Source organism: Mesobacillus sp. LC4, from assembly GCF_053543455.1.
The window spans coordinates 519,043-576,713 of record NZ_JBGCUB010000002.1; the positions used below are offsets into that span (position 1 = coordinate 519,043).

The window sequence follows — 57,671 nt, forward strand, 5'->3', positions numbered from 1 at the left end:
GATGGCATTTAAATAAAATTTTCACGAGAAATGCCGGATACCTAATAGGTGTCTGGCCTTTTTTTAGGATAATCGGTAAACACCCCGTTCGCTCCAATCTCGTAAGCCTGCTGAATATCCTCATCTCTATTGACGGTAAAAAGGTGGACTGCTAATCCATGTTGATGGGCTTTTTTTATATAATTTTTATCCACCATCCCAAAGTTGGCTCCGATTCCTGCTGCATATTTCTTCAGCGACTGTAGCTCTCGGTCTGTCAATCTAGCTTTTTCTGTGTATCTGTAAAGCTGAATCAATGGAATTACTGGTTCCAGCTTGTGAATTTTCTTCAGGCTTTTGCTGTAGAAAGATTGAATGATGACTTTCGATTCCGAATGAATCAGAGAATGCTTCCTCAGCAGGTTGATTAATTCCTCTTCCATCCCTGGTGATTTGGTTTCGATGTAGTAATTCGCGCTTTTCCCATAACGCTGAATGATTTCCTCAAGTGTAGGAATCTCGGCATTTTCATAGGCAGGATCGGCAAGCTGCGGATACTGCTCATTGAACCACGAGCCGGCCTCCAAAGTCTTGATTTCATCAAGAGTTTGCGTAGCTGCAAGCCCCGAGCCATTCGTCGTCCGGTCCACCTCCTCATCATGCAGGGCGATCAATTCACCGTCTTTTGTGATCTGCAAATCGATTTCGATATAATCGGCACCTGCATTCACGGCCAGATCATATGCAGGCAAGGTATGTTCAGGAGCGTAAGCAGATGCCCCTCTATGAGCGATGATGATAAAATCCTCCGTCAAAACAAAAGCTGGCGCATCTTTAAGATTCCCACAACCGGTACCTACCAGCAAAATCAAACAGAGGAACAATAGCGATATATTTCTCATGATTCCCTCGCTTATATTTGAAATGTAAATTCCTAACATACTAGCAAAATATATAACATATACTCCCAATATATATGCAAACTTTACAAGTTAATACTTTGTGACGGAGACCAGGAGACCACATCTACTGCCTGAATGGATAGGCATTATTTGTGGTCTCTTTTTTCAGGAAAGAGAAAGGGTGGCGAGCATGAAAAAGGTAGAATTGGTTGGTGTTTCGAAATCATACGATAAAAAAACAGAAGTCATCTCAGATATTACAGTCACGATCGAGCCCGGAGAGTTCTTCGTCCTCGTCGGTCCTTCCGGCTGCGGGAAAAGTACGATGCTGCGAATGATTGCCGGCCTGGAGGAAATCACGGGCGGAACTCTGAAGATCGGCGATGTGGAGGCCAACTGGCTGCCGCCAAGCAAAAGGCATATCTCGATGGTTTTCCAGAACTATGCTCTATATCCTCATTTAACGGTTGAAGAGAATATCATCTTCGGGCTTCATGTAAAAAAAGTCCCGAAAACAGAGCGGAAAAAACGTTGTGAGGATGTTGCGGAAATGCTGGGATTGACACCGTACCTGAAAAGAAAGCCCCGTGAGCTGTCCGGCGGCCAGAGACAGCGGGTCGCGCTGGCACGTGCGATTGTCAACCAGGCTCCGATTTGCCTGATGGATGAGCCGCTATCCAACTTGGACGCGAAGCTACGTGCACACATGAGGTCGGAAATCCGGCAAATCCAAAGGCGGCTTGGCATCACGATGATTTATGTCACCCATGACCAGGTCGAGGCGATGACAATGGGGGACAGGATCATGATCCTCCATGACGGCAAAATCCAGCAGATTGGCAAACCGATCGATATTTATAATAATCCGGCCAATCCTTTTGTCGCGACATTCATTGGCTCACCGCCGATGAATATTGGCGAGGGGAAGGTCAATCAAGAAAAGAATGAGGTTGTTTTCAGTGAGGACGCGAAGTTGGCCATCCCAGAAGAGGACCGTCATCTCTTAAAGACAGACAAAATCATAGTCGGCATCCGTCCTGAGCATCTGAAGGCAGCAACGAAGGAGACGAAAGCGGAGGATAAGGTCTATGTAAAAACGACCAATGTTGAAGTGCTCGGCAATGAAACGATATTCTCCTTCGATATGGGTGGCAGGGAATGGATGGCGAAATGGAGTGGCCAGTGGCGGATTGACGTCGGGGATTTGGTGCCGATTGTTATTAGCTATGATTCGGTCTGTTTGTTTGACAGCTCTACGGAAAAAATCATCAAGACTCCAACGGACATCGAGAACCATGTGTTTGATAAAGAGGTGTTTATATGAAAGCAGACGCTCCTCCAAAACTGAGTTTTTGGAGAAAATCACTCAATGCCCGCAGCGCGTTTTTGTACCTGTTTCCGTCGATCCTTCTGTTTGCAGTTTTCATTTTTTACCCGATGTTCCGGACAATTTACCTGAGCTTCTTCCTGACCGACCAGCAGGGTGCCGCTGCATTGTTTGTCGGCTTTGAAAATTATGCCTATCTTTTCGAGTCAAAGGAATTCCGCAACAGTATCAAGGCAACGGTGCTGTTTGTCCTTTATACCGTTCCCACGGGCGTGATTATCGCGCTATTCCTTGCGCTTATTGCGAATGAGAAGCTGAAAGGTATCGGCTTCTTCCGGACGGTCTATTCCTCGACGATGGGCATTTCGGTCGCTGCTTCCTCTGTTGTCTGGCTGTTCCTCTTCCATCCTAGCATCGGGATGTTCAACCGGCTGCTGAATGTCATGAATTTGCCAGGCATACAATGGCTGCTTGACCCAGAGTGGGCGCTCGTGTCGATTTCCATCTCGACCATCTGGATGAATATCGGATTTTCGTTTCTCATCCTGCTCGGCGGACTGCAGAACATTGATGAATATTTATATGAAAGCGCCAGGATTGACGGCGCTGGCTACTGGTATCAGCTGCGCAGGATCACGATTCCAATGCTGTCGCCGACGTTGTTTTTCATCATCACGATATCCCTGATCAATGCATTCCAGACATTCGGCCAGGTGGACATTTTAACGAAGGGCGGCCCTTCCCAGGCAACCAATCTGATCGTGTATTCCATTTACCGTGAAGCGTTCGTCAACTATCAGTTCGGTACCGCAAGCGCGCAGGCAGTCTTTTTGTTCATCTGCATCCTGATCGTGACGATCCTGCAATTTAAGCTCGGAGAAAAGAAGGTGCACTATCAATGATGATGTCGACACCGAAAAAAATCCTATTTTACATTTTGCTTGTGACTTCGGCTTTCCTGGTCTTTTTCCCGGTCCTATATGCCTTCATGATCAGCTTCATGTCGGGCGGGGAGATCCTCCAGGGCAAGTTTTTTCCTGAATCGATTCATTTTGATAACTATGTAAAAGTTTTCGACCGGCTGCCGCTGATGAATTACCTGATCAATAGCTTCGTCGTGTCGTTCGGCGTCATGCTGGGCCAGCTTGTAGTCTGCAGTCTGGCCGCATACGCCTTTGTTTTCATTCCTTTTAAGGGAAGGGATTTCATCTTCTTCCTGTTTATCTCGACGATGATGATTCCATGGGAAGCGACGATGATTCCTAACTTTTTTACCATCCAAAAGCTTGATTGGATGAACACATATCAAGGATTGACCGTGCCATTTTTCGCATTGGCCTTCGGAACCTTCCTGCTGCGGCAGCACTTCAAGACGATTCCAAAGGAACTGCATGAAGCAGCGGAAGTGGCAGGGCTCGGTAAGTTCGCCTTTTTTTGGAGAGTGATTCTTCCTGTGTCAAAAACAAGCCTTGTCACGCTGGGAGCCTACGGGTTCCTGACGACATGGAATATGTATTTATGGCCTTTGCTCGTCACAAGCACAGACCAGGTAAGGACGGTCCAGATTGGCTTGAAGCAGCTGCAGTCCCAGGAAGTCGCGACCGAATGGGGTGTCGTCATGGCGGGAGTGATCGTGGTCATCATCCCGACGCTGCTCCTGCTTTTTGCAGGGCAGAAGCAGCTCCAAAAAGGCCTGACCCAGGGAGCGCTCAAGTAAATCATTTCGGGTTCAACTTCTGGTATCCAGAAGCATTTTAATAAAAGGGGTGTTCAGCAAGATGGTGAAAAAGTTCAGATGGTTCCTCGTGATCAGTGCGACTTTCAGCTTATTGGTCATGTCGGCATGTTCGAATGATGCAAGCAAGGGAGATGACAAAGACAAGGAGAAGGATGGCGGCACGAAGTCTGGTGAGAAAACAGAAATCTCGTTCTGGCATGCAATGTCCGGACCAGGACAGGAAGCACTTGATGGCATTGTCGCGGATTTTAACAATTCCCAGGATAAAGTTGTGGTCAATGCAGAATTCCAGGGTACGTATGAAGAAGCTTTGACAAAGCTTCGCAGTGTTGGCGGCACTGATAATGCGCCGGCCATCATGCAGGTATTTGAAGTAGGGACGAAGTATATGATCGAGAGCGGCTTTATCGAGCCAATGCAGACATTCATCGATAAGGACAATTATGATCTGTCTCAGCTTGAGGAAAATATCCTTAACTACTATAAAGTTGATGGCAAGCTGTATTCCATGCCGTTCAACTCCTCGACACCAGTGATGATCTATAACAAAGATGCTTTTAAGGAAGCGGGGCTGGATTCGGAAAGTCCGCCGCAAACTTTTAGCGAAGTGAAAGCGGCAGCAGAAAAGCTGACGAAGAAAAATGAGCGTTTTGGCTTCTCGATGCTGACATATGGCTGGTTCTTTGAACAGCTAGTCGCCACACAGGGTGGTCTATATGTCGACAATGATAATGGCCGTTCCGATGATGCCACAAAAGCTGTGTTCAATGGAGAAGAAGGACTGCGCGTCTTCAAATTTCTCGATGACATGAACAAAGCAGGAACCTTCGGCAACTACGGAACGAACTGGGATGATATCCGCGCTGCTTTCCAGACAGGAAAAGTCGCGATGTACATGGACTCATCAGCAGGTGTTGCCGGCGCGATCAATAACTCTTCATTTGATGTAGGTGTTGCTTTTATCCCATATCCGGATGAAGTAGAGAGACAGGGTGTCGCGATTGGCGGTGCGTCATTATGGATGAGTAAAGGAATCGGCGACGATAAGCAGCAGGCAGCATGGGAATTCATGAAGTTCCTAGCCTCACCTGAAAGCCAGGCGAAATGGCATATCGGCACAGGCTACTTTGCGATCAACCCGGCTGCATATGAAGAAGACATCGTAAAGAAAGAGTGGGAGAAATACCCGCAGTTCAAGGTAACCGTAGACCAGCTGCAGGATACAAAACCATCTTTTGCGACCCAGGGTGCATTGATTTCCGTCTTCCCAGAATCACGCCAGCAAGTCGTGACCGCACTTGAAAACATGTACCAGGGAACACCGCCGCAGGAAGCATTGGATCAGGCGGCTGAAGGAACGGATAGGGCGATTGAGATTGCTAATAAGACGAAGAAAAAGTAAGGTTCACAACGGGGAGGTTGCCGGTTTTCCGCTGCATGTATAGCGAAGACTGGCGCTTGCCCTTTTTAATTTTCAATTCCTTTCTCATAAGGAAGCTTTAGGGAATTTAAGGGAGCAATTGAATGCTGTTACAGCATTGAGCTATTGGAGGATAAGGGACTTTCCAAGCCTGTTGCAGTAAGGGGAGTTACTGGCCAGAAGGTCCCTGAGCCTGAGGCTAGGATGCACCTCTGTTGATCGATGAACGGAGCTTTTAAAAATACATAAGCCTGTCTCCCCAATTTTTGTGGCGCAAGTTTCATGATCGGAGAGTCAGGCAGCTTGTCCCGCATTATTCATTCTTTGCCCCTTTCTTATTTTGTTTACTGATAACCGTTAGTAATAATAATTTTTCTTCCGGGCTTAGCATACTCCAGCTTCCAGCTTTCACTTTCATTAAAAACACTCCTTATCAATTGTATTTTTTTTACTGTTGTTATCTTTAATCCCTATATACCGCCTTTTTTAAAAAATGAAACAACAAAAGTTTCTACAAATTACCAGTGAGTACTACAAAGAATTTGCCGGATTTGTCGAAAAAGCAGTAAATACCAGGGAATTCGGCTGAAAGAAGGGAACCTTGCAAACAAAAAACACTGGCATAATTGGACCAGTGTTTTAGATTGTTCTTTTATTTAACTAAAAATCCGCTTAAACCTTTATACATTCCATTAACGACGCTTGTCTGGTAGCTTGACGTAACAAGTTTGTCCCGCTCAGCGGCATTTGAAATGAATCCCATTTCAACCAGGACAGCAGGTGCTTTATTGCCACGCAAGACAGCGAACTCGGCTGTTTTTACGCCCCTGTTGGCAGCGCCGGTTGCTTTGACCATCTCGGTTTGGATGGATGATGCAAGTGTCTTGCTTGCTGAAGGATAATAACCACTTGGATTGTAGTAGGTTTCCATGCCAGCTGGCTGTGAGTAAACAGAAGCGTTAACATGTATGCTGACAAATGCATCTGGCATAATTGTATTTGAATAGACGACGCGTTCACCAAGAGTAAGATAGACATCGGTGCTGCGGGTCATATGGACCTTTGCGCCATGTTTCCTTAATTCATCCCTAAGCTTCAAGCCGGTACTTAGAACAATATTCTTTTCGTAAATGATTCCTGATACCGCTCCGCTGTCATGTCCGCCGTGACCAGGATCGAGTACAATTGTCTTGCCTTCAAGCTCTCGTGATACCGGGATCCAGACACCGCTTGTCTCCAAATACCATTCCTTACCGGATGTATCTGTAATCCAGCCTGTCTGCATAACGCCACTTGGATTAGAATAGTACCATTTGCTATTATCCTGGTACCAACCAGTAAGCATCACACCTGATTTGTTAAGGTAATACCATTTTCCGCTAAATTTGATCCAGCCGGTTTTCATGACGCCATTAGCATCAAGATAATACCAATTGCCGCCGTCGAGAAGCCAGCCAGTGTCCATTTTTCCTTGTGAGTCGAAATAATACCAGCTGTATCCTATGTAGTTCCAGCCTGTATCCATGGCGAAATCAGCACCAAAGTAGTATTTAGATCCATCAAGAGTCATCCATCCGGATTTCAATGCACCCTGGTCATTTGCATAATATTTTTTTGCATTCGCAGTAAAAAAGCCATTTTTATAGAGGGCACCGTCACCATTTAAATAGTAGGATTGTGTGCCAATCTTAATGATTCCAGTTGCCATGGCTCCATTGTTGCCAAAATAGTAAGTATTGCCCGATTCTGTATACCACCCTGTCTGCATGGTGCCATTGCTATTAAAATAGTATTTTACAGCGTCAATCGTCTTCCAGCCAGTCTGGATAATAGCATCCTGATTGGCATAATAGGTACTGCCGTTCACCTCTACAAACCCGGTTGAGAGTACTCCCTCTGGGCTGAAAAGATATTTTTTTCCGTCTACGCTATAAGGGCCGACAGCAGCTTTTCCTGTATCCGTAAGGTAATATTGCTTTGTTCCCAGAGTCAGCCACTGGTTCTTTTGGAGAACTCCATCATTGCTAAAATCATAGAGTCCATTGTCAATCAGAGTCAGCCCAGTGCTTCTAGCGCCGTTGCTTTTGAAAAAATAAGTATCTGTTCCAAGTTGAAGCCATCCTGTCTTCATGGCTCCGCTTGATTGAAGATAATAATAAACTCCATTTTCATTCAGCCAGCCAGTTTTCATGGCTCCGCCAGAATCAAGGAAGTACCATTTGCCGCTAGATTTAATCCAGCCGGTTTCCATTGCTCCCCCGGAGTCGAGGTAATACCATTTGTTTTTCCACAAAATCCAGCCGGTTTCCATGGCACCGTCATTATTGAGGAAATACCAGTCATTCTTCCATAGGATCCATCCGGTTTCCATAGCACCGGACCCATCCATGTAATACCAGTGGCCATTATCATACAGCCAGCCTTTTGCAGGGGCATCATTTTGATAGTAGTACCAGTTTTCTCCTGTATATTTCCATCCAGAAGTCGATGCCTCTGCCGTATCAGTATACTGCCAAAGGCCCACCATAAAAAAAGCTATCAAAGATAGCAGGACAATCTTTGCCTTCAATCCTCGTTCCCTTCTTTCAGTATGTGCAATTTCCTAAGCTGTATAAAATTATGATTGCGTAAGAATGAATGGTTGATAGAGTGCTAGTTTAACTCAAAGTCCCTCCTTATACCATATATTCTCCATTCTGTAAAATGAAACGACTTAGGTTACTATCATGATATTACTTTTTTTGACAAAATAGAAGAGGAAAAAAGGACTAAAGTGAAAAAAACGTAAAAAAATGTAAAAAATATTATGAGGAGTAGTTCAATTAAGCCCATACCCATAATGATTGAAAGATATCTCTCAATAATTCCGTAATAGTGATAATGGAGTAGAAGAATGCGGCTGAAAGTATAAAGAGGAGACATGCTAAATTCACTCTCTTTTTCACCTTAAGCCCTCCTTTCAGTTTTTCTCATTATCACCGTTAATGTTTAACTCCTTATGAAGCTAATGTTAAGTTGTTTTTAAGTTGGATCATAAAATTGTAATGGAAATAACCGAATTTTATTTTCTGCGGCATTATTTAATAGTAATAATGCGTATATATATTGTAATTCAAGACATTGATTGTTGATTATCGTACATGTTTTAGTAACCGCGTTATTAAAGGTTCAGGACCATTTTTCGAGAAGACTTCTTAATACAGATTGCTTTTACACTGGTAAAAACCCTGGTGCTGGTTTTTACTTTTGAATGAGAATGCAACAAAGTTTACGAAAAGAGCCAAATTCAAATTGGAAACTTACGGAGGGATTGGATGAGTCGTATAAGGAAGGCCATAATTCCAGCAGCGGGTCTAGGTACAAGGTTTCTCCCTGCAACAAAAGCGATGCCAAAGGAAATGCTGCCAATAGTTGATAAGCCAACAATCCAATTTATAGTGGAAGAAGCAATCGAATCGGGGATTGAGGATATCATTATAGTGACGGGTAAAGGCAAGCGGGCGATAGAGGATCATTTTGATCATTCGCTTGAACTGGAGAAGAATTTAATGGAAAAAGAAAAATACGAATTGCTTGAAACAATCCAGAGCATATCCAAGATGATTGATATTCATTATATTAGGCAAAAAGAGCCGCTAGGTTTGGGGCATGCAGTCTGGTGTGCCCGAAACTTCATCGGTAACGAACCATTTGCTGTTCTGCTAGGAGATGATATTGTCCAGTCTGATGTTCCGTGTTTAATGCAATTGAAAGAGGTTTATAATAAACGTCTGGCCTCGGTCATAGGGGTAAAAAGGGTACCGATGGACCAAACGCACCGATATGGTATTATCGATCCTATAGGTAGTGATGAAAGGACATATCAAGTAGAAAACTTCATTGAAAAACCTTCACCCGGAACTGCTCCGTCAGATTTAGCAATTATAGGCCGGTATATATTGACACCAGAAATCTTCATTTATCTTGAGGATCAACAAAAAGGTTCGGGAAATGAAATCCAGCTGACTGATGCAATACAGCGGCTAAATGAAAACCAAAGAGTATTCGCTTATGAATTTGAAGGAGAAAGATACGATGTAGGAGAGAAAATAGGGTTCATAAAAACTACGATCGAATTCGCATTACAAAAACCCGAATTGCGGGAACAATTGCTTGATTTCATGAGGGGAAAAATTCATATTGCCGATACTCAAAGATAAATATAACAATGGATAAAAGGAGGCTTCCCTCAAGCGGGAACCTCCTTTTTTCTTTATCTTACTATAATATCTAGAATTAATATTAGAAGAGATTCTAAAATTCCCTTCAATATTTATTTGCTATTTGTTATGATAGATTCCGATATTCGAGTCTTTTTGTTTGACATTCGACAAAAAAACCAGTACAAGACATTTTTTTCTTCCTTATTTTTACTTATATGGTATTAAAACGCACTTTCTCTTGCGAGAGAGGGCGAATATGCTGGTTTTGAAGTAAGGGGTTTCAATTTTTAAGGATAAGGGGCGATTTATTTTAAAATGATAAAAATTCGTGTATTAAAACTCATTGCAGAGGGTCGGGACGGCAACTGGCAGGAGGCTGGATTATCCATCAGCCAAGTTGCGAATGCAATACCAGCATTGATTTCCGAAGGCTTGCTTACTGTAAATGATTCAGAATATACCATTACTGAAAAAGGTTATGCATATATGCTTTCCAGCTCAAAAAAAGAGAATGCTGGAGAAGTGAAACAAATCAGGCAGGCTGTCATTTTAGCAGGCGGAGAAAGAAAGGAATTCGACAAGCCGGCAGCATTATTGACGATTGAGGATACTGCCTTGCTCGAGAGGAATATCACCATCCTTGAAGAACAGGGAATCGAAAAAATCATTATCTGTACTGGATATGCAAGTGAGTCATTCGAAGAACAGTCTTTCTTGACTGAAAGGTCCAATGTTTCTTTTGTTGAGAATCCAAGATATTTATGGACAGGAAGCATGGCAACGCTGGCAGCGGCAGCCGGAGAGGTATCAGAGGATTTCATTCTCATTGAAGATGATATTCTGATCGAAGAAAAAGCTATACAAGAGCTGTTGAAAAGCAAAGAAAATGACTGCCTGCTTGTTACTCAGGAAAGCGGTTCAGGAGACGAGGCTTTTATTGAAACAGAAGGCGGATACATCACAAAGATCTCTAAGGATATCCATCAGTTAAATCATATTGATGGCGAGCTGATTGGCATCAGCAAAATTTCCTATGAATCTTATATGCAAATGGTCAAGGTGTTTGAGCAGAACAAGAATCCATTCCTAAACTATGAATATATGTTTTTGGCGGTTGCGGGAACAATCAGCTTTTTGAAACTCACCGATATCATTTGGGCTGAAATTGATAACCAGCAGGATTATTTCAAGGTTCTGGATAAAATTTACCCACTGCTTAAGAAAAAGGAAGCAGATTTCAAGGAGGCTGAGCTGAAGCAGTTAATTGCAGGTGCAATGGGGATTTCTGCGGAATCAGTTTCTGCGATTGAACCACTCGGCGGGCTGACCAATCAAAACTTCAAGGTGACCATAGATGGCAATGACTACGCTGTCCGTGTTCCTGGAAAAGGGACAGAACATTACATCAACCGTGGAGCTGAAAAGATCAATTCTGGAATCACAAGCAAAATTGGCATCAATCCTAATGTAGTCCACTTCAATGACTATACTGGATTGAAGATTGTCGAGTACATCCCTGAAGCGGAAACTCTTAATCCGAAAACCGGAAAGAGAGAAGATAATCTTGTGAAGGTAGCGAATGTATTCAGTACATTGCATAATTCAGGTGAAGTTTTTACGGATCGGTTCGATGTCTTCGAAAAGATCACCGAATATGAGAAAGTTTTGGACAAGCTCAAAGGAAAATTGTTCAATGGCCACGATGAGGTCAAGAAGCAAGTTCTTGAACTGGAAGACTTTTATAGGTCATTGAATGTAAAGCTGGCGCCATGCCATAATGACCCTCTTGCCGAAAATTTCATTAAGAGCGGTGAAGAGAAAATGTACCTGATTGACTGGGAATTTTCAGGTATGAATGATCCGTATTGGGATATTGCTGCGTATATCATTGAAGCGGAACTTTCCCCAGCGGAGGAGTCATTATTTTTATTAGAGTACTTCAAGGGAAATGTTACGGAGGAAAATCTCCAGCGTGTACTGATCAATAAAATCTTCCTGGACTTCCTATGGACGATTTGGGCGTTGATGAAAGAAGCGGGCGGGGAAGATTTCGGCTCCTATGCTTTTACAAGATTCACAAGGGCACAAGAAAATCTTGCATTATACAAAAAACAATATAAGGGGTCTGAATCCATTGCAAAGAATTAATATTAAGGGAACCACGATTGGCTTAGCGGCAGGTTTGACATGGGCAATTGACACGATTTTGATTGGTTGGGTTTTGGCTTCAACGACTTTTATGGAGTTCAGTGAAATTGCAATGGCAGCGCCGCTGCTTAGCACATTCCTCCATGATACATTCTCTGCGATCTGGATGATGATCCTGATGGGAGTAAGGGGAGAGCTCAAAGAAACATTCAGCAAACTATGGACGAGGAGCGGACGCTTCGTTGTCCTTGCTGCACTATTGGGCGGACCGGTCGGAATGACTTTTTATGTTTTATCAGTGGATAGTATAGGTGCGTCCTTTACTGCTTCAATATCTTCCATTTTCCCGGCAGTTGGAGCTTTCTTTGCTTTCTTGCTTTTAAAAGATAGACTGGGTCTGAAAAACTGGTTGGGTTTGCTTATCAGTATTACGGCTACAATCATGTTAAGCTACTCTGGTGACTTGATCTCCGGTTCAACCGTTTCAATTGGATTGATTTTTATCCTGTTCTGTATTTTTGGCTGGGGGATGGAATCTGTTATAATTGCTTATGGTATGAAGGATGATGAAGTCAGTCCATTCCAGGCGTTGCTGATTAGACAAACGACATCAGCAATCGTGTTCGGAGCATTGATCATCCCGATTTTACTTGACCACTCTTACACAGTACAAGTGGCCTCATCCAAAACATTCTGGTTCATCGGGTTGATCGCCCTTGCTGGTACATTGTCATATGTATTCTACTACCAGGCTATCAAACTGATTGGACCAGTAAGATCAATGGCACTGAACATTTCATATGTAGCATTTGCTATTTTCCTGGATGTTTTATTCTTTGGCGGAGAGTTCTCACTCAAGAACTTCATCATCGCGCTTTTCATCATGGGAGGAGCAGTGCTGACCGTTATGGAGGATAAAAAAGTTCCTGCAGTGAAGGAAGGTGTGACAGCAGCGTAATGAAGGCGATTATTTTAGCAGCTGGCATGGGAACCCGTTTGCGTCCGCTGACAAGTGACACTCCAAAGGCTCTTGTCAAAGTGAATGGGAAGCCGATGGCAGAAAGGCAGATTGAATTTTTAATTGAAAAAGGCATTGAAGATATCACGATTTTGACAGGATATCTTCATGAAAAGTTTGATTACCTGAAAGAAAAGTACGGAGTCAAGCTGATCCATAATGACAAGTACTCAGAGTATAATAATATATACACGATGTATCTTGTAAAAGATTTACTTCCTGGATCGTACGTCCTGGAGGGGGACGTCTTCATGAACAACAATGTTCTAGAGATGAACCTTGACACTTCAATGTATTTCAGCAATTTGAGGGAAGAGTTCCAGAATGAATGGGTACTGGTGATGGATGAGTCTGGCAAGGTTGTGGATATTGAAGTCAGGAATGGCGAGAATGATTATATCATGTCAGGGATTTCTTATTGGAGCGAGTCCGATGGCAAGTTCATTGCCAGCAAACTGGACGAAATCATCAAATCAGGGGACTTCAAGGACCTTTATTGGGATGATGTCGTGAAATTGAATATTAAAGAGATGAATATTCATGTAAGGAAAATGCTTCCTACTGACAGCTATGAAATTGATAGTGTCGAAGACCTTAAGAAGGTAGAAGGAATTCTTGTTAATGAAGAATAATGAAAAATGCTGCTCAATTTTTTGATGAGCAGCATTTTAGGCTGTAGACAAACTCGATGGAAATCGAGCTTGTCTACAGTCTTTTTTGTTTGGTGGAAAAATGGGGCTGTTGATTTCCGTTCCAGGCGCTTCGCTTTCCGCGGGGCCGGCGGTGAGCCTCCTCGACGCCGTTGGCGCCTGCGGGGTCTCACCTGTCCGTATGATCCCGCAGGACATTGATTGAGCTTCCTCGAACCTGCCAACGCACGATGGAAATGCGTTAGCATTTTCGGAGGAGTCTACGCGCCTTCCACTCCAATCAACAGGATTTCTAAACTTAGCGTGGCTAAACATAAGTCTATTTTTTTATTATCCAAGCACCGTCTTTGCCAACTCTGTAGCCATCAATCTTCGTATTCGCGGCCATGCTGCCAGAATCATAGAAGTAGTACCATTTTGCATATACCTTATGCCAGCCAGTCTTCATGGAACCGCTCCTGAAATCGAGGAAGTACCATTTGTTGTTATCAAGCAGCCAGCCGGTTTTCATCGCACCGCTTTTCAGGTCAAGGTAATACCATTTATTTTTATCTTTGACCCAACCAGTTTCCATAGCACCTGTACGGTGGTTGAGAAGATACCATTTGCCGTATCTATCCTGAATCCATCCGGTTTCCATAGCACCGCTCTTCAATTCAAGGTAATACCATTTGTTTTTGTCTTGGACCCATCCGTTCTTTTTGGCGCCGCTCTTAGGGTCAAGATAATACCACTTCCCATTTTCAAGCAGCCATCCAGTTTCCATTGAACCGTCCATTTTATTGAGGTAGTACCATTTATTCTTGTATTGCTTCCATCCGGTAACCATGATGCCGCTCTTATTATCAAAGAAATACCAGTGTCCTCTGTCATATACCCAGCTCGTCTGCATCGCGCCTGTTTTGTCAAAATAATATGTCAGGCCATCAGGCATCTGGTAAAAACCTTTTACTTTGTCTCCCTTTTCAATGTAGTACCAGTTTCCGCCATCGAATAGCCAACCTGATTCTGGCTGCGGGTCAGGCTGGAGGCTTGCAAGTATCTCGCTGGCAATTCCAGCAAGCACCATATGTCCAGTTCCGTTTGGATGGATATCACCTGGAATGATGTATTGATTTTGCTGCCCGTTGAAGGCGGAGTTTGCATCAGCAACCAAAGCTCCACTATGGTAGGCAATTGGATGGATCACCTGTTCATTCACATTTTTTGTGATTTGTTCACCAAGCAGATGAAGTGATGCAGGGAAAGGCTCAGCACTTGGCCCAAAAGGATTGTAAACATTGTATAAAATGATTGGGGCTTCTGTCTGGCTCTTAATCATGGTGAGGATTTCTTGTAGGTTGACTGCAAGCTGGGCTGAAGCAGCCGCTATTTTTTGCTCCATCTCTGGAGTGGGTGCCACAGGAACTCCGCCTGCCAGGATCTTCTGTATGCCGGCGGCCTGGAGAAGGTCATTGCTGCCGATATTCAATGTCACAACATCCGCTTCCTGGAGGGAGGGAATGACATGCGGCAGAGTTTTCATGTGATCTAGAAGCTGAGTGGATGTCCAGCCGGGATGACTGATGTTTGTAACTGCGGCATTTTCTGAGATCAAATAAGGAAAGGCTTTTACCGATGGTTTTGTTCGATCCTGCTCGAGATTCCAGCCATAGGTGATTGAATCCCCAAGGGCTACGACGTTCAGAGAATCCCCTTCGTTCTCCATTGAGAACGTTTTGCCTGTGAAAATGGAGCCGGCCATCAAGAAGATGGTCAACAATAAAAAAATCTGGCTAAGTTTACGCAAAAATTTTCCCCCTTTTATGTAATAAAGTAGAATACGATCCTATTTTATACTAAATTTTACCTATTATAAATGAATAGTTATCGACGAAAATCGCAACGAAACTATTGAAAACGATTACTGTCTAAAAATAGAAAACATTGCTAATACAAAAAAGAACAAAAATTTACAAAAAAAACTATTAATCTTCATAATAACCTAGTAAAATATTCTTGCAGTACACATATAGATTTTCGAAGGGTGGAAAATTTGTGAGAAGAAAGATTAGGCGAGAGATGAAGAGAAGGCTGTTAAATGGCACGATTGCTGTTGCTTTAGTAGCTAGTACTCTTCCAGTAACTATTGCTCCTGCGGTAGCGAAAGCTGAAGAAACAGCTGCTGTAGAAAATGTTCTTAAAGTGCGTTTGCTAGAAACGACAGATGTCCACGGAAATATGATGGACTATGACTACTATAAGGACGCGCCGACAATTGAGTTTGGTCTTGCAAGAACAGCCGAGCTGATCAAAGAAGCGAAGGCAGAAGTTAAAAACTCACTTTTATTTGACAACGGTGACCTTCTTCAAGGTAACCCATTAACTGACTATGTCGCTAAAGTCAAAGGACTGGAAGCTGACGAAGTCCATCCGATTTACAAAGCAATGAATCTATTAGACTATGATGCTGCAACTTTAGGTAACCATGAATTCAACTACGGACTTCCATTCCTTGAGAATGCTTTGCAGGAAGCGGAATTCCCTTATGTAAACGCTAACATCTATGAAGAAGATAACGATACAGACGATACAAATGACGTAAATGCTTATAAGCCATATGAAATCCTAACAAGAACTTTTGAGGATGAAGCCGGCAACAAACATGAAGTCAAGATTGGGGTACTAGGCCTTGTCACTCCTCAGATCATGCAATGGGACAAGGGTAACCTTGAAGGACATGTGAAGACAAAGGATATCGTAGCTACAGCAGAAAAATTCGTTCCTGAAATGCAGGCTGCCGGCGCTGATATCATTGTTACGCTTGCACACACTGGCTTCGACGCTAGTGCGGAGGCTTACACTGATGCAGAAAACGCTGTAATGCCATTGAGTAAGGTTGAAGGCATCGATGCGATCCTATTCGGACATAAGCACGTCGTATTCCCAGGAACAGGCTCTGATTTTAAGGTTGATGGAGTTGACGCTTCTAAAGGCACAATCAATGGTGTGGCTGCAGTTGAAGCTGGAAACTGGGGCAACAATCTTGGTGTCATCGACCTGACACTTGAACAAGTAGATGGCAAATGGCAGGTTAAGGACACTCAAGCTGCTGCTAGACCGATTTTCATTACTGATGCTAATAAGAAGAAAGTACCTCAAGTAGATGGTGCAGATGCTGAGATTGTTGATGCGGTGAAAGAAGCGCATGATGGAACACTTAATTACGTACGCGGAAAAATCGGCACGACGACAGCACCAATGTACAGCTTCTTTGCACGTGTACAAGACGATCCAACGATCCAGATCGTGAATAATGCACAAAAGTGGTATGTAGAGAAGTATATTAACGAAAAGCTTCCGGAATATAAGGATGTACCTGTATTATCTGCAGGCGCTCCATTCAAGGCTGGCCGCCAGGGTCCAAGCGATTACACGAGTATTGCGAAAGGTGATCTTTCAATCAAGAGTGCAAACGACCTTTACTTGTACCCTAACACATTGAAGGCTGTAGAATTGACTGGTGCACAGGTAAAAGAATGGCTAGAAATGTCTGCAGGACAATTCAACCAGATCAACCCTGCTAGCACGGACGAGCAAGAGCTGATCAACTACTCATTCGAGCCGTTCAACTATGATGTTATTGACGGACTGAAATACGAAATCGACGTTACTCAACCGGCAAAGTACAAGCCAGACGGAACAATCAACGATGCTTCTGCAAGCAGGATCAAGAATCTGACAATGCCAGACGGCACTCCAGTCGACCTTGACCAGAAATTCGTCGTGGTAACAAACAACTACCGTGCGAGCGGCGGCGGAAACTTCCCTGGACTAGCCGGATCGAAGCTTGTCGTTGATTCAGCTGATGAAAACCGTCAAGTATTGATGGATTACATCTCTGAACAGGGCGAAATCAATCCTTCTGCAGACCAGAACTGGAAAATCGCTTCTCCTGGGGAAAATTTGAAGTTGACTTTCAAATCTACACCAGACGCCCAGGCAGTTGCTGATGGCAATGTGAAATTCTTAGATACATTTACAGATGAAAAAGGTACATGGGGCAAGTACGAATTAGACTTGACAACTGTTGATGTCCAATTGCTTGGAATCAATGACTTCCATGGCCAAATCAATATTACGAAAAAAGTGAGCAACCGTAATGCAGGACGTGCTGACTATTTGGCAGCTTACCTGAAAGAACGCGAAGCGGCTAACCCTGAGAATACATTTATGCTTCATGCGGGTGACGCAGTAGGCGCTAGTGCTCCAGCTTCTGCATTATTGCAGGATGAGCCTACAATTGAATTACTGAATGAAATTGGATTCGACCTAGGAACTCTTGGTAACCACGAATTTGATGAAGGCGTAGATGAAATGATGCGTCTGATCAATGGTGGCATTCATGAGAAAACAGGTGATTTTGAAGGCGCTAATTTCCCTTATGTAGCTGCAAACGTAGTCAAAGAGGGAACGGATGAGTTAATTCTTGATCCATACCATATCCAGGAATTTGGCGGAGTGCCAGTAGGATTCATTGGAGTGGTGTACTCTGATACTCCTAGCATCGTAACTCCTAGCGGGACAGCTGGTATCGAGTTCACGGACGAAGTAACAGCAATCAATAAGTACACTGAAGAATTAAAAGCTAAAGGTGTCAAAGCGATCGTAGTTGTATCGCATAATCCTGGTCAGTCGAAATTTGATGGAACGGATGCAACTGGTGAAGTCGTTGACTTCGCAAACAGTGTGGACGATGAAGTAGACGTTATTTTCGCTGGACACAGCCACCAATATCTGAACTCCGTTGTTGACGGAAAACTTCTTGTTCAAGCTTACTCTTCAGGAACTGCGTTCGCGGATGTTGACCTGACCCTTGACGTGGAAACAAAAGACATCGTATCCAAGAAAGGTGAAATCGTCACTACTTTCCAGGATGCAATCGAGCCTGACGCTAAAATCAAGGAAATGGTTGATACGTATGAAGCAGACGTAGCACCAATCATCAATGAAGTGATCGGTAATGCAGAAGTGGCAATGACACGTGATCAAAACGAGCACGGGGAATCCACTCTTGGAAACTTGATTGCTGACGCTATGCGCGCTGAAATGGGAACTGACTTCGCATTCATGAACCCAGGCGGAATCCGTGCTGACCTTGATGCAGGTGAAATCACTTGGGGTGAATTGTTCACGATCCAGCCATTCGGCAATGATCTTGTTAGCATGACGCTAAAGGGATCTGAAATCAGAGAATTGCTGAACCAGCAATTCAATCCTGACAAGGTCCGTATGCTTCAGCTCTCTGGCTTATCTTACGAATGGTCTGATGAGCTTGAGTATGGCGAAAAGGTATTAGATATTTACCTGCCAAACGGTGAACTAATCGATGAAGATGCTGATTACACTGTCACAGTCAACAACTTCATGGCTGGCGGCGGAGACAACTATACAGCTCTTCTAAAAGGAAGAGATCAATTAATTGGACCGACTGATTTGGAAGGGCTTGTTAATTACGTAAAGGCAAATGAATCAGTAAGTGCTCAAATTGAAGACCGCGTTCTTAAGGTTAATTTAGATGGAGAAGAAGTATTAAATGGCTGGTATGAAGATGAAGATGGATTTACTTATTACTTCATCGATGGTGAAATGGTTACTGATTGGAAAGAAATCGAAGGTGACTGGTACTTCTTTAATGAAGAAGGCATCATGCAAACTGGCTGGGTTAAATTGAAAGGCAAATGGTACTTCCTGAATGAAGAAACCGGTGCAATGGAATCTGGCTGGTTCAAGCACGGGAACCGCATGTACTACCTTGACGAAGATGGCTCTGCGGTCCTTGGCTGGTTCAAGATCGGCAACAAGTGGTACTATTTTGATGAAGTAAAAGAAAGCGGCCAGATGAAAAAAGGCTGGCTCAAGTGGGAGAACAAATGGTACTTCCTCGATGACACAGGCGTTATGAAGACTGGCTGGGTTAAGAACAGCAATAAGTGGTATTTCCTTGATACAAATGGCACAATGAAAACAGGCTGGGTCAAGGACAAAAACAAATGGTATCTACTTGGCCAAGATGGTGACATGCGCACTGGATGGGTTAAAGACAAGAACAAGTGGTACTACCTCGAAAAGTCTGGTGCAATGAAAACAGGATGGTTTAAGGAAAAAGGCAAGTGGTATTTCCTTGAAACAAGCGGTGCTATGAAGACTGGCTGGGTAAAATCATCCGGCAAATGGTACTTCCTATATAATGACGGAAGCATGGCAGTCGATACCAAGATTGGCAAATACAAAATTGGTAAAGATGGAGCATGGATCCAATAATAAAAGTACTTTTAACGGACAATAGATGCATTTCAGCTTTTGAGAAACTTATGAAAATGCATGCTATTTTAGACAGACCAAATCACTCTCATGATTTGGTCTGTTTTTTTACATGGTCATTCCAATCTGTGGGAAAATATCATCGACTAATAGTAACGCGCTTGCTTTAAATGTTACGAGGAAAACCTTCCTCCAGGAATAAGTTATCAATCTATGTAAAATAGTTCTTGATAATATGGGAGATTATAAAAGGGGAAATTTAATGTGAAAAATATTTGGCAAGAAGGAAATGATTACGGCAAATTAGAGCCTTTAACAGATGAAATCGTGAAAAAGGCAGAAGGAAAGTTGAAGATTAAACTGCCAAACTCCTACATAAGTATTTTGAAACAACAAAACGGCGGTTATATCAAATGTAATACATATTCTTTGAATGCACCTGTATCTTTCGATGGGAACTACGTCAATGTTGATCATATTTTTGGTATAGGATTGGTTAAGGAAAAAGGAATATTAGAAAGTGAGTATTTAATACAGGAATGGGAATTACCGGAGAATATTGTTCTTATATCTGGAGATGGGCACTCTTGGATTGCACTTGATTATCGTACAAGTAAAATAGAGCCTCCAGTAATTTTTATAGATACTGAAAGCAATGAAGAAATACAATTAGCGAAAGACTTTGAAGAATTCATCAATGGTCTTATGAATTACACTGAAGAATCTGGAATGGACGAAATGAATTCAATCCAACCGGGTTTGGAAATCAATGATTATTACTCAGAAATCAATGAAGTAATTAGCAAGGGAACACCGAAAGAAATAGACCGGGTATTTACTAAGATCTTATCAACTAATAATGAATTGATACGGTATATGGTCGAAAGAATGAGAAAACACGAAAAGCCCAAAGTTCACTTTAACCTGCTTCTTTTTCTATCCTGCTGTGCAGAAGGGGACAATAAAGGAATCTTAGAAGATAACTACCTAAATGAAGTTTTGCTAGACCTCTCCAAGAGTAAAAATAAAGACGTAAAAGACTTCGCCCAATACTCCCTGATACAATTGCATAATAGACTTAATTAATTTGGGTGATTCGGGTGGTGACAGGCACCACCCGAATTTTGTCGAATCTACGTCTCAGGACCTAGAATGGTTTACAATCCTGGTCTGTGGAAATCTATGTGTATATCCGTTATTGTATATTTTAGGAAGTGTATTGCAGGATGTTACTTTTTCTGAAACATTTGATGTGGTTTGTTCGTATGTATTAGAAGGTCCCATTGCTTTTTATGAAAGGAACTTAAAGTCAGGAGTCGATATTAAATGAATCCATTTGTCTTGTTTATAATCCGAACTGCCGTATCGTTGCCGTCTTCGATTTTAATTTGGCTGGTCAGCTTTTTTGGTTTCGACCAGACTTTTTCAATGGCCTCACTTGTTGCAATTGTGGGAGGAGGCATTGTTTATTGGCTGACTGGAGCCGTATTGAAGAATAGATTCCTTAAAAAGCACGGCCTGTCCCGTAAGGAATATCAATATATTAAGAAAAACCTTGATGAAGCAAAGCTCAAAATCAACCGTTTGCAAAAAGCGCTTTTTTCCATTAAACATATCCGGTCCTTGAAAGACAGGATTGAACTTTTAAGAATGACAAAAAACATCTATAAATTGACGAATAAGGAACCGAGAAGGTTTTACCAGGCTGAAAAGTTCTACTTCTCACACCTTGATTCTGTTCTTGAACTGACTGAGAAGTACGCATTTCTTTCTTCTCAATCAAAGACAAATCGCGAACTAGAGTATTCTCTCAGGGATAGCCAGGAAACATTAGAGGATTTGACTAAGCTTGTGGAGAAGGATTTATATGTACTGCTGTCGAATGATATTGACCATCTAAACTTTGAAATCGACGTCGCGAAAAACTCGATCAAGAAGTACAAAGAGCTCCCAGATGAGAGCAGGAGGTTAAAATAATGGCTGAAAAAGACTTTCTAAAAGAATCCAATAATATCATGGATGATCTACTTGCCAATCCGTTCAGTGATACACCCGAAATGGCTATGCAGCCACAGGTGAAAGAAGGAGCAAAACCTGTTAAGTTGATTGATGTAATCCCTCCGGAAAACAGGGAGAGGGCCTATCAGCTTGCTGCCCAGATTGATCCGAAAAATCAGCAAGCGATGATTACGTATGGTTCTCAGGCACAGGGGAAGCTCCTGACGTTCTCGCATGCCATGCTGGAGCATGTCCAGAAAAAGGATGTTGGTGAGGTCGGTGACATCATCAATGATTTAATGAAACGCCTGAATGATATGAATCCAGAGGAACTGAGTCCGGAAAAACAATCTTTCTTTTCGCGCATCTTCGGAAAAATTTCTGGATCTGTTCAGGAAATCCTCTCAAAATATCAGAAGACAAGCGCGCAGATAGATCGAATCAGCGTAAAGCTTGATCGCAGCAAGAATGTACTTTTATCTGATATTGGCATGCTTGAAAAATTGTATGAGACGAACAAAGAGTATTTCAATGCGTTGAATATTTATATTGCAGCAGGTGAATTGAAGCTTGAGGAACTTCACCAAAAAACGATTCCAGAGCTAAAAAGGGCTGCAGAAGAGTCGCAGGATCAGATGAAATTCCAAGAAGTAAATGATATGCTCCAATTTGCAGACCGTCTTGATAAAAGGCTGTACGATCTGAAACTAAGCAGGGAAATCACAATCCAGAGCGCTCCGCAGATCCGATTGATTCAAAACACGAACCAGGCTCTCGTCGAGAAAATTCAATCCTCAATCGTTACTGCAATTCCTCTATGGAAAAATCAGGTGGCGATTGCTTTGACCTTGATCAGGCAGCGGCATGCTGTTGAAGCCCAAAAGCAAGTTTCGAAGACGACAAATGAATTATTGCTTAAAAATGCCGAGATGTTAAAAACGAATACGATTGAAACAGCAAAAGAAAATGAGCGGGGTCTGGTTGAAATCGAAACATTGAAGAAGACCCAGGAGAACCTGATCACAACACTTGAGGAAACTATGAGAATCCAGCAGGAAGGACGTTCGAAACGCAGGCAGGCGGAACAGGACCTGGCAGCCATGGAGAACGAATTAAGGCTCAAGCTCTTGGAGATAAAAGGGGATTAAAAGAAAGGTGCTGACCAATTGGTCAGCACCTTTTACATTTCGTTAACTAAAATGGTAACCAGTGTACTCAAGACAACAGAAGTAAACAACAAGGTAGTGTAGAGAATATATTTGTTTCTTTTTTTCTTTCTCAACTTTGCTTCAGGTGTAAGTGAATAATAGTTAGACATCAACAATTCTCCTTTAATTGATGGTAGCTGGCTGGCATTGTCATAGACAGAAGCCCCTATAGCTTTGCGTCATTACCTTTCAGTAACTTTGCCCGCTAACCAATATATCGACAGGAAAGAAAAAAGTTTAACCCATTCGACAAAATTCGGGTGGTGACAGGCACCGCTCGAATTTTATTTTACTGAGTTTGTCGTTTTCTGTCGATATGCCTGAGGGTATTAATAAGGAAATTAATTGTTATAATCCCAAATTATCGCCCATTCTTTCTGGTGTTTGACGACATAAACCTCTTGGACGAAGCTGAATTTTCCGTATTTACCATTGTATGATTGGGTCACCAGGTATTTATAAGCTGTCTTGAATGGTTTTTCTCCTTTGGCAGGTCGCCAATTTTGAATTTCTTCCCCTTCGCTAACCAAAAACTCGAAAGACTCCGCTCCAAAGTGGCCAATGAACACATGGGATCGGTCCTGTATGAATGAAGCCTTTGGGAATTTCTCTTTCATATAGGGATGAAACAAATCCCATGAATCCGAGTAGTTATTATTTTGTTCCAAGAAGTAAAATTTCTCGACCGTGTCAGCTGAGCTATTTCCTAGCGAAAAAAACACCAGTCTTACAATGACAATAATAAGTCCGGCGACAGTTAATAAGATTAATATCCTGGGAGAAAGGAAAGGTTTGTTCTTTCGCATAAATAATCTCCTTTTAAGCCGTCTTGGTTAAATAAGTATGAACTCAATTAAAGGAATATACGGAATAGTGAAGATTGCACTGATTCTGAGAATTCGTGCGCATTTGGCAGATATAAACATTATTCTCCTGCATAATGATATGTAAATTTTGGCAGGTAAAGGGTCAGTCGTCAAAACTAACTAGATTACTCCAGGTTTTGAATTATATTTATATAATTATCATGAAGGAATATAGTGATTTAACGCTTATTACCTTTAAAATAATGATATTTTCATAGAATAATGTAAGCAGTGAAACATATTTATAAGATTTTTGACAAAATTTTAAAAATAGGATAAAAGTCTGTAAAGTTTGTTAAAATGTGTAGAAATTTAATAGTTATCTATAATACAATGAAAAGGAAGTAGCTTTAGAAAAAAAGAAAAGGAGGATGTGAGCAGAATCTACTCTATGGCTGAGAGTTACAAATCTTACAGAACACCTTTAAAATTTTTTGTGATAGATGAAAACGTTTTCAAAAATGAAGGTGAATAAGGTTACTTTCAGCACATAGGAAGTCGGACGTCAAGCCACAACCAAATTGTTCCATAAGGAGGAAAATGAGATTGAACATGTTTAAGAAACAATGGTTCGCTCTATTGACAATCTTTACATTGTTAGTAGGGTACGCTGTTCCAATCGCTCAAGTTGTAAGTGCTGAGGAAAGCTACATAACTGTTGAAGAGGCTATAGCGAATAATTCTGGCACTGCTACTGTTAAAGGTTATATTGTTGGATATACAAAAGGGACAAACTCTTATCAGTTTACCGGCCCTTTTACTAGTGATACCAATATCGCTATAGCGGACAGTCCTACTGAGACTGATCCAGCTAAAATTATGCCAGTTCAGTTACCAACAAGTCCTGCTTCGGTAAGGCAGACATTTGGGTTAAGTTCTGCCCCAAATGCTCTTGGGAAAGAAATCTTGGCGACAGGTACTTTAACGGCGTACTTTAATGTGCCTGGCTTAAAAACTCTTACAGCAATCCAATTCTTCGGTGTAGAGCCACCACCACCACCGCCATTCGAGGGTATTGAAAACCTTACGATCGGTGACATCCAGGGAGAATCTCACAGTTCTCCGTATGCAGGCGAAAATGTTAAGGGTGTAGAAGGAATCGTCACTCATGTTGTTGATGGCTCAAACTTCTACATGCAATCAGCAACTTCTGATGAGAACCCTAACACTGCAGAAGGCATCCTTGTTTATAAAGGAATGCATGGAGCCAGAGTAGGCGATCTTGTAAAAGTCAATGGCCAAGTAAAAGAATGGATCCTTGATGGCTACTCTGATAAACTTCAGACTGATCTTGCCATGACAGAAATTAATGCTTCAACCGGTTCAGTTGAAGTGGTTTCAAATGGCAACGAACTTCCTGCAGCTGTTGTGATCGGCAAGGATGTCCAACCTCCAACTCAAATCATTGATAATGATGCTTTTGGTGAATTCGATCCACAGCAAGATGGAATCGATTTTTACGAAAGTCTTGAAGGTATGCGTATTGCACTTGAGAACCCAACTGCTGTTGGACCTCAAAAATATGGTGAAATTCCGGTAATCATTGAAAAGGTTGAAGGAAAGACTTACACGGATGCTGGCGGTACAATCCTTTCAGAAGATAACAGCAATCCGGAAAGATTCCACCTGTTGACTAATGACCGTGATTATGTTGTTAAAACTGGTGACTCCTTCAACGGAACAGTTACTGGCGTAGTGAGCTATGGTTTTGGCAACTATAAAGTATTAGTTTCAGATTTGCCGGAAAAAGTTGAAGGATCAAACGAACGAGAAGTTGCTTCCATTGTTCAAGCTGACGATGAGTTAACTGTCGCTTCATACAATATCGAAAACTTCACGGGAAATGACCAGGAAAAAGTAGATAAAATTGCTGAATCAATTGTAAATAATTTAAAAACTCCTGATATTATCGGACTTGTAGAAGTTCAGGATAATAATGGTCCAACAGATGATGGTACAGTTGAAGCAGACAAAAACTATGAAGCTTTAATTGCGGCTATCGCAGCACATAACGGTCCTACATACGAATGGACTGACATTGCTCCAGAAAATAAGGTTGACGGTGGGCAGCCAGGCGGAAACATCCGTGTTGGTTTCATCTATAACCCAGAACGCGTCACTTTAAATGAAGGTACAAAAGGTAGTGCAACACAAGCAGTAGGTTACGAGAATGGTTCGTTGACTCTTAACCCAGGAAGAATCGATCCTACAAACGCTGCATTTGAAAGCAGCCGTAAGCCATTGGCTGCGGAATTCACTTTTAACGGTGAAGAAGTGATTGTAATTGCAAACCACTTCAACTCAAAAGGCGGAGACCAGGGACTTTTCGGAAAGCACCAGCCTCCTGTACTTGGAAGTGAAACACAACGTATCGAAATCGCGAACGTTGTTAGAGGTTTCATTGAAGATGTTTTAAGCAAAAACGCAGACGCTAACGTAGTTGTGCTTGGTGACTTAAACGACTTTGAATTCTCTAACCCAATTCAAACGCTAAAAGGCAATATCTTAACAAACCTTGTTGAAATGGTGCCAAAAGCAGAACGTTATACGTATAACTATCAAGGTAACGCCCAGGTTCTTGACCACATCCTCGCAACCAATAAGATGGCTGCTGGTGCAGAAGCGGATATCGTACACCTTAACTCTCAATTCATGGAGGCACACGGACGTGTGAGTGACCATGATGCAGTATTAGCACAGTTCAGCTTTGCTCCAGCTGTAGAAGAGCCATTCAAGCTGTCTGTCATGCACACAAATGACAGCCACGCGAATGTTGAGAAATACCCAAGGCTTACAACAGCTGTAAACACAGTAAGAGAAACTAAGCCAAACGCCCTTCTTTTGGACGCTGGTGACGTATTCTCTGGAACGCTTTACTTCAATCAATACCTTGGATTGGCTGACATGGAATTCATGAATGCTCTTGGCTATGATGCTATGACTCTTGGAAACCATGAATTTGACAAAGATTCAACTGTACTTTCAAACTTCATCAAAGCGATGGAGTTCCCGATTGTAAGTGCGAACGTAAATGTAACGAATGATGAAATCCTTTCTCCGTTCTTCGCGGATGAGATCAGTGCATCTCCAGTAGGAGGAAAAATCTACCCTGCGATCATCAAAGAAGTAGAAGGTGAAAAGGTTGGTATTTTCGGTCTGACAACAGAAGACACAGTTTTCCTTTCTTCTCCATCTGAAGATATCGTGTTTGAAAAAGCGGTAGATAAAGCAAATGCAACAGTAGCTGCCCTTGAAGCTCAAGGGGTGAATAAGATTGTCCTGATCTCTCACTCTGGCTTCAATGTAGAAAAAGCTTTGGCTGAGGCAGTAGACGGCATCGACCTTCTAGTCGGCGGCCACTCCCATACAAAGCTAGAAAAGCCTGTCCTCGTTGAAAAGGACGAGCCTACGGTAATCGTACAAGCGAATGAATACCTGAACTACCTTGGAGTCGTTGATGTAACCTTCAACGAAGACGGTGTAGTAACAGATTTCGCTGGTGAGCTATTGGATACAAAGACTTTCGAAGAAGATGCAACAGCTGCAGCTCGTGTGAAAGAATTGGCTGCTCCAATCGAGGAACTGAAAAAGACGGTCATCGGCCAGTCTGAAGTAGTCCTTGATGGTGCGCGTGCAAATGTGCGTACAAAAGAAACGAACCTTGGTAACTTGATTGCAGATGGAATGCTTGCGAAAGCGAACGAATTTGAACCGACTGATATCGCAATTCAAAATGGCGGCGGTATCCGCGCTTCAATCGACCAGGGTGATGTTACACTTGGAGAAGTCCACACAGTATTGCCATTCCAGAACCTGCTTGTAACTATGCAGTTAACTGGTGAGGAAATCTGGCAGACACTTGAGCATGGTGTAAGTGGAGTTGAAACAGGTGAAGGAAGATTCCTTCAGGTAGCAGGCCTTCAGTTTAAATACGATGCATACAAGCAAGTTGGAAAACGTGTTTGGGAAGTGAACGTAAAGACTGAAGATGGATTTGCTCCGATTGAATTGGACAAAACCTATAACGTAGCAACGAATGCATTCACAGCTAACGGCGGAGATGGCTTCACAATGCTTAAAAAGGCAAAGGATGAAGGTCGTATCCACGACTTGTTTGTAGTAGATTACGAAATCCTTTCCGAATACATTGAGAAGAATAGCCCGGTTGCTCCTGCAGTTGAAGGCAGAATCGTCGCAGAATTGAATCCGGTATTCAATTTGTCTGTCATGCATACAAATGACAGCCATGCGAATGTAGAGAAGTACCCAAGACTTACAACAGCTGTTAAGACAGTAAGAGAGACTAAGCCAAATGCTCTTCTTTTAGATGCTGGTGACGTATTCTCTGGTACACTTTACTTCAATAAGTATCTTGGCCTTGCAGACATGGAATTCATGAACGCTCTTGGCTATGATGCTATGACTCTTGGAAACCATGAGTTTGATAAGGATTCGCAAGTTCTGGCAAACTTCATAAACGCAATGGAGTTCCCAATTGTCAGTGCAAACGTAAATGTAACAAAGGATGAAATCCTTTCTCCATTCTTCGCGGATGAGATCAGTGCATCTCCAGAAGGCGGAAAGATCTATCCTGCGATCATCAAAGAGGTGGAAGGCGAAAAGGTTGGTATTTTCGGTTTGACGACTGAAGACACAGTATTCCTTTCTTCTCCATCTGAAGATATCGTTTTTGAAAAAGCAGTAGACAAAGCGAATGAAACTATAGCTGCCCTTGAAGCTCAAGGCGTGAACAAGATCGTCCTGATCTCTCACTCTGGCTTCAATGTTGAAAAAGCTTTAGCTGAAGCAGTAGACGGCATCGACCTTCTAGTCGGCGGTCACTCTCATACGAAGCTTGAAAAGCCTGTCCTAGTTGATAAGGACGAGCCTACAGTTATCGTACAAGCTAACGAATACCTGAACTACCTTGGAGTTGTTGATGTAACGTTCAACGCAGAAGGTGTAGTAACAGGATTCGAAGGCGAACTATTGGATACAAAGACTTTCGAAGAAGATGCAACAGCTGCAGCTCGTGTGAAAGAATTGGCTGCTCCAATCGAGGAGCTGAAAAAGACGGTTATCGGTTCATCTGAGGTTGTTCTTGATGGAGAGCGTGCTAACGTCCGTACAAAAGAAACAAACCTTGGGAACCTGATTGCAGATGGAATGCTTGCAAAAGCAAATGAATTGGAGAAAGAGCCAGTCCACATTGCCATCCAGAACGGAGGCGGCATCCGAGCTTCAATCGACCAAGGTGATGTAACGCTTGGAGAAGTCCACACTGTGTTGCCGTTCCAGAATCTGCTTGTCACTATGCAGTTGACAGGTGAAGAAATCTTACTGGCACTTGAACATAGTGTAGGTGATGTAGAAAATGCTGCTGGAAGATTCCTTCAGGTAGCAGGACTTCAGTTTAAATACGATCCTTCCAAGCCTGCTGGCGAGAGAGTCTGGGAAGTGAATGTCAAGACTGAAGATGGCTACCAGCCATTGGATATAGAAGCAACTTACAGTGTAGCTACAAACGCTTTTACAGCTAACGGCGGAGACGGCTTCACAATGCTTAAGAATGCAAAGGATGAAGGTCGCATCCACGACCTGTTCGTAGTAGACTACGAGATTCTTTCTGAGTACATTACAGAACACAGCCCGGTAGCTCCTACAGTTGAGGGCAGAATCATCGCTGAAGAAATGCCAGTTGACGAAGTAATGGACGGCTGGTATGAAGATGAAGAAGGAAACTACTACTTCTACATCGACGGAGAAATGGTAACTGGCTGGGAAGAAATCGATGGTGACTGGTACTTCTTCAACGAAGACGGCATCATGCAGACTGGCTGGGAAAAAGTGAACGGCAAATGGTACTACCTGAATGAAGATGGTGCTATGGAATCCGGCTGGCTGCAGCTAGGAAATCGCTGGTATTTCCTTGATGAGGAAAACGGCGATGCTAAACTTGGCTGGTTCAAGGTCGGAAACAAGTGGTACTACTTTGACGAAGTGAAAGAAAGCGGCCAAATGAAAACTGGCTGGCTGAAGTGGAACAACAAATGGTACTTCCTATCTGCTGATGGAGATATGCAGACTGGCTGGGAAAAAGTCAATGGCAAGTGGTACTTCCTTGCTGCAAATGGCGATATGCAAACTGGCTGGAAGAAAATCAGCGGCAAGTGGTACTTCCTGAACCATAAAGATGGCTATATGCAAACTGGCTGGTTCAAATGGAACAACAAGTGGTTCTACCTTGATACAGTTAATGGTGACATGGAAACTGGCTGGGAGAAAGTAAACGGCAAGTGGTACTTCCTAGCTGACAGTGGCGTCATGATGACTGGCTGGGTAAAATCAGGCACAAAATGGTACTATCTGTACAAAGATGGAAGCATGGCTGTCAATACAGTGATCGACGGATACAAGATCGGTAAAGACGGAGCATGGATTAAGTAAGGAAGAAAGGGCTGTCCCGAAATGGGCAGTCCTTTTTTGTGTTGAATGATTAGAATTTCAAGGAACAAGCCTGCTTGAAAACTGGTTAACCTGTAATTGTTTCATTTCCAAAGCCCACATGAGAATCTGGGATGGAAACTCTTTGTCGAAAAATATATTACTATATTCCTAAAATTTAAATTGCTAGTTTAAGTTAAATCTATTAAAATCTTCCTGTACCAATTACATTTTTTTACATAGGGGGAGTGGGCCAAAAGAATCTCGCCATTTTGCAGTGCCTATTTTTTATAATTCTAGGGGGATAATGAATACGATGAAGCAAAAGAAAAATTTAGGTAAGAAAATTGCTGTCTGTGCAATGACAACGGCGATGCTTCTTTCGAATCTTGGCCTGGCTTCCCAGTCCTATGCTGCACCAAAAACTAACAGTCTTGAAGCGAAAATCAGCCAATATAAACAACATCTTCAAATGGATAATCACAAGAAATTATCGGATCACAAGAAGTTAAAAGACGCAAAAGCTCAGTTGAAAGCATCAGATAAAGTTCGCGTAATCATCGAGATAGAAGGAGAGACTCCAGTTGAACATGCAACCTCAAAGGGACTGCTCTATAAAGAATTATCAGAAGATACTAAAACTTCAATTGCTAATAAGTTAGAGAAGAAGCACAAAAACGTACAAGAAAAGATCAAGGACAAAGGCGTGAAGGTCCAATACAAAAATAAGTTTTCTACAGCGTTCAATGGCTTCAGTGGTGAGGTGGTATACGGTGATCTTGCAAAAATAGAAGGCATCGAAGGTGTTAAGAATGTCTATCTGGCAAATGAATATAAGCGCCCAGAAGTGAAGCCGGATATGAAAACAAGCCACCAGTTCATCCAGTCAAGCGAGACTTGGGCGGATGCAGGCCTGAAGGGTGAAGGAATGATCGTTTCTGTCATCGATTCTGGAGTGGATCCATCCCACCAGGATTTCGTTCTGACGGATGCTTCAACAGCAGAACTTGACCAGGCTGAAGTGAATAAGCTCGTAGCAGATAAAAATTTAAAAGGAAAATATTTTACTGAAAAAGTACCTTATGGTTACAACTACTTTGACCAGGATGATGTCATTATCGATTCAGTACCAGGTGCATCAATGCACGGGATGCATGTTGCCGGAACGGTAGCGGCGAATGGAAATGAAGAAGAAGGCGGCATCAAAGGGGTCGCTCCTGAAGCACAAGTACTTGCGATGAAGGTTTTTAGCAATGACCCGTTATTCCCTTCGACATGGTCTGATGTGTACCTGGCTGCCATCGACGAATCGATTGAATTGGGTGCGGATGTCCTGAACATGAGCCTCGGTGATGTTGCGGCATTCTATCAGGAGCAAAGTGCAGAGGACCTTGCTATTTCGAGAGCGGTAGACAATGGAATCGTTGCATCTGTATCAGCCGGAAACTCCGGCCATATTGGCTATGGGTGGGGAAATCCTTTCCATAAAAACCCTGATATTGGGGTAGTTGGCGCTCCTGGGCTTAATCCTGATTCGATTCAGGTAGCTGCTTCAGGGAATGCAGCTTTCCTTTTTGAACATGGAATCACTCTTGAAGGTGCCGAAGATTTTACCGGCGTTGGTTATGGTCTTGATGACTGGAGTCAGCTTCTTGAAGTGTTTGACTCACTTGAATTAGTCAGCCTTGAAGGCGGCTATGGCTACCCTGAAGAGTATGAAGGGAAAGATGTGGAAGGAAAGGTTGTCGTTGTACAACGGGGTGACCTCTCATTCTATGAGAAGACGCAGATAGCTGCTGATTACGGTGCAGTAGGCATCATAGTGTATGACCATGGAATGGATACTTTTTATGGGAATCAGGGAGGATGGTCCATTCCGTTCATGCAAATCCATCATGAAGAAGGATTGGCGCTTGAGGAATTGATTGCTGCTGGCCACACAACGCTTCGTGTTGCGCAGCAAGGAACATCGCCGGACCCGGAAATGGGCAAGATGACCGATTTTACATCATGGGGAACAACACCAAGCCTTGAACTGAAGCCGGAGATTACAGCTCCAGGCGGAAAAATCATCTCTACCCTTAATGATAATCAATATGGGGAAATGAGCGGAACATCGATGGCAGCTCCACATGTTGCCGGAGGATCCGCGCTTGTTCAGCAATACCTTCAGAATGATGAGCGTTTTGAAGATTTGACTGCCGGTGAGAGAACCCGACTGGCTAAAGTCCTGTTAATGAACACTGCTGAAATGATCACGGACTTGGAAGGTCAGCCATTCTCGCCGCGACGCCAGGGAGCAGGCATGATGCAGACATATGCTGCAGTTGACACACCAGTATATGTTGTTAACAGTGAGACGAATGAATCAAAGGTAGAATTGAAGGATTTCAGTGATACTCAATTTGAAATGACCTTCACTGCGGTCAATATATCTGATGAAGATGCGACTTACCAGGTGAACACGAGCGTCCTGACTGACACGATCCAGGAGAGTGAGGGCTATGAAAATTACAATGCACTTACAGCTGGAAATATGGAAGGTGTCGAAATTGATGCACCGGAAACGGTTACCGTACCGGCGGGTGAATCGGTTGATTTTACAGTGAGTGTTGATTTTTCTAACGCTGAACTTCCTTATAAAACCCTTGATGGCGAATTAACCACAACTGAGTTGATGGAAGATATATTCGTAGAAGGCTTTGTAACTTTAGAAGATGTTGAAGAAGTTGATGTGCTGCCAACTTTGAATGTCCCGTATGTAGGCTTCTACGGAGAGTGGGACCGTCCGGAAATCCTTGATGGTTTTAGTGATTTTGGTGAATCGAAATACTATGACCTGACAGGCATGTTCGATTATGAAGATGAAGAAGGAAATTTGTACGAAGAGTCTGTTCATGACGTCCTGATTGATGATTGGTTTGCAGCTCCTGCTGAACAGGGATATTACGCGATTTCTCCAAATGGAGACTATATGCACGAGAATATCAATCCGTTCCCGGCATTCCTGCGCAATGCGGCAGAAGTTCAATTCAATATTTTAGATGAGAACGAGAAATTCCTGCGTCGTGTGAAATATGAGAAAGATGTCATAAAATCATACTTCGATGGCGGTTGGGGAATGCCGTTCTCATATAATGAAAATCGCAGCTGGAATGGTAAAGTGAATTCTAAAACGGTGAAAGACGGGCTTTACTATTATGAAATTAAATCAGTGATCGATTACGAAGGTGCAGACTATCAATCTAAATTAATACCAGTCTATGTAGATACAGTCGCCCCTGAAGTTGCTGCATCATTTGACTTGGAATCCCAAACAGTCAGCTGGGAAACAGTTGAAGAGGGATCTGGGGTCTTGTCAAATGTGATTTTTGTAAACGGCGAATTTTACGATGAGGTATATGGTGAGGAATCATCCTACCAGTTTGAAGAGCTTCCAGAAAGCGCGATTGTTGAAGTAATGGCTGTAGACAATGCTTATAACTTTGGTGCTGATACCGCTGAAATTGGCGAAGTCGTGTCTGCTGATCCATTTGTCATCGCATTCAGCCCTGAACCTTATGGTGCTTACAATACGAAGACAATCCCGGTTGAAGGACAAGTGATCGACGACAACGGTCTTTCATCCGTAACGGTCAATGGAAAGGAAACAAGCTTCACGCATGATGCTGATGCAGGTTTATATCGATTCAATACGAATGTTTCATTTGCTAAAGACGGATTTTACGATGTAATCATCAAAGCTGTTGATAAAAAGGGCCAAACGCATTCATTGTCCCGCAAAGTGTTCATCGATACGACAGCTGCACAGCTAACCGTATCGGCACCAGCAAGGGTCGACCTTGATGTAGAAGAAACTGTCATTAAAGTTACGATGAAGGATAACTTCAATTACTTGTCGCTGTTTGTCAATGACAGTCATGAATATGAAAAAGCGATCGTGAGTCCTGTAGATGTGCAGAAGGCAGCGAACGATACTTTTGACATTACGGTTCCGCTGGAGTTAGGCGATAACAAAGTTTCCTTAAGACTCATAGACCTTAGTGGTAATGAAACGGTGAAGAACCTGATCATCAAGCGAGCAGAGGAAATTAAGAATGGCTGGGTGAAAGAAAACGGGAAGTGGTATCATTATAAAAACAATAAGCCAACATCAGGCTGGCTTCTTGATAAAAATAAGTGGTACTACCTTCAAAAGAACCACGAAATGGCAACTGGCTGGCTGAAGATTGATAAGAAGTGGTATCTGTTTGACAAAGTTTCCGGTACCATGAAAACTGGCTGGGTAAAAGACGATAATAAGTGGTACTACCTCACTGCCAAGGGATATATGAAAACTGGATGGCTGAATGATGGAGGCAAATGGTATTACCTCGATTCAATCAGCGGAGTCATGAAAACGGGCTGGATTAAGGTAGAAAATAAATGGTACTACCTTGCAGCTAATGGCCAGGTGAAAACAGGCTGGCTAAAGGATGGAAGCAAGTGGTACTTCCTTGATCAGAATTCCGGTGTCATGAAAACTGGATGGATTCAATCAGGTGGAGAATGGTATTACTTGTACAAAAATGGTTCTATGGCCGTTAACACAGTTATTGATGGCTATAAACTAGGCAAAGACGGAGTATGGAAAAAATAATATGTTTTTGGGAAGGGATAATCCAGATTGGGTTGTCCCTTTTATTTATGGTCACATTAGTCCCTTGGAATCATTTTAGTGGAATTGGGTTTATTACACTCATAGCTAGGGGAAATAAACCGAAAGATATAAAGGAAGGGTTTGTTACCAAACATTTATGTCAATGTCAACAAGATATTTTTTCCAAAAAGGTGATTTATAGGTCTAAAGACCCTTACAAAACTCGGGACAATTCGATATTTTGGAAGCATGACACATAGATCGTACGAAACGGCAAAGCCTTTGAAAAAGGGTGACGCAAAACTAGAGGGACTAAAGTTAATGAAGCATTAACTATGTCAGCCAGCTTCCGAATACGAATCTTCCTGCGGTTTATGTGCTAAAAGGAGGAATGAATGTGTTGTTGAAAATTAAGTATCACCTGCATTTATTTTTGAAAAAGCACAATGAAGCTTTAATGCAAGATGCATTATGCGAGAAACTTAGAGCCAAATTATCCGAAAGAGCGAGATATCATAGTAACAGAGCAATGATCCTGACTGCGAAAACTGAATAGCATTTAAAAAAACTGCCATCTGGCAGTTTTTTTGGTTTCAAAAGCTGCCTCTTCTCATGAAAAAAGATTGTTTCAGGGAATTAGCTATCCCAGAGGATTCGACAGTTACACTACAAGATACCTTCCCAATGACAACTATATCAGCCTCCTTATCCCTATAAAACCTCCATATAGTTTACAGAAAAATAATCCATATTTATCCTCTTTAAAAGAATATTTTGCAGAAACTGGGGATTTTTAGTAAGTAAAGTCGGATTTTGAAATATTCTTGTAACATACTTAAAAAGGAACTGTAACCTAAAACTAGTAACTTTTATGCCATACTATGTTTAGAAAATGAATTTTTGGATAAATTAGTAGGTTTACCTTTTTTATAGAAATTTTACATTTATTTGGGGGTCAGCATGAAAAAGTTATTAATGGCAGGTATGCTTTCTTGTTCTTTGTTGGTTAGCGGGTTAGTCGGTGGCGATAAGGCAGAAGCTTCAACTAGTGGATTGATTACGGACACTGCCCTTGATTATGTTGGTGTACCTTATGTATGGGGAGGTACAACTCCGAGTGGATTCGATTGTTCAGGTTTTATAACATATACTTTCAATAAGGCTGGAATTACTCTGCCACGGTCATCATCAGATATGTACCAGGTTGGCAGCTCTGTATCCAAAAGCGAGTTACAGCCAGGAGATTTAGTTTTCTTTACAACTTATAAAGCAGGTCCTTCACATGTAGGGATTTATTTAGAAGGAGATCAGTTCGTTCACGCGGGAGGATCAGCGGTACAAGTTTCAAGTCTATCAAATTCTTATTGGAAAGAACGTTACATTGGCTCTAAAAGAGTAGTAGCTTCTACATCAGGCTGGAGCAAAGAAGATGGCAAATGGTTTTACTACCTTTCTGATGGCAGCAAGAAGACAGGCTGGCTGAAGTGGAATAGCGAATGGTATTTCCACGATATTAATGGTGTCATGAAGACAGGCTGGGTAAAATGGAGTGGAGAATGGTATTACCTGAATGGCAGTGGTTCCATGAAGACAGGCTGGCTGAAATGGAATAATAACTGGTACTACCTGAATTCTGGCGGAGACATGAAGACAGGTTGGGTCCTTTCCGGCGGTAAGTGGTACTATCTGTATCCGAGCGGAGAAATGGCATATGATACTACAATTGACGGATATCAACTTAATAGTGACGGCGCATGGATCAAATAATTTAGACAGGCTTATAAAGCCTGTTTTTTTTATTGTCATAAGATAATGATGTCACTGAAAAAACATGGAGTAAATATACCTATACACGCATGAGAGATAAGTATATTAAACTTACAATAATATTGAAAAATTAACATTATTATCCGTAAACCTAGTAAATTTTAGAATTTTATAGTTAAATTCTACTAAAATTCAATTGACCAATATAACAAGAAAATATATAATTATAGCAATACTCTGACTTTTCGGAATAGGAATGGGAGGGATGAAGCCTTACATACTCTGGCAACATCAATAATAGATTTGGGGGAATTAAGGAATGAAAAGAAAAAACACAGGGCGCAAAATTGCCTCTAGTGTACTTGCATCAGCATTGGTTCTTTCTAGCTTTAGCTTTCCATTGACAAGCGCATCTGCAGCAGAGAATGCATATTCTTCAAAAATCAAGCAGATCGAGCAATATAAAGCGAAGCAGCTGAAACAGCTTGATGGTAAGTATAAGAAAACAAAAGCATCCTTGAAAGCAGAAGATAAAGTTCGTGTAATCGTAGAGGTTGAAGGGCAAACACCGGTTGAGTATGCAACTAAACAGGGTAAACTTTACAAAGAATTATCAGAAGATACTAAATCTTCCATTGATTCGAAGCTTAAAAAAGCGCAGAAGAGCGTAAAGGATAAAATCAAGTCCAAAAACATCCGTATGGATCACAAGAAGAGCTTCTCTACTGCTTTCAATGGTTTCAGCGGTGAAGTAACATACAAGGATATCGCGAAAATCGAAGGTGTTGCTGGGGTAAAGAATGTTTACCTGGCTAATGAATATAACCGTCCTGAAGAAGCTCCGGATATGAAGACAAGCCATAACTATATTCAATCCCAAGCTACATGGGCAGATGCAGGTCTTAAAGGTGAAGGTATGATCGTTTCTGTCATTGATACAGGAGTGGATCCTTCCCACAAGGATTTCGTATTGACAGACAGTTCACAAGCGGAATTGACGAAGGAAGAAACGGCTGCTTTGGTAACTGAAGAAGGCCTGAAAGGAAAGTACTATTCTGACAAGGTTCCTTACGGTTATAACTATTATGATGAGAACCAGACCATCCTTGACCTGGGTCCGGAAGCTTCCATGCATGGTATGCACGTTGCAGGAACAGTAGCGGCAAATGGTGATGAAGCAACAGGCGGAATCAAGGGTGTCGCACCTGAAGCACAGGTCCTTGGAATGAAGGTTTTCAGTAATGACCCTAACTATCCATCTACATGGTCTGATGTATATCTAGCTGCAATTGATGACTCTATTAAACTAGGTGCAGATGTTCTGAACATGAGCTTGGGATCCACAGCCTCTTTCTATGAAGAAAAGAGTGCTGAAAACCTTGCGATCACTCGTGCGGTAGATAATGGAATTGTCGCTGCTGTATCAGCAGGTAACTCCGGCCACATCGGCTATGGATGGGACAACCCTTATTCACAAAACCCTGATATCGGTTTGGTGGGTGCGCCAGGATTGAACACAAACACAATCCAGGTTGCTGCATCTGGTAATGATGCATACCTTTACCAGCACACTTTTACAGTTCAAGGAAATGAGTCCTTCTCTGCTGTAGGTTATGGAATCGATGGGTGGGTCAAGCTTTCTGAGGAAAATGGTCCTCTAGAAATGGTTGCTGTTCCAGGAGTCGGAGCTGATGCTGATTATGCTGGTGTAGACGTAAAAGGAAAGGTTGCAGTCGTATCACGTGGTTCATTATCATTCTATGATAAGACTGTTAATGCTGCAGAAGCAGGCGCAATCGGAATCATTGTCTATAATAATGGCGGATCTACTTTCTATCAAAATCAGGGCGGCTGGGATGTACCGTTCATGCTGATCCAGACTCAAGAAGGAAAAGACCTTCTGGCAGCAATTGAAAATGGCAATAACATTCTTAATGTAAGTCAGACTGATAAAAAAGAAGATGCTGAAATGGGCCGCATGACTGAATTCACTTCATGGGGAACAACTCCAAGCCTAGACTTCAAGCCTGAAATCACGGCTCCAGGCGGTAAGATTTATTCTACGCTGCAAAATGACAAGTACGGCGTAATGAGCGGTACGTCAATGGCCGCGCCGCACGTGGCTGGTGGATCTGCGCTTGTACAGCAATACCTGCAATCTGATGAGCGTTTCAGCGGAATGACTGCGGGAGAAAGAACAAAATTGGCAAAGGTTCTGCTTATGAACACAGCAGATGCAATCGATGATCTATATGGACAGCCGTTCTCGCCACGCCGCCAGGGTGCTGGAATGATGCAGACATTTGCAGCGGTCAACACTCCTGCGGTAGTTGTCGATAGCGCGACGGGTGAAGCGAAAGTAGGACTGAAAGATTTCACTTCCAAGCAGTTTGAAATGACATTGACTGCAAGCAACTTGACTGATGAGGAAGTTACGTACGGTGTGGACACTAGCGTTCTGACTGACTACTTCTATCAAGTTAATGGTGATGAAGATTACAATGCTTTGATTGCTGCGGATATGCCAGGTGCTGTAGTTGATGCTCCTGAAACCGTGACAGTACCAGCGGGCGAGTCTGTGGAATTTACTGTCAGCGTTGATTTGACAGACGCAAAGATCCCAGGTGAAGACAAAGATGGCAATGAAATGACTTATGATCTGAAGGAAGATATCTTTGTTGAAGGCTTCGTGACATTAACAGATGTTAATGGTGCAGAAGATGGAAAGCTTCTTCCGCAATTGAATGTACCGTACATGGGCTTCTATGGTGAGTGGGATCGTCCGGAAATCCTTGACGGATTTACTAGTCTTGGGGAGTCAAGATACTACGACCTTAAGTACCTATTCAAGTCTCCGAGTGAGATGTTGTTTGGTGCCGATGGAAACTTCAGTTACCAGGTTCCAGAGAAGGACTATTTTGCAGTATCTCCAAATAGTGATGGGTATTTTGACGATGTCTATCCGCTTCCAGCGTTCATGAGAAATGCAGCAGAAGTACAGTACAATGTACTGGATGAAAACGGTAAATTCCTTCGCCGAGTTCTTATGGAAAAAGACGTCAGAAAGAGTTTCTACGACGCTGGCGACGGAAGTCCTTACTCTTTCAATCCAGCTCGTGCATGGGATGGAAAAGTTAAATCCGATACTGTTAAAGATGGATTATATTATTATGAAATCAAATCAGTGATCGATTATGAAGGTGCTGAGTGGCAGAGCAAGAAAATCCCTGTATATATTGATACAACTGCTCCTGAAGTGAAAGCTACTTTTGATGCCGAAACATCAACAGTCAGCTGGGAAGCGAAAGAAGACGGAACAGGTGTAGAGTTTTACGCAATCTTTGTTGATGGCAAGCTAGTTGATCAGGTTGCAGGAAATGTTACGAACTATCAGTTAACAGACATTCCTGAAAAAGCGCTTGTTGAAGTGGCTGCAGTAGACTATGGATTCAATATCGGATTCGATATAGCTGCTGTTGGTGATACTGATATGCCGCTTATCTACCTTGAGGATGCTAGCCCAGAACCATATGGTGCGTACAATACGTTAGAAGTTCCGGTAAAAGGTTATGTGGAAGATGACTATGTAATCGAGAAAATTACTGTGAATGGCAAAGATGTTGAATTCACATTTAATGAAGAAAAATCACGTTATGATTTCTCGACTACGACTTCCTTCGAAAAAGATGGAAAGTATGACGTCATTGTTACGGCACTAGATTATTCTGGTAAAGAATTCTCGATTAACCGCAGAGTCTTTGTTGATACGACTGCACCTGAAATTGTAGTAGATGCACCAAAGAAGGTTGGGAAAGCAACAGAAGAAGTTACGTTGAAGCTTAATTTGAAAGACAACTTCAACTATCTATCTCTATATGTAGACAATAATCATGAGTTTGTTAAAGAGTTCGACAGCCCTGTAGAGATTGAATATGCTGCAGATGAGATGGTTGAAGTCACAGTTCCAGTTGCAATGGGCGAAAACACAATCGAGCTTAAGCTGACTGACCTAGGCGGAAACGAAACGGTCAAGGAAGTTAAAGTTGAACGTGCTGAACTCAAAAAAGGCTGGAAAAAAGAAGATAATAAGTGGTTCTACTACAATGAAGATGTTAAGCAAACTGGCTGGCTGAAAGATGGAACTAAGTGGTACTACCTGAACAAGGATGGCGTCATGCAGACTGGCTGGGTACAGGATGCTGGCAAATGGTACTTCCTAGAGAAATCTGGTGTCATGAAAACTGGCTGGGTAAAAGATGGCAGCAAGTGGTACTTCCTTGCTAAGAGCGGAGCTATGCAGACTGGCTGGGTTCAAGATGGAGGCCAATGGTACTTCCTTGAGAAGTCAGGCGCAATGAAGACAGGCTGGCTATTGGATGGCGGCGAATGGTACTACCTGAATACAAGTGGATCAATGCAAACTGGTTGGAAGCTTGTTGGTTCTAAGTGGTACTACTTCTACAAGAGTGGAAAGATGGCCAAGGATACTAAAATTGGCGGTTACAAGCTTGGAAAAGACGGAGCTTGGATCAAGTAATTAGCAGTAAAATGGCAAGCCAGGAACCATTGGTTCCTGGCCTTTTTTTATGTTTTATCATAAGGCAAAACAAAAAACCGAAAATCATTTTCGGTCTTGAAATCCTTTCATATGTTATAGTTTGCTAGCTCATAATCTTCCTTCTAGGCTTATTCCAGACTTTTATGTAGGTGAAACCCTCTTTGCATTTGAAGACTTTAATTCCCAGTAATAATAGAGGAGTCTTTATCTCTTTCATTTGGACCAAGGGCACAGAGAAACCTCCTTTTTCAAAAGTTTTTTGATAATTCAATTATATCTTTAAACAGAACATAATAGAATAAAATGTTCTCGATAAGAAACGACAAAATATGCAGAATTCAGGTTGCATCCCCCTATATTGTCTTATAACAGGAAATCCCTCATTCCATTTACTTATTTTCCTATTAAAGGTAGAAAACCGGTTTAATAGATTGCTATAATTGAGAAGGCAAAAACAACATAAGGAGACAACGTAGAATGAAGAAATTGGCAGTATCGGTATTGTTATTCAATTCCTTGCTATATCCTTTGAATGCTTTTGCGGAAACGAACTCTAGCAATCTCCAAGATTCGCATGAGCTTACTTTGCATCAGCAAGAGGACAAGCAGGAACAATCATCAAATGTGATGAATGCAGAAGAAGGAACGAAGGATCAAATTACTGATCAAGATTCAGAAGCCAGTAAGGAGACAACTGAGGATCCTGTGCAGCCTGTGGAGGATGACGAAACTTCGGAACAACCTTCAGACCAGGAGCAAACTGTAGAAGGTTGGGTCCAGGAAGGCGGAAATTGGTTTTACTATATCGATGGTGAAAAAGTTACAGGCTGGCATGACATTGAAGGATTCCAGTTCTATTTTGATCTGGGAACCGGAGCGCGTCAGCATGGCTGGATTGAAGTCGATGAGGAATTATTTTACCTAGACAGAGAGACAGGAGCAATGCAAACGGGCTGGCATGAGGAAGATGGCAAGTGGTACTACCTTGACCCGGAAACTGGTGCAAAACAATATGGCCATATTGAGTCCGAGGAGAAATGGTACTATTTAGACCCAGCAACCGGAGCGATGGAGCATGGCTGGCTGTTGCTTGAGAATAACTGGTATTACTTCAACTATAAGACTGGAGAAAGACATAGTGGCTGGCTTCAGGATGGAACGAAATGGTACTATCTTTTACCCGAAACTGGTGTAATGCAAACCAAATGGTTCAAGGTTGATGAAACTTGGTTTTATGCAGACGGTAAAACTGGTGAAAGGCAGACTGGCTGGCTAAAAGACGGAACGAAATGGTATTACCTCAATGATGATGGCTCGATGAGAATCGGCTGGGTTTATTATAAGTATAAATGGTATTACCTAAAGGATTCTGGTGCCATGGCGCTTGGGTGGGCCAAGGATGAAGGGAAATGGTATTATCTAGACCCAGGTGCGGATGGGGCAATGGATACAGGCTGGATTAAGTGGAATAACAAATGGTACTTCCTGAATAAAGACGGTTCGATGAAAATCGGCTGGCTAAAGTGGAATAGCAAGTGGTATTACTTGTATGATTCGGGAGCTATGGCCACAGGCTGGTATAAAGATGGAGATAAGTGGTACTATTCCTACAGCAGTGGTGTCATGGCAGCCGATACATATGTAGATGGTTATTACTTAGCGAAAAATGGTGCGTGGATTCCTGATATTGTCAATCCTCGTAAGGTATATACATATGATGAGATGGTCTCTGATATCATGGAATTCAAGAAGTATTATCCAGAATTAGTAACTGTACAGTCAATCGGCAAGTCTGTTGACGGTAGAGATCTATATGCATTCAAACTAGGTAATGGGCCGAAAGAGATTCTGCTGAATGGATCCCACCATGCCCGTGAGCACATGACTACGAACTTATTGATGGAAATGGCAGACCAGTACCTTCAGTCATATGAAAAGGGAACTACTTTTGCGGATTATAGTGTCAGGAATATCCTGAACAAAACTTCCATGTGGTTTGTACCAATGGTAAATCCTGATGGTGTAACCTTAGTTCAAAAAGGTGCTTACAGTACCAAGAATCCATCTTATGTCTTGATGTTGAACAACGGAAGCTACAATTTCTCCGAATGGAAGGCGAATGTACGGGGGGTTGATTTAAACCGTCAATATCCTGCCGATTGGGAGAATATCAGAGCAAATACCGGGAAGCCTGCACCATCCCATTTTAAGGGGTACAAGCCTTTGAGTGAACCAGAAGCATTGGCTTTATATGAATTCACTAAGGCACATAACTTCAAAATAGCCACGGCATACCATTCTTCAGGACAAATCTTGTACTGGAATTTTAAACAGACTGGCAGCCGATATACACGTGATTATAATATAGCCTTAAAATATCAAAGAATGACTGGATACAGCCTTGTTAAGCCAACAACGAACCCAAGCGGCGGGGGCTTCACGGACTGGTTTATCCAGGATATCAAGATGCCAGGCTTTACACCGGAAATCTCACCGTATACTTACGGTAAGCCAGTTCCGGTAAGCAGGTTTGATAGCATCTGGAACGAGAATAAAGCAGCTGGTTTAATGCTCGCGAATGAAGCGCTTGGTTTATAGGTTAGGCAAAAAAAGCAGCTCAGGCTGCTTTTTTTGTTTGGCCGGTTAATAATAAATATCGAGTTCGTAAAGATTTTTTATAATTTTTCGCTTTTTTGAATGGGAGTTTTGGTAGATTTTCAATATTGTGGAATTAGAGTATAATATATTTACCTAATTATAGAAGGGTAGGCAAATAAGTGTTTCGTATTTTTATTGTTATTGTACTTACCGTCGGGGGATATTTAGGATTAGCGAATACGGACTTTGCAAGTGCTGCAGAGACAGAGATTCCGAGGCTTCAGTTTCCGGTCATAAGTGATACTCATATTTGTGGGGAACCTCAGACTTTGGGGGGGATCCCAATTTGCCAGGATTATAGCCGAGATTTAAAGTTCGGGAGGGCACTCGAGGATTATCAAGAAACAGCACCTAATTACAAAGCGATTGCTGTTGTCGGGGATCTAACGAACCAGGGGCTTGAACAGCAATATCTCGCTTTTGGTCAAATGCTGAATCAATATGTGCCTTCTTACATAGAGAAAGTCTTTGCAATCGGGAATCATGAATTTTTCGAGAAAAAGTATAATCGAACTTTGACGGATGAAGATATGATTAACAGATTCCTTGCCCTGGCTGGCAAAGAACGATTGTATTATGACACATGGATTTATGGCTATCATTTCATTGTGCTTGGAAGTGAATCAACGGCAAGTGGTGACTATAATTCTGCGTTTATTTCTGAAGAACAATATCAATGGCTGGAAGAGAAAATTGCAGTCAATACATCAGAAAGTAAACCCATTTTTGTGTTCCTGCACCAATCTATCAAGGATACGATTTACGGGAGTGAATACTGGAGCGGAATTAGTGATTCCAGGCTCGCAGATATATTAAGGAAGTACCCGCAATCTATCCTTTTCACGGGTCACTCTCACTATCTGCTCGAACATCCAAGAACTGTTTACCAGGATGGGTTCACTATGGTCAATACTGGAGCAGTTGCATATGGCTATTATGATGGCGGGAATCTATTTGGCAAATCGCAGGGGTTGTTGGTGAATGTCTTCAAGGACCGTGTAGAAATTAAGGCGAGGGACTTTGGTACTCAAGCTTGGATTAATCAATACTCGATTGAGGTACCCTATAAAAAGACCTATGATGACATTGATTTGCCTGCTTTCTCTGAAGGATCTAGCATAACTATAGATTCAGTGGATCATAAATCAGCGAGGGTTTCCTGGGATTCGGCGACAGATAATGGCATTATAGAAAAGTATGAAATTTATTTGAATGGTAAACTATGGGACACAAAATATCATCGTTATTGGGAGGATGGTGTGTCCGTCGAAACAGTTATGTTGAATGGTCTTTTACAGCATACGGATTATAATATTGAAGTCATTGGCATTGATGGCTATGGAAACAAGACTCAAATTGGTTTGAAAACATCATTCCAGACTACTTGGACATATAGTGGCTGGGTTAATGAAGATGGTAACTGGTATTACTATGACCCTGAAACGGGAACGACTAGAACAGGATGGGTCGATTATGAAGGCAAGAGATTTTACATGAATGAAACTGGCATCATGCAAACAGGTTGGATATCAGTGGATGGCATGTGGTATTACCTGGATGAAAAGGGTGTCATGCAAGTTGGATGGAATTTGTACAAAAACAAGTGGTATTACATGGATGAAACAGGCGCCATGCAAACAGGCTGGGAATTAGTGAATGGAAAGTGGTATTATCTATCCGAAAACGGCACGATGGTTAGCGGCTGGTTATTGGAGAAGGACAAATGGTATTATCTAGCTGCAGATGGCTCCATGAAGACTGGGTGGCTCAAGTCAGGAACAAATTGGTATTATTTGTCGTCAAAGGGTATGGTGACGAATTGGAGCCAAATTGGAGGCAAATGGTACTTCTTTGATCAGAACGGAGCAATGAAGACCGATTGGATCAAAGATGGTGAGAAGTGGTACTATCTAGAATCCAGTGGTCCAATGAAGACAGGGTGGCTTAAATACAGTGACGCATGGTATTATCTCGAAATGAGAAGCGGCGTCATGGTCAATGGCTGGAAGTATATTGACGGAAAATGGTACTATTTTTATGGAAGCGGGAAAATGGCTGTAAATACTACTATAAATGGTTATAAAATTGGAGCAAATGGCGCGATGTATTGAGTTATAAGATCAGGACACTCTCCTTTAAAAGGGAGAGTGTTTTTTTATTCGACAAATTATTTAAATATTTAAAAAATATGAAGCTGTTTATGCTATAATTTAAAAAGCCAATAATTACCACGGGGAGGTCCTCATAAATAACTAAAATTCTATAAATATATTAAACTGGGTGTCGATATATAGAGTAGATTTCATCAGAAAAAAGAGAGATAGAAATAACAGGGGGAAAAGGGTCTTGAAAAAATATGTGTTGCTTGCTGCCATGTCTCTGCTTCTTGTTTTTTCATCCAGTGCGAATGCGTACACAACAACAGGATGGAAGTTGAAAAATAATTACTGGTATTATTACCATAAGGATGGATCGCTCGCCAAAGGCTGGGTTTCATACAATGGGAAGTGGTATTATCTTGCGAGCAACGGGGTAATGCAAACAGGCTGGGAACTTGTAAAGAACAAGTGGTATTACCTTGAGAGCGGCGGTGCAATGAAGGAAGGCTGGCTGCTGTATAAAAACAAATGGTATTATCTTAAGCCAAAATCCGGCGATATGAAGACCGGCTGGCTGCTGGATAAATATAAGTGGTATTACCTCGAGAGCAGCGGTGCGATGAAGGAGGGCTGGCTGCTCTATAAAAATGATTGGTATTATTTGAAAACGAAGTCGGGTATCATGGCAGAGGGCTGGCTTGAGACTGGCGGCCATAAGTACTTTATGGATTCTTCAGGGAAGATGGTATCTGGACAAGTCATGATTGCTGGTAAACCTTACATATTCTCTAAATCCGGAGAACTGATCGAGGACAAAGTGACAGGCTGGTTCCAAATTGGACAAGACCGGTACTATTACAATGAAGATTTTACCGCAGCTACAGGTTGGAAAACTATCGAAGGAAGCAAGTACTTCTTTTCCAATAATGGAATGATGAAAACTGGCTGGCATGTAGAAGGTGAAAACACCTACTATCTCGATCATGATGGCAAAATGGCTGTTGGCTGGAGAACCATTGACGGTTATCGCCACTATTTTGATGAAGATGGAGTAATGGCTACGACTGGCTGGATTGAAGATGGGACGAAGCGCTATTACCTAAAAGAGGATGGGAAAACACTCGTCGGCTGGCTGGAAGAAGCCCACAATAAATATTACTTTAACGCTGACGGCAGCATGGCAACAGGCTGGACCGTGATTGCGGACAAACGTTACTTTTTCGGCGAAGATGGTTCGATGAAGACTGGCTGGATTATTGAAGGTAATGACCGCTATTACCTTAACAGCAAGGGTGAATCAGTGACCGGCTGGCTGCTTTACGAAAATCAATGGTATTATTTCAGTCCTGAGGGAAAAGCTGCGACGGGCTGGGTGAACGTCAGCGGGAAGCTTTATTATTTGAACGCGGAAGGCATCATGCAGACTGGCTGGCTGACTGTCGACGGAAAGAAATATTTCCTGAAAGACAGCGGTGCTGCTGCAATTGGCTGGTTTGCTTTAGGAGAAAAGAAATATTTCTTCAATAATGATGGATCTATGTACAACGGCTGGCAGGTTGAGGGAGCCAAACGCTACTACTTTGGCGTAGATGGACTTGTTGGACCAGGTTGGCTGCTGATTGACGGCCACTACTATTACTTTGGCAGCGATGGAGCTGCCATGACCGGCTGGCTCACAGACGCCGGGAAAAGATACTACCTCGAAGCTGATGGGAAAAGAGCGATAGGCTGGAAGACCATTGATACAAAACGCTACTACTTCAGCTCAGGCGGAGAGATGGCATCAAGCAAATGGGTCAAGCTTGAAGGAACCTGGTATTATTTTAATCAGGATGGAACGGTGAAAACAGGTTGGCTATTATATCAGGGGTACTGGTACTACCTTGGAGCAGAAGGTGCCATGGTGACGGGGTGGCTGCAGGATAATGGCAAGACTTATTATCTGGATGCAGATGGAAAGATGGTAACCGGTGAGCAGACAATTGATGGCCGGGTATACTACTTTTATGAAAATGGCGCTCTAAATACCGGGCCAATCATTTCGAATACAGCATATGACCTGACATTTGCTGAAATGTTACAAAGACAAATGGCTGTTTCGCCACAGACTGATAAATACAGGAATGATAAGGCGTATGTCAGCGGAGATTTTGTCAATGTCAGTGCCAGCACTCCTAATGTTGGGACTGTGACAGCTAACAAGCTGAATGTAAGGGCTGGAATGGATACTACCCATCATATATATGGATATGTCTATTATGGAACTACTGTTCAAATCGTAGCTAAAGTTGGAGACTGGTACGAAATCAAGTTCGGTGCATGGAGAAATGCTAAAGCAGAAGATGTAGCATATTACCTGAATCCGAATAACTTCAGCCAAACTGATGATTCGTATTATCAATTTCTTTCACTATCAAAGAACACCCAGGCAACTGCTGCGGAAATCAATGAGAAGATCCTTGTCAAAAAGGGAATCCTGACAGGGAAAGCAGAGGCATTCATCAAGGCGAGCAAGGACTATAGTGTGAATGAGATTTATCTCATTTCGCATGCTTTGTTAGAAACGGGCCATGGAACATCCGAACTCGCTAATGGAGTAACCATTAATGGTAAGAAAGTTTACAATATGTATGGTTACGGAGCATATGACAATTGCGCTTTATCATGCGGAGCACAGTTCGCTTATGATCAAGGATGGTTCACGCCTGAAGATGCTATTATTGGCGGAGCACAGCTCATCGCCAGCAAATACATCCATCAAGGCCAGGACACACTCTACAAAATGCGCTGGAACCCAGCCAACCCAGCAAGACACCAATACGCAACAGACATCGGCTGGGCCGCAAAACAAGTCAACAGCTTCAGCAAACTATACGCATTACTCAAATCACCAACACTGTACTTCGATGTACCACAGTATAAATAAAGAGGTGCCTGTCACCACCCGAAATTTGTCGAATCAAAAGCCTGTATCCAGAAGCGTTGCCGTTTCTGGATATCAGGCTTTTTTATTTTGGTGTTTTGAAATTCGACGAATTCGACGGGTGCCTGTCACCACCCGAAATTTGTCGAAGGGGCTATTTGGTGATATCTGTTGAAATTTGTAATTAGTTTGTTTATCATTAATAGGAAAACATTTTATGACTACATGCCTATAGCGATGATAGATGAAGCGATATTTATGGAAGCAATATCGCTTTTATTATGTTATAGGTCAAGGATTGGCAGGAATTCTAAGATGAAGCAATTGATCAAGAAGCTGTACCAGTTTATTTTCTATAAAGTATTGTACAATCTCTTCAAGTTGCTGCCGGTAAATGAGAGGAAGATCATTTACATTTCTCATTATGGGAATCGATTTGGCTGTAATCCTAAGAGTATGTACGATCACATCAAGGTACATTATCCCGAGTACACGAATGTCATAGTCCTGAACAAGGCAGATGTGAACAATGAGCATGCTGGAGATAAGGTTGTCGGCTACTATTCAGTTTCGTTCCTGCATGAACTGGCTACTTCGAAGTACTGGGTAGTCAATACGAATCTTCACCCGGACTTGTCGCCTCGTAAGGAAACGGTATACCTGCAGACATGGCATGCTGCTGGCGCATTCAAGAAGTTCGGACTTGACCTTCCGGAGAGCAGGGGGCAAGAAAAGGATAGCTGGAAGCGGGATACATCCCACTGGACAAAGCTGATTTCAAGTTCAGAGAGCATCGTCGAAACATACGCGAGCGCTTGCGGCATTGATCAAAGGAAGATTTATCCGATCGGACTGCCGCGTAATGATATCTTCTTCAAGACGAATGATATCGCCAAAATGAAAAAAGACTTTTACAAAGACTACAATATACCTGATGACAAGAAAATCATCCTGTACGCACCAACCTACAGGGACACTGATAATGATAACCCAATCAACCTGGATTTTAGCAAACTCCAGAAAGAGCTCGGCCAGGAATACGTTTTTGTCCTGAAATTGCATCCGTTCCTTGCGAACTATAAATTTAAAGCAGCGACAAAGGAAGAAGAACAATTCGTCCTGAACTTGTCATCCATCGATGATATCCAGGATCTGCTGCTGATTGCTGATGTCCTGATCACAGATTATTCTTCGGTCATTTTTGACTTCGCCATCACAGGCCGTCCAATGATTTTTTATTCATATGATTTGGATGCTTATGAGAGAGGCTTCTACTTCGACTATAGAACTAAGCTGCCTGGACCGATTGTTTTTACCCAGGAAGAGCTTGCAGCTGAATTAAAGGATTACCAGAGGCTATCGGAGACTTATCGCGAAGATGTCTTACAATTTGCGAAAGAATACAATGCCGGATTCGATGGGAAATCGACCGAAAAAGCAGTCAAGCTGCTGCTGGAGCAATAACACCAAAAACGATGAAACGAGGTATGAATCATGATATACGCAGAAATCCTTGCAGGCGGAAAAGGAACACGAATGGGCAATATCAATATGCCGAAACAGTTTCTTACATTGAATAACAAACCGATTATTATTCATACTATTGAAAAGTTCATCTTGAATGACAGATTCGATAAAATCCTTGTCGTGACACCAAGCGAGTGGATCAATTACACAAAGGATATCATTCGCAAGCACATCGGCGAAAACCATCCGATTATTGTAGTCGAAGGCGGCAAGGATCGTAATGAATCAATCATGAGCGGAATTCGTCACATATCTGATAATTTCGGGCTGAATGATGATGATATAATCGTTACCCATGATGCAGTTCGCCCATTCCTGACACATAGGATCATCGAGGAGAACATCGACGCTGCTCTAGAAAGCGGTGCTGTTGACACAGTAGTAAGCGCGGTGGATACGATCATTGAATCTGAGGATGGAGTCTATATTTCCAACATCCCGAAGCGTGACAATATGTATCAGGGACAAACACCCCAAAGTTTCAGTATTAAAAAACTTGTTGAGCTTTATAATTCACTGTCAGAAGACCAAAAGAGCATTTTGACTGATGCTTGTAAAATCTTCACTCTATATGGAGAAAAAGTGAAAATCGTTAAAGGCGAAGTATTTAATATCAAAATCACTACTCCGTTTGATCTTAAAGTGGCAAACGCCATGATACAGGAGAAGATGTAAAATGATAAATCAAGTATACCGTCTTGTGTCGGCTAGGCAATTTGAGATTAGTTACAATGACCATTCGATTAACTCAGAATATATTGCCATTCGTCCAACACATTTGTCGATTTGCAATGCTGACCAGCGATATTATACTGGAACCCGGGGAAAAGAGGCGATGGCTAAAAAATTGCCGATGGCTTTAATTCATGAAGGAATCGGGAAAGTCGTCTATGACCCGAAAGGCGAGCTCAAGCCTGGCACTAGTGTGGTAATGGTTCCGAATACCCCGGTAGAGAACGATGAAATCATTGCTGAAAATTATCTTAGGTCGTCTAAGTTCCGTTCTAGCGGATTTGACGGTTTTATGCAGGACTATGTGTTTATGGACCGAGATCGGGTCGTAATCCTGCCGGAATCTATCAATCCGCATGTCGCGGCTTTCATAGAATTAATCACCATCAGCATGCACGCCTTAAAGCGTTTCGAGGCAAAAGCGCATTCCCGAAGGAATTCATTCGGCATCTGGGGTGACGGTAATTTAGGGTTTATCACTGCATTAATCCTGAAAAAGCATTATAAGGATAGCAAAGTATATGTTTTTGGAAAGACTCAGTGGAAACTTGATAACTTCTCATTTGCTGATGAAACCTATTTGATTGATGATATCCCTGAGAATGTCCGGATTGACCATGGTTTCGAATGTGCAGGCGGGAAAGGCAGTCAATATGCTATCGACCAGATCATCGATCATATTCATCCGGAAGGTTCTATAGCCATTCTTGGTGTTTCAGAGTATCCTGTTGAAATCAATACAAGAATGGTACTGGAAAAGGGACTGACGATTATCGGAAGCAGCAGAAGCGGAAGGATAGACTTCGAGGATACAGTGAACTTCTTGGACGAGCATAAAGAAGTAGTTGATTATTTGACTACAATCGTCGGTTCAGTGAATGAAGTTAAGTCCATCCAGGATGCTATCAAGGCCTTCGAGTTCGACCTTTCTACTTCATGGGGAAAGACGATTATGGAGTGGAAGATTTAACCTGGAATCTAAGGCATTCAAAATATTAAATATCACGTTATAGTAGTTTCATTAAGTTTTTAACTACTAAATTATCTTACATCTGATTCAAAGGGGGATAGACCATTGGAAAAGGAAATAGATCAACAAAACCCTCTTTTGGCAGCTCAGAGTGTGATGACTGATATGCTTTTTGTGATACACCAGATTTGTGAGAAGCATGAGATCAAGTACTGGCTGACGGACGGTTCATTGCTTGGATCGATTAGGCATAAGGGATTTATACCTTGGGATGACGATGCTGATATAGGAATGATGAGAGAAGATTACAATAAGTTTCTGCGAATTATCCAAGAGGAACTGCCTTCTCCCTATAAAGTACAGTCTAAAGTTCACCAAACGCATGGGCTGCATAACTGGTTGAAAATTATGTACATGGAAGATTTCGAGTGGGTTGATTGGTGGGGTAACTGGACGAAAGGCCTGTCCATCGATGTGTTCCCGTTTGATTTTGTTCCAGAAAAGTACGAAAACAAGAAGTCTATGAAGGAAAAACTGATAAACAGGGTAGCAACCATTCGATATCCATTAAGTGGGAACCCGTTGAAAACAACGATTCAACGGACAATTAATAAAGTGAAAATCCACAATATTTACAGCAAGTACAATAAACAAACAAATATTGTGACATACGGTATCGAACTGCCCTATTACGGCTGGGCATACTTCAATGTAGATGAAATCTTCCCATTGAAAAAAGGGCAATTCGGGAAACATGAATTTTATATACCAAATAACTATGAACGATACCTTGAAAAACTCTATGGAAACTACATGGAACTCCCAAAACCAGAAGACCGGGTAAGCCACATGGCAAACCTTAAATTCTCAAGACCACAGATGTCCGACAACAAACCGCAAAAATAAAACGGTCCTACGATCGTTTTATTTTTTGTATTTCGAGCGGTGCCTGTCACCACCCGAATTTTGTCGAATACCGTGTTTTGTAGGTTGGGCATCTGTCTCCGTATGAAGTTATCATTGGGGTGGTGCCTGTCACCACCCGAAATATGTCGAAAGTTAGGGGTTTTGTTTGTGCGTGATTTAGTTGATATTTTAGGTGTTAAGTTTGTTAGGTTGGGTCGGGGGGAGATTCTTTCTGCGGTTGAGGGGAGTATTGACAGCGGTGGGAAGATGTTTGTTGTTACGGCGAACCCTGAGATTGTGATGCATGCGAAGGATCATCCTGATTATATGAGGACGGTCTCTAATGCGGATATGGTGATTGCGGATGGGATTGGCGTTATAATCGGGTCTAAGATCCTTAACACCCCTCTGCCTGAAAGGGTTGCTGGTTTCGATCTGCTCACTGAGCTCCTCAAGCGAGGAAACGAGAAGAACTGGCGTGTTTTTTTCCTTGGAGCTAAGGATGAAGTGCTTCAGGAAGCTGTCAGGAACGTGAAGAAGGACTATCCGAACCTGGTCATAGCGGGTTCGCACCATGGGTATTTCAAGGATGATGACACGAAAGTCGCTGATCTGGTAAGAGAAGCACAAGCGGATATGGTGTTCGTGGCTCTCGGTTTCCCAAGGCAGGAAAAATGGATTGAAACGTATATGCCAACATTCGATAAAGGTTTATTCATGGGCGTCGGCGGCAGCTTTGATGTCCTTGCTGGGCATGTCCAGCGAGCACCGGACATTTGGCAAAAGCTGAACCTTGAATGGCTGTACCGGCTTTTGAAGCAGCCCTCTAGATGGAAAAGAATGCTGGCACTTCCTCTGTTCATTGTCGAGGTCGTCAAAGAAAAGAATAGGCGGAAACGCTAATCGAAGGGAATCTATTCTATGAAAGTTCTTCATTTAAATGCGGGAAATGAAACGGGCGGAGGCATGCATCATATTCTTCTGCTCTTGAAGCATATGAAACGGGACGAGGTAATTCTAGGTGTTTTCGAGGAAGGTGAGATGTCACGAAGGGCTGAAAAGCTTGGCATCACAGTAAAACTCTTCAAGCAATCCTCGAGGCTGGATTTTTCAGTGGTCGCCGCTGTTTCTGAATACGTAAACGAGAATCATGTTGATATCATTCATACACACGGTCCGAGGGCGAATCTGTTTGGCACTTTCCTGAAAAAGAAAACGAGCGCTAAGTGGGTGACGACCATCCATAGCGACCCACGTGATGACTTTATGGGACAAGGCACCAAGGGGAAGGTGTTCACCTTCCTTAATACTTGGTCCATCAAAAAGGCAGATCATTTATTGGCCATCTCTGAAAAATTCCATGATATTCTTCATGAAGAATATAAAATCAGCAAAGATAAAATCACGACGATCCTCAACGGCATCGAGTTCGACGCCGTATCCGGAAAGCCTTATAATAGACAGCAGTTCGGACTGAATGATGACGAACTTGTGGTCATCATGGTGGCAAGGCTCGAAAAAGTAAAGGATCATCTGACCGCTTTTAAAGCAGTGAAGCACGCAATTGACCATGGAGATAAGGTCAAACTGTTATTGGTAGGCGATGGAAATGAAAAAAATGTTTTAGTCTCTCATGTTGAGCAGCTTGGACTAAAAAAAGAGATCCTCTTCCTTGGCCACCGTGACGATGTAATTGATCTATACCCAATGGCTGATTTGGGCATCCTCACTTCCAAAAGCGAGAGCTTCCCACTGGTACTGCTCGAGGCTGCTAGGGCAGGTGTTCCGGCTATCAGCACAGATGTAGGAGCAGTCCGCAGAATGATTCCATCAGCTGAGCATGGATGGGTACATGATGGTGGAGACTACAAAGGAATTGGAGACTCACTACTTAAGGCTGCCGAACTGAAGAAAGTGAACCAATTATCACTCATTGGAGAGGCTTTCCGTGAGCATTGCCGCTCAAACTTTTCAATCATGAACCAAGTCGCAGATGTCAACAAGGCCTATACTAAAATCTTAAGTTAACATACTTACTTAAGACTGGATTGGATATGAAACGAAATATGGAAAAATCTCTTTTTAAAAATGCCATTTATAAGATAGCGTTAAATTTCTTTAACTTAATCGTCCCGATCCTGATCGGCCCTTATGTGTATCGTGCTTTAGGCGCTGACTCCATTGGTAAAGTGAAATATGGAGAGTCCATTTTCAATTACTTCTTCATTTTCGCGACATTTGGGATTTACCAATACGGGCTCCGGGAAATCAGCAGGATCAAAAAGGATAAGACTAAGGTAGCCCAGCTTTTCACGACGTTGTTCACATTCAGCTTGATCACGAACGCCGTTACGATGGCTGCTTACTTGTTAGTGACTTTCCTGGGGTATGGTGACCATTACCTGTTCCCGATTCTCCTTATCTTCTCATTCAGCTTCGTCATGAATATCTTTTATGTTGAATGGCTGAATGAGGCATTTGAAAACTATGATTTCATCACAATCAAAACGATCATCGTAAAAATCATCTATGTCGTCCTATTGATTGCTCTCGTAAAAAGTTCGGCAGATTATTTGATTTTCACATCACTTCTAGTAATGACGACAAGCCTGAACAATATCATCAGTTTTGTTTATATAAAAAGACAAGTGAAGTTTGATTTTTCACATATGAAATTCAAGCCTCACATTAAACCGTTATTTTTGGTAGTTATCTTCATGAACGGGAATATCCTTTATTCCCAGTTGGATATCTTCATGCTAGGTCGTTATGTAAGCGATGCGGCCGTATCATTCTACGTCATGTCGAAGCAGATTACAACGATAATAAGCGCACTGATGCTCAGCGTTGTACAGGTGACAATACCAAGGCTTTCCTATATACTCGGTTCATCCAATGATGAGGAATCCTATGTGAATCTCGTACAAAGAGTTGCAAGGATATATTATGCTGTCCTTTTCCCTGCAGCTGTAGGCCTGCTGGCAATATCTGACCTGGGGGTAATCGCTTATGGAGGCGGTGAGTTTGCCGGAGCTGGTTCGGTCCTTGCTGTCTACTCCATCTACATGATTTTCGTCGGTACTGACAATGTCCTCGCCAACCAGGTCATGTATGTGAAAAAGAAAGAGAATATCCTCGTCAGGTTCATTGTCATTGGCGGTATTTTCAACTTGATGCTAAATGCTATTTTTGTGTACCTAGATCTATTCAGTGCTGCGGTGGCCATTGGGACGACAGCTGCATCAACGGTATTGCTTGTTGCGATGGAATATTACTATATCCGAAAAAGGCTGGATATACCTTTATACCTTTTTAACAAAACCAACATGAAATACCTGCTATTCTCACTGACATTCTTCCCGATTTCTTATATTCTGAGGAGTTTCATCTCAGGTACTTATGTTCTTTTCACCGTCATCGTACTGGCATGTATTGCCGTCTATGGTGCACTGATGTGGCTGACCAAGGACGAAATGCTGTACCTGCTGCTTGATAAAGTGAAGAATAAATTGCCTGGGTTTAAGAAATGACCATAACAAAAGGCTGAGGATTTTCCTCAGCCTTTTTCTTATTCCATCATCATTTTCTTTCCATTCGATTCAGCTATGCTATTTTCCTTATCGTCCAGGACCTTGACGACAACTTCTATTTCTTTACCATTAAATTTTTCTGGAACTGAAGCAATCAATGTTTTCTCATCATTGAAGATAGTTGTTTGCTGCTCTCCGTTAATGAAGATTTTGGCGTTTGAGACAAAATGCTTGCCGGAGACTTTAAGGTTATCCTTTTCTGTCATCTTCAGCTTCGTAATTTTCATTTTCTCGCTGCCCAAGAAGTAATCGTCATGAGGCTTCACTGGGTTCTTCTTGTAGCTATACTGTTCGCCAAACAACGTGTCATATTGGAGGAGCTGATACTCTTTCAGCTTGTTTTCATCGATGTTCTCATCTGCATAAAATGGCTTTTTAGGAATGACGTGTGTCCCTTCCTCATATACTTTTTCAGCCATCGCGAACATCGGCGACTTGTCCCTTTTGGCGTGAGAAAGGATGTAGGAGCCCAGGAAGTTAGGCGTCATCCGCAAGTCTTCTTTCTTGCCTTCAGAGTAATTATCCCATACGAGCAATGGTGTGGTCTGAAGCTTTAAATAATCTTCGTAGGCATGAATGCTCTTGAAGTAGTCGGCTTCCCGATACACCGCATAATCATAGCCAAGCATCGGGAGGTGATCCCCGTATATCACGACCATTGTTGGTTCATCGAGTTCTTTAACACCTTCAATCAAGACCCTGATTGAATCATCCGTTTCCTTCAGCACTTGGCAGTAAAGGTCAAGGACGTACTGAGGCACCTTGGTTAGCTGAGGTGTGTTCTTACAGCTGGGAAGCGGGTCGTAACGAATATCATCGTATGGACCGTGGCTAGAGACGGTAACCGTATTGATAAAGTCAGGACCTTCCGTTTTTTTGAGTTCTTTGACCGTCTGTTTCATCAACTCTCGGTCGTCGATATATGGACCAATCATCTTAGGATTGGAGAAAAACTCCATGCTGACGAATTTTTCATAGCCAAGCCATTTGTACGTAAGGTTCCGGTCATAGAACCAGTTCTTGAATGTGTGGACTGCCGTGGTGTTATATCCCTGGTTCCTGAAAACGTGAGGCAGGGCATCGATTGGCCGGTTGACTT

General features: G+C 42.4%; 32 protein-coding genes, 1 pseudogene and 2 riboswitches (2 of these 35 only partly in view). Of the genes and pseudogenes, 28 read left to right on the top strand and 5 right to left on the bottom strand.

What is annotated here, in order from left to right; genetic code table 11:
* Positions 1-16 carry the 3' end of a glycerol kinase GlpK gene (gene glpK / locus AB5I83_RS09025; protein ID WP_448974663.1) on the top strand. Its footprint begins 1,475 nt before the window's first position, so the window shows 16 of its 1,491 coding nt (coding positions 1,476-1,491); its start codon lies off the left edge, out of view; it ends in the stop codon at positions 14-16.
* 25 nt (positions 17-41) lie between these two features.
* On the opposite strand, the gene AB5I83_RS09030 is transcribed toward glpK, so the two are convergent.
* Positions 42-881: a glycerophosphodiester phosphodiesterase gene (locus tag AB5I83_RS09030; RefSeq protein ID WP_448974665.1), complete on the bottom strand. Its 840-nt coding sequence runs from the start codon at positions 879-881 to the stop codon at positions 42-44.
* 190 nt (positions 882-1,071) lie between these two features.
* Here AB5I83_RS09030 and AB5I83_RS09035 point away from each other — a divergent pair, with 190 nt between their 5' ends.
* From AB5I83_RS09035 to AB5I83_RS09050, 4 genes are all read left to right on the top strand, one after another.
* The gene (locus tag AB5I83_RS09035; RefSeq protein ID WP_448974666.1) at positions 1,072-2,205 is read left to right on the top strand and encodes an ABC transporter ATP-binding protein; all 1,134 of its coding nucleotides are present in this window, start codon (positions 1,072-1,074) and stop codon (positions 2,203-2,205) included.
* Entirely contained in the window at positions 2,202-3,110 is a 909-nt protein-coding gene (locus AB5I83_RS09040; protein ID WP_448974668.1) for a carbohydrate ABC transporter permease, read from the top strand. The genes AB5I83_RS09035 and AB5I83_RS09040 overlap by 4 nt, the downstream gene beginning before the upstream one ends.
* 2 nt (positions 3,111-3,112) lie before the next feature.
* A complete protein-coding gene (locus AB5I83_RS09045; RefSeq protein WP_448975262.1) occupies positions 3,113-3,925 on the top strand; it encodes a carbohydrate ABC transporter permease in 813 nt (270 codons plus the stop codon).
* A gap of 61 nt (positions 3,926-3,986) precedes the next feature.
* Positions 3,987-5,348: an ABC transporter substrate-binding protein gene (locus tag AB5I83_RS09050; RefSeq protein ID WP_448974670.1), complete on the top strand. Its 1,362-nt coding sequence runs from the start codon at positions 3,987-3,989 to the stop codon at positions 5,346-5,348.
* A 670-nt stretch (positions 5,349-6,018) separates the two neighbouring features.
* Here the strand turns inward: AB5I83_RS09050 and AB5I83_RS09055 are convergent.
* Positions 6,019-7,935 (bottom strand): N-acetylmuramoyl-L-alanine amidase, encoded by a 1,917-nt coding sequence (locus tag AB5I83_RS09055; RefSeq protein ID WP_448974671.1) that lies wholly within the window; start codon positions 7,933-7,935, stop codon positions 6,019-6,021.
* A gap of 745 nt (positions 7,936-8,680) precedes the next feature.
* Between AB5I83_RS09055 and galU the strand changes: the two genes are divergently transcribed.
* From galU to AB5I83_RS09075, 4 genes are all read left to right on the top strand, one after another.
* On the top strand, positions 8,681-9,565 hold the full coding sequence (gene galU / locus AB5I83_RS09060; protein WP_448974673.1) for a UTP--glucose-1-phosphate uridylyltransferase GalU: 885 nt from the start codon (positions 8,681-8,683) through the stop codon (positions 9,563-9,565).
* A 318-nt stretch (positions 9,566-9,883) separates the two neighbouring features.
* Complete coding sequence (locus AB5I83_RS09065; RefSeq protein ID WP_448974675.1) at positions 9,884-11,716, top strand: NTP transferase domain-containing protein; 1,833 nt, start codon at positions 9,884-9,886, stop codon at positions 11,714-11,716.
* The gene (locus AB5I83_RS09070) at positions 11,703-12,674 is read left to right on the top strand and encodes a DMT family transporter (RefSeq protein WP_448974677.1); all 972 of its coding nucleotides are present in this window, start codon (positions 11,703-11,705) and stop codon (positions 12,672-12,674) included. The genes AB5I83_RS09065 and AB5I83_RS09070 overlap by 14 nt, the downstream gene beginning before the upstream one ends.
* Positions 12,674-13,366: a sugar phosphate nucleotidyltransferase gene (locus tag AB5I83_RS09075; protein ID WP_448974679.1), complete on the top strand. Its 693-nt coding sequence runs from the start codon at positions 12,674-12,676 to the stop codon at positions 13,364-13,366. The genes AB5I83_RS09070 and AB5I83_RS09075 overlap by 1 nt, the downstream gene beginning before the upstream one ends.
* Positions 13,367-13,703: 337 nt before the next feature.
* On the opposite strand, the gene AB5I83_RS09080 is transcribed toward AB5I83_RS09075, so the two are convergent.
* The gene (locus AB5I83_RS09080) at positions 13,704-15,173 is read right to left on the bottom strand and encodes a GDSL-type esterase/lipase family protein (RefSeq protein ID WP_448974681.1); all 1,470 of its coding nucleotides are present in this window, start codon (positions 15,171-15,173) and stop codon (positions 13,704-13,706) included.
* A 272-nt stretch (positions 15,174-15,445) separates the two neighbouring features.
* Between AB5I83_RS09080 and AB5I83_RS09085 the strand changes: the two genes are divergently transcribed.
* The 4 genes and pseudogenes from AB5I83_RS09085 (at position 15,446) to AB5I83_RS09100 (ending at position 22,833) form a co-directional block, all read left to right on the top strand.
* Positions 15,446-19,687 carry a bifunctional 2',3'-cyclic-nucleotide 2'-phosphodiesterase/3'-nucleotidase gene (locus AB5I83_RS09085; RefSeq protein ID WP_448975264.1) on the top strand — a complete coding sequence of 1,414 codons (4,242 nt, stop codon included), beginning with the start codon at positions 15,446-15,448 and terminating at the stop codon, positions 19,685-19,687.
* A 264-nt stretch (positions 19,688-19,951) separates the two neighbouring features.
* Positions 19,952-20,401: pseudogene (locus AB5I83_RS09090) on the top strand (SMI1/KNR4 family protein); the annotation flags it as partial.
* Positions 20,402-21,013: 612 nt separating this feature from the next.
* Positions 21,014-21,664, top strand: coding sequence for a 5-bromo-4-chloroindolyl phosphate hydrolysis family protein (locus AB5I83_RS09095; protein WP_448974683.1), 651 nt, complete (start codon positions 21,014-21,016; stop codon positions 21,662-21,664).
* A complete protein-coding gene (locus AB5I83_RS09100; protein WP_448974685.1) occupies positions 21,664-22,833 on the top strand; it encodes a toxic anion resistance protein in 1,170 nt (389 codons plus the stop codon). Before AB5I83_RS09095 ends, AB5I83_RS09100 begins: the two co-directional genes overlap by 1 nt.
* Positions 22,834-23,022: 189 nt before the next feature.
* Positions 23,023-23,106, bottom strand: a riboswitch (cyclic di-GMP riboswitch).
* A gap of 128 nt (positions 23,107-23,234) precedes the next feature.
* Here AB5I83_RS09100 and AB5I83_RS09105 read toward each other — a convergent pair.
* On the bottom strand, positions 23,235-23,699 hold the full coding sequence (locus tag AB5I83_RS09105) for a hypothetical protein (protein WP_448974687.1): 465 nt from the start codon (positions 23,697-23,699) through the stop codon (positions 23,235-23,237).
* A gap of 612 nt (positions 23,700-24,311) precedes the next feature.
* Here AB5I83_RS09105 and AB5I83_RS09110 point away from each other — a divergent pair.
* The 15 genes from AB5I83_RS09110 (at position 24,312) to AB5I83_RS09180 (ending at position 56,512) form a co-directional block, all read left to right on the top strand.
* A complete protein-coding gene (locus AB5I83_RS09110) occupies positions 24,312-30,206 on the top strand; it encodes a 5'-nucleotidase C-terminal domain-containing protein (protein WP_448975266.1) in 5,895 nt (1,964 codons plus the stop codon).
* A 304-nt stretch (positions 30,207-30,510) separates the two neighbouring features.
* Positions 30,511-34,842 carry a S8 family serine peptidase gene (locus tag AB5I83_RS09115; protein ID WP_448974689.1) on the top strand — a complete coding sequence of 1,444 codons (4,332 nt, stop codon included), beginning with the start codon at positions 30,511-30,513 and terminating at the stop codon, positions 34,840-34,842.
* Positions 34,843-35,104: 262 nt separating this feature from the next.
* A riboswitch (cyclic di-GMP riboswitch) is annotated at positions 35,105-35,196 on the top strand.
* Positions 35,197-35,239: 43 nt separating this feature from the next.
* Entirely contained in the window at positions 35,240-35,398 is a 159-nt protein-coding gene (locus AB5I83_RS09120; RefSeq protein ID WP_448974691.1) for a hypothetical protein, read from the top strand.
* A 404-nt stretch (positions 35,399-35,802) separates the two neighbouring features.
* The gene (locus tag AB5I83_RS09125) at positions 35,803-36,609 is read left to right on the top strand and encodes an NlpC/P60 family protein (protein ID WP_448974693.1); all 807 of its coding nucleotides are present in this window, start codon (positions 35,803-35,805) and stop codon (positions 36,607-36,609) included.
* A gap of 319 nt (positions 36,610-36,928) precedes the next feature.
* Entirely contained in the window at positions 36,929-41,146 is a 4,218-nt protein-coding gene (locus tag AB5I83_RS09130) for a S8 family serine peptidase (protein WP_448974695.1), read from the top strand.
* Positions 41,147-41,644: 498 nt separating this feature from the next.
* Positions 41,645-43,765 carry a M14 family zinc carboxypeptidase gene (locus tag AB5I83_RS09135; protein ID WP_448974697.1) on the top strand — a complete coding sequence of 707 codons (2,121 nt, stop codon included), beginning with the start codon at positions 41,645-41,647 and terminating at the stop codon, positions 43,763-43,765.
* 179 nt (positions 43,766-43,944) lie between these two features.
* Positions 43,945-45,936, top strand: coding sequence for a metallophosphoesterase (locus tag AB5I83_RS09140; protein ID WP_448974699.1), 1,992 nt, complete (start codon positions 43,945-43,947; stop codon positions 45,934-45,936).
* A gap of 235 nt (positions 45,937-46,171) precedes the next feature.
* Complete coding sequence (locus tag AB5I83_RS09145) at positions 46,172-48,850, top strand: glucosaminidase domain-containing protein (protein WP_448974701.1); 2,679 nt, start codon at positions 46,172-46,174, stop codon at positions 48,848-48,850.
* Between the two features lie 312 nt (positions 48,851-49,162).
* Positions 49,163-50,311 carry a CDP-glycerol glycerophosphotransferase family protein gene (locus AB5I83_RS09150; protein WP_448974703.1) on the top strand — a complete coding sequence of 383 codons (1,149 nt, stop codon included), beginning with the start codon at positions 49,163-49,165 and terminating at the stop codon, positions 50,309-50,311.
* 30 nt (positions 50,312-50,341) lie between these two features.
* Positions 50,342-51,049: an IspD/TarI family cytidylyltransferase gene (locus AB5I83_RS09155; RefSeq protein WP_448974704.1), complete on the top strand. Its 708-nt coding sequence runs from the start codon at positions 50,342-50,344 to the stop codon at positions 51,047-51,049.
* Position 51,050: 1 nt separating this feature from the next.
* Entirely contained in the window at positions 51,051-52,076 is a 1,026-nt protein-coding gene (locus AB5I83_RS09160; protein ID WP_448974706.1) for a ribitol-5-phosphate dehydrogenase, read from the top strand.
* Between the two features lie 105 nt (positions 52,077-52,181).
* Positions 52,182-52,982, top strand: coding sequence for a LicD family protein (locus AB5I83_RS09165; RefSeq protein WP_448974708.1), 801 nt, complete (start codon positions 52,182-52,184; stop codon positions 52,980-52,982).
* A 168-nt stretch (positions 52,983-53,150) separates the two neighbouring features.
* Entirely contained in the window at positions 53,151-53,885 is a 735-nt protein-coding gene (locus tag AB5I83_RS09170; RefSeq protein ID WP_448974710.1) for a WecB/TagA/CpsF family glycosyltransferase, read from the top strand.
* Between the two features lie 18 nt (positions 53,886-53,903).
* Positions 53,904-55,010 carry a glycosyltransferase family 4 protein gene (locus tag AB5I83_RS09175; protein WP_448974712.1) on the top strand — a complete coding sequence of 369 codons (1,107 nt, stop codon included), beginning with the start codon at positions 53,904-53,906 and terminating at the stop codon, positions 55,008-55,010.
* Positions 55,011-55,048: 38 nt separating this feature from the next.
* Complete coding sequence (locus AB5I83_RS09180; protein WP_448975268.1) at positions 55,049-56,512, top strand: oligosaccharide flippase family protein; 1,464 nt, start codon at positions 55,049-55,051, stop codon at positions 56,510-56,512.
* Between the two features lie 38 nt (positions 56,513-56,550).
* On the opposite strand, the gene AB5I83_RS09185 is transcribed toward AB5I83_RS09180, so the two are convergent.
* A protein-coding gene (locus AB5I83_RS09185) for an LTA synthase family protein (protein WP_448974714.1) crosses the window boundary here: on the bottom strand, positions 56,551-57,671 show its 3' portion. 955 nt of this gene lie beyond the right edge of the window; only the last 1,121 of its 2,076 coding nucleotides appear in the window; its start codon lies off the right edge, out of view — the gene reads right to left on this strand; the stop codon is at positions 56,551-56,553.

Coding starts and splice junctions, on each gene's coding strand:
- AB5I83_RS09030 (WP_448974665.1), bottom strand. CDS start 881: ATGAGAAATATATCGCTATTGTTCCTCTGTTTGATTTTGCTGGTAGGT.
- AB5I83_RS09035 (WP_448974666.1), top strand. CDS start 1,072: ATGAAAAAGGTAGAATTGGTTGGTGTTTCGAAATCATACGATAAAAAA.
- AB5I83_RS09040 (WP_448974668.1), top strand. CDS start 2,202: ATGAAAGCAGACGCTCCTCCAAAACTGAGTTTTTGGAGAAAATCACTC.
- AB5I83_RS09045 (WP_448975262.1), top strand. CDS start 3,113: ATGTCGACACCGAAAAAAATCCTATTTTACATTTTGCTTGTGACTTCG.
- AB5I83_RS09050 (WP_448974670.1), top strand. CDS start 3,987: ATGGTGAAAAAGTTCAGATGGTTCCTCGTGATCAGTGCGACTTTCAGC.
- galU (WP_448974673.1), top strand. CDS start 8,681: ATGAGTCGTATAAGGAAGGCCATAATTCCAGCAGCGGGTCTAGGTACA.
- AB5I83_RS09065 (WP_448974675.1), top strand. CDS start 9,884: ATGATAAAAATTCGTGTATTAAAACTCATTGCAGAGGGTCGGGACGGC.
- AB5I83_RS09075 (WP_448974679.1), top strand. CDS start 12,674: ATGAAGGCGATTATTTTAGCAGCTGGCATGGGAACCCGTTTGCGTCCG.
- AB5I83_RS09085 (WP_448975264.1), top strand. CDS start 15,446: ATGAAGAGAAGGCTGTTAAATGGCACGATTGCTGTTGCTTTAGTAGCT.
- AB5I83_RS09095 (WP_448974683.1), top strand. CDS start 21,014: ATGAATCCATTTGTCTTGTTTATAATCCGAACTGCCGTATCGTTGCCG.
- AB5I83_RS09100 (WP_448974685.1), top strand. CDS start 21,664: ATGGCTGAAAAAGACTTTCTAAAAGAATCCAATAATATCATGGATGAT.
- AB5I83_RS09105 (WP_448974687.1), bottom strand. CDS start 23,699: ATGCGAAAGAACAAACCTTTCCTTTCTCCCAGGATATTAATCTTATTA.
- AB5I83_RS09110 (WP_448975266.1), top strand. CDS start 24,312: ATGTTTAAGAAACAATGGTTCGCTCTATTGACAATCTTTACATTGTTA.
- AB5I83_RS09115 (WP_448974689.1), top strand. CDS start 30,511: ATGAATACGATGAAGCAAAAGAAAAATTTAGGTAAGAAAATTGCTGTC.
- AB5I83_RS09125 (WP_448974693.1), top strand. CDS start 35,803: ATGAAAAAGTTATTAATGGCAGGTATGCTTTCTTGTTCTTTGTTGGTT.
- AB5I83_RS09130 (WP_448974695.1), top strand. CDS start 36,929: ATGAAAAGAAAAAACACAGGGCGCAAAATTGCCTCTAGTGTACTTGCA.
- AB5I83_RS09135 (WP_448974697.1), top strand. CDS start 41,645: ATGAAGAAATTGGCAGTATCGGTATTGTTATTCAATTCCTTGCTATAT.
- AB5I83_RS09150 (WP_448974703.1), top strand. CDS start 49,163: ATGAAGCAATTGATCAAGAAGCTGTACCAGTTTATTTTCTATAAAGTA.
- AB5I83_RS09155 (WP_448974704.1), top strand. CDS start 50,342: ATGATATACGCAGAAATCCTTGCAGGCGGAAAAGGAACACGAATGGGC.
- AB5I83_RS09160 (WP_448974706.1), top strand. CDS start 51,051: ATGATAAATCAAGTATACCGTCTTGTGTCGGCTAGGCAATTTGAGATT.
- AB5I83_RS09175 (WP_448974712.1), top strand. CDS start 53,904: ATGAAAGTTCTTCATTTAAATGCGGGAAATGAAACGGGCGGAGGCATG.
- AB5I83_RS09180 (WP_448975268.1), top strand. CDS start 55,049: ATGGAAAAATCTCTTTTTAAAAATGCCATTTATAAGATAGCGTTAAAT.